The organism is Shewanella sp. UCD-KL21 (assembly GCF_001957135.1).
Classification (GTDB): Bacteria; Pseudomonadota; Gammaproteobacteria; order Enterobacterales; family Shewanellaceae; genus Shewanella.
This window is the reverse complement of record NZ_MPHK01000010.1, coordinates 1-57,671: the sequence shown is the minus strand read 5'-3', so window position 1 is coordinate 57,671 and position 57,671 is coordinate 1. Positions and strand designations below refer to the sequence as shown.

Genomic DNA, 57,671 nt, shown 5'->3' with positions numbered 1-57,671 from the left:
CAGCAAAACTCTAGCCAGTCTCTGTCGCTGGCCAGATAGATAAGCTCGTCACTAGTTTGCTGCTTAATGACTGCGGGCCAACAAATACTTTGCATGATAAAACCTGTAGGCGGTGACACTAAGTAACCATTGATAAACATCAATGATGTAAGGCCACACTATTGCCGATTGAAGAATGTACCCGTTACATAGTGCAACTATCGGTTGCTATAATCAAAACTAATTTCATTTTGCTTATTCATGACTAGGCAAGGGCCGTGCTCCCGTTGGGTTGTATTTTTAGACGGGCCAATATTAATTTTAACGTTGGTAAAGATATGCTTTTTGGCCTGAATAAAATGCTTACTATAGTAACCGTCGGCATCTTGCTGTAATTGCTTGAACTGTGCTTCTAACTGGGCACGATCACTGGCGAGTTGTTTCTTTTCATCAAGCATCATTTTAACTTGCTCGATCATGCCGGCATCGGTTTGCCATTCGCTTTTAGGTGGTAGTTTGCGTAATCTGGCTTCAATATCAAGGCCAGCAATGACAAGCTGTTTGATTTTTTCATGGGCAGTTTTGACTTCTGCGCGAATTTGAGCTTGATCCATGGCGCAAAATAATGCGGTTTTAGTGCCTGCAGTAGCGCCAATTGCCACCGCATTAATGCCTTTGCTAGCGCTCGCCTTACCGCCAACCAAGTCGCCTCGTTTGCCGCTAGGATCGCTTACAGTGATAACACCGTTTGAACATGAGTGACTATGGAGTAATTGCTTGGTTACTAAGATATCATTATCGGCATTAAGGCTGGAGTACTGCACAAATTGTGCGCAAATTTGTCCTTTAGCATTAATGGTGGTGCTAAGTTGATGCTCTTTAATCTGGCGACCAATAATACCCTTACTAACAATGACATCACCTTTGGCGTCCAATGTTGCTGAGTCCACAAAGCCCATAACCGTAATATCGCCGCTACTTTTTACTTGCATGCCTTCATGGACATCACCGCTAATTAACACGCTGCCTTCAAAGTCCACATGGCCAAAATTGACATCAACGTTTTTAATTTGCAGCACATCATCCACTTGCATGCCATGGCGGGTTTCAACTGGCTGACCAGATACCATTGCCAGTAATAAATTAGGGTCGTTAGCGGCCAGTTGAGTGCCATTACCTGGCTGCATAATAATGTCTTTGCCGGGGATTTGCGGTAAAACATCACCATTGACGTTATAACCTGCAACACCATCTGTAGCAGGGGTTTTAATCATTAATACATCGTTTGGTTTTACCATGATCATGGCGCCCAAATCGCGCATGTCCACTGAGCCATCTGCTCGCTCTTGGGGTTGCAGCAAGCGCTCGCGGGCTAATGGCACTTGCCTTGCTAAGCTGGCATAGGTGCCATTTTGCGGCAGTTTACCGTGGGCGATCAGCGAGCGACATTGCTCACCTGGCGGTAAGGTGTCTAATTGTTGTAGCAGCGATAGGATGTTGGGTTTGCTTAAGCCCATTTTAACCTTATGGAATTTAAGCGCATTTAAAATGGTTGGCAGTGTTGGGTCTTGGCCGCCATAGGCAGACACCAAGCTCATTGAGACTGACATTTTATCTTCGCTGACCTCGATGATGACGTTACCATCAAGGCGCTCAGCAATAATAAAAAATAATTCGTGTTTACCGTTATCGACACTGCATTGACTATTTACTTCAGCGGTCGCCTTAGCAATGTTTTGCTCTAAGGGCCGCAGCATGGCAAATTCAGGCTGATTAAGTAACTGGGTTATATCATCTTCAGTGATGGGGCCGTGACGGCTGGGCGTAACGCGGAGCTCAACTTGAGTTTGATCAACATTAAAAACCGCTAAATCTGACGCTAGCATAAAATCCCTTATTTTTGCGTCCTACATTTGAGCTTATTAGGCTGCCCAATAGGTAGAACGATACGCCTCAAATGACGTTTATTATTAGCTAACAAAATGTAGCGTTTTTTAGGGATAAAAACTAGTCAGTAATTGGTTGTTTTATAACTCAATCAAATAATTTGTGAACTCCGCACACCGCGGGTAGTTTTTTGTTATTTATTAAATAGATATAATTTATATTTGTTGTTTTCTGCAGGCACGTTCACTTGGCCAAATTCAGCGGCTATGGTGTCTGCATATGGCAAGTTTCGGTTAGCGACAATTTGCCACACACCGCCTTTGGCAAGGCTTGATGCACTGGATTTGACAAAATCTTTGGCAATTTGGGTGGTGGCGGCTAAGCCATCATGAAATGGTGGGTTCGCAATGATGCCATTAAATTGACCGCTAATTTGGTTAAAGCCATCAGAGGGATACACTTTTGCTTGCATGCCATTTGCGGCAAGGGTTAGCTCACAGGCTTTTAAAGCCATGGCATTAATATCAATGCACTCAACGGATAAACTCGGGTTTGCTTTTAATAAGGCGGCGCTAATAACCCCAGCACCACAGCCAAAGTCCAGTACGCGTTTTTCTAATGTCGGCAAATGCGATAGCAATAATTCTGTACCTTGATCGAGACGCTTTTCGCTAAACACACCCACAAGGTTACAAATGGTGATCTCCCCTTGAGGGGTTGATAACGAGTATCGGCTTAGCCAGTTATTAAGGTCAAAAGCAGGTGCTTGGGCGATTAACTCACTGACAAATAATAAACAATGGCGGGCATTATCGCGCTTACTTGGGGGGGAGAAATACTCAGGCAGTAATTTTGCTAACGATTTAACTCCACCTTTATTTTCGCCCACGACAATTAGGTGTCCGCCTTGCTTTAAATGCTTGGCAGCGAGGTTAAATAAGTAAGGCGCTAGGGGCTTGGCCTTTGGGAAATAGATAATCGCGACATCAAAGCGTTTGTCGGCATCGGTAGTTGGCAGCTCGTGACCAAAGTGACTGCTTAAGCCTTTTTGTTGTTTTTGAGACAATAATAAATAATGGTTAAAGTCTAATGCTAAGCTCGTCACTGATGCAGCGCTGGTAACTAGCTCAGCCGCCAAGGTATCAGCTTCATGATTTAGAATTAAAACATCTTGGTTTTCAATGAATTCAGCATTTCTTAAAATGACTTGAGAAGCGTTAGTAAGCACGAGATTAACCTTTGAAAAAATAATCTGCCGATTATAGCAAATACCGGCAATAAAAAGGGTGACAAAATTGTCACCCTTTAAGGTTTATTCATTGCTTATTAATGACTGCCAATAGCAGCTTGTGATTGAGGTAATAAACTCATCATCTTAGTGGCAATATCAGTGTTGTCTTGATGGCCACTGAACAGCCTTTCACCAGGGCCGGCGGCAAAAACCTGCACGTCTAATCCGGTGTGACCCAGTGTGGTCCAGCCGGTATTAGTGCGGGCATCAATGATTGTTAATATAGTGGCAGTAAGCTGCTTTTCACCCTGCATACGGGCGTTACTTAATTGAGTCAATTCTTCTTGGCTGGCATCAAAGCCAATCAGTTGATTAAACTTTGCTTGCCAGTCATCAGTAGCAATTAACTGCTGAGCAATATTAGTCGGTGAGGCATTGATGCCATGAATGAGCTGTGGCTGCCACTCATACTCACCATTAGTACCAATAGAAAGTCCACCGGTGTTGTGATCGGCGGTCACCACCATCAAGGTGTCTTTACGTTGACGAACAAATTGCTCAACCACTTCAATGGCATTGGCAAACTCATCCATTTCACCCATCACAGAGGCGATATCATTATGATGTCCTGCCCAATCTATCAGGCTACCTTCAACCAGTAATACAAAGCCTTGGTCGTTTTGAGCTAATAGCTCTAAGGCCTTTTTCGTTAAGCTGCTAAGTTTATGGCCTTGTTTATCATCAATGACCCATGGTAGTTGCACTGGGGCAAATAAACCCAGTACTTTAGGCTGCTTGATACTATCGAGTTGCTCAAACTCGGTAATATGTTGATAGCCTTTGTCTTTAAATTGCTGCAACAATTCCGCAGAAAAGTACTGTTGACCACCGCCTAAAATGACATCAGCATCAGATGTTAAATAAGATTTTGCAATGGCTTTATAATTTTTTCGATGTTCATTATGGGTTAAAAATGCCGCAGGAGTAGCGTGGTTAACCTGACTTGATACTGCTACCCCCGTGGATAAGCCTGCCGCTTTGGCAAGTTCCATTATGGTGGTCAATGGACGTTTATTTTCATCGACTGAAATTGCGCCATTATAGGTTTTAAACCCTGTAGCTAAGGCGGTTGCCGAGGCGGCAGAGTCAGTCACATAACCGCTACTGCGAGCAGGGTAGGTACTTGCCATGCCCACTAACAGCCGATCAAATACAGTTTGCTCGATTTCTTGGGTATTGGGATTATCTTTAAAGTAGCGGTAGGCGCTGGTGTAAGCGGGGCCCATGCCATCTCCCACCATGATGACCATGTTTTTAGGCTTAGCTGCTGTGGTTGAAGCTTGGTGAGTGCTTTTTAGTGCTGTAATTGGCGCAACGATTACGGGTTCATCAATTATAACCTGCTTAATTGCTGCTTTTTCCGAAATGGCTTCGGAAGTAACAGCAGCTTCAGTTTGAGTTTGGCTGGCAGTATTTGTATTGATGGCGGCTTCAGCGATGAGTTCATTGGCAACAGTGGTATTAGAAAACCACAGGGTTAAGCTAAGCAGTAAGCCCAGCGTACTTCTTAAGTGCATGTGTAGTCCCAAGTGTGTTCGACAATATTAGCAGCAATGACATTCATTGCTGCTATCCTTTTGATTTATGCTTTTTTATTGATACGCGCTTCAATTGAGTCCATCAACATTCCAGTAATATCTACATCAAATGCGGCTTCAATTTCTTTGATACAAGTTGGGCTGGTGACATTGATTTCAGTTAGCTTATCGCCAATCACATCAAGGCCAACAAAGATAAGTCCACGCTTTTTAAGCTCAGGGCCAATCGTGTTAGCAATATGCCAATCTGATTCAGATAATGGCTGCGCCACACCACGGCCGCCAGCGGCTAGATTGCCACGGGTTTCACCTTTTTGTGGAATACGGGCTAAAGAGAAGGGCACTGGCTGGCCATCGACCACTAAAATGCGCTTATCGCCAGAAGTGATATCTGGAATAAAGGCTTGAGCCATGGCGTATTGCTGACCTTCATTGGTTAAGGTTTCAATAATAACCCCTAAGTTAGGGTCATCTTTTTTGACGCGAAAAATTGAGCTACCACCCATTCCATCAAGTGGTTTTAAAATGATATCGCCTTTGGCTTGATGAAAAGCGCGGATGCGTTGCTCGTCTCTGGTGACTATGGTTTCTGGGGTGAATTCAGAGAACCAGGCAGTAAAGAGTTTTTCATTGGCATCACGCAAGCTTTGCGGCTTATTGACGATTAAGGTGCCTTGCTCTTCTGCACGCTCAAGCATATAAGTGGCATAAATAAATTCAGTATCAAATGGTGGGTCTTTACGCATTAAGATGACATCAAGGTCTGCCAATGGCGTATCAATGCTATCGCCGAGTTCGAACCATTTTTCAGAATTAGCTTCAACAGTTAATGCGCGCATAGTGGCTGTTGCCTGACCATTAACCATAGCTAGATCATTCATTTCCATATAAAACAATTGATAACCACGGGCCTGTGCAGCCATTAACATGGCGAAACTTGAATCTTTCTTAATGTTAATGTCACTAATTGGATCCATTACTATGCCGAGCTTAATCATATTTTTATCCTTATATTCTCAATGCATGCATCATTGATTAACCGATATCACCAAATCTTAGTTGTAAGGCAGTGATAGCTGTTAGTGAAGCAGTTTCTGTTCGTAATACTCTTGGGCCGAGCAATACATCGGTAAATTGTTGGGTTTCTGTCATGGCGATTTCTTCTTCTGATAAACCGCCTTCAGGGCCAATTAACAAGCGTACTTTGTGGTTGTCTTTACTGTTATCCAGTGACAGGCCATTAATACCATGTGCAGCTCTTGGGTGTAGGTTCAACTTTAACGCATCGGTTTGCTCAGCGCACCACTGACTCAGGGTCATTGCTGGGCGCACAACAGGTACCACACTTCGGCCTGATTGCTCGCAAGCACTAATGACAATTTTTTGCCACTGGCCGATTTTTTTATCAAGACGTTCGCCATTAAGCTTTACACCACAGCGATCTGAAAATAGCGGGGTTATGGTACTGACACCCAATTCAACAGACTTTTGAATGGTAAAATCCATCCTATCACCACGAGAAATGACCTGACCTAAATGTAGCTTCAGCGGCGACTCAGAATCATTGACTGTTTTAGTGATAATTTCAACAGTGACATTTTTTTTATTGGCGCTAATGATGTTGGCTAAATAGTCATAACCATCGCCGGTAAACACACTGACTTGATCGCCTTCAGTCATTCTTAGCACTCGGCCAATGTGGGCAGCGCCATCTTCATCAAGCTTGAGTTGCTGATTGAGCGCTAGCGTATTGACGGGCTGATAAATTCTTGGGACTCGCATAAATAACAATCCTTAATCAATGAGGCCGAGGTTTTGGCATTGATTTAATACAAACGCGTTATTATTACCTTGTCTATTGGCAATAAGTTGATCGCGGCGACATTCAATCTTATCAACTGGGTAGGATTTATTCCAAGCTTCAAATAAGCGTTTTTGACTGGAAGAAATCGCTAAGCCATAGTTTTGTTGCATGTAAAAATAGGTTCTGGCAATAGCGCCGCGGCTTTGCTCGGGGGGCTGCACTTTACGGCCTTTAAAGTCGACTACCATATCACATTGGCCATATAGGGTAGACTTTGCATTCCACTGACTAAAACGGTAATTACTTCTATCGCCGTTGACTTCACCCACGGTTGGAGTGAGATTGTGTAAATCGGCTTCCATTTTCTTAAACTCTGGGCTAATTCTACCGCAATTTTTTCTGCCGCCATTTTGCCAGCATTGTTTCTGATGACCAAACTCCCAAGCTGAAACCACATGTTCCCATTCAATTCTATTGGCTCTGGGAATTTGTTTCCTCACTTGATAACCACAACTGGCCAAATCGGGTTTCCACTGTTTACCGACCACCTTAATGTCGCAACCACAATAAAAGCTTGTCATGGGTAGCGAGCTACTGTAAATCTGCTGGGCAATTTTTTTAGCGCTTCGAAAACTTTTAGGGTGTTCGGCGGCGTGTAGATTGATTGACGTTAAAATGATAGCGGCGAAAAGCACTAACAGCCACAGAGGCTGTATTACATGTTTTGAATTTTGTTGCACAAAAAGACCCTGATTTTTATATACGGCACAGGCGTTATACGGGGATATAGCCTGATATTTGCGAAGGATGGTAAGGGATTGAAACTGGGGATGCAATCAATAGTGTTGTTTCAATGATGACTATGATTAATGTCGCTATAAGTGAATGATAAGTATTAGGATAAAGTGAAATTGTTTACGGTTATGTTTTGGCTGTTAGCACCTGTGAACATCGTTTACAACGGTATTGAGTTTGATTGCGAGTCACTTTGTTATGGCGGCGAATGCTGAGCATGACTGGGCCGCACTGACAATGATACTGAAACTGTTTACCAGCAACAGATTTGATGTCCAGTTGATGGGTGGTGTCTGCAGGTATTTGATAAATGCCGTTCATTAACTGTTGCCACTCTTTACCGTGGGGCTTCACTTTACCAAACAGCTGAAAGCACAATAAGTGGCTAATTTCATGGGGTACCACTTGGGTTAAAAACGCCTCGATATTTTCTTCTAGCAACACCGGGTTAAAGCGCAGTTTATTTAATTGCAAATGGGCGGTGCCAGCGCTTTTTCCTCTTAAGCTAAATAGAATACTTGGACGGGGAAATTTTTGCTTTAGCTGTTGCTCGGCTAATTGATAATCTGACTCTATTTTTAATAGTACTTGCTGCTGGGCTTCAGTTTTTGGTAATGGGATACGAACCTCTGCAGCGAGATTTGTGGTGCTGCTGGTCGTTGCTATGGGTGTTGAAGTTAGGCGCGCGAAAATAGATTTGAACATAATAAGCTAATCGTAAAGAGTCGTAAGTAGTTGTAAGCGAAACTGCCTGCTGATAAGCCTATAATAGCATTATCAGCAGGGCATAAAACTATTGCTAAAGCTCACCCGCAGCAAGTTTAATCATTTCACGGATCTGCTCAACCATTTTCCATTCCATTTCTGCATCAAAGCCGGCCACTCTAGGGGTATGAATATGGCCTACCGGTAAAGTACGGCCAAATTGCTGTTTCAATAAAATACTGCGATAGGAAATCTCATTAGATAAATAACCGCCGCCAGAGCCTTCTACCGATTGCTCGTTAGTCAGTTCATAAATGGATTTAGCATCAAATTGACCTTTGCTAATGCTGGTCACTTGATGATTATCATTGATGCTCCAATCGCCTTGGGCTTGCTGCATTGCAGCTACAGGCAGTGAAAACTCAACAAATTCAGAGCCATTGAGTGTTCCGCCATTAAATAAGGGGGCCATTGGCTTTTCCTTGCTAGCGCCGGTATAAACATTCAAATTGTCAGGAGCTGCTGCGCTGCGACCTCTTGCTGGAAAACGCTCTAAATCAAAATTATCACGGCCCATACTGACAGTGAAAATCATATCAATACTATTATCACGATACATAGGCGTTAATAGTGATTCGATCATGCCATTATCAAAGTCGGCAAATCGCACTGGGATCATCACAGTTTCGATTTGAGCTTGTTTGCCATTAACGTTAAAAGTCACCCCATCTAAAGCCAGGGCCGTTAATCCTGATGGATTACTTTGGTCAATGTGTTTATCTAAAAAGAATGGGTCAAAACCTGTGACTAGAATTTTAATCCGGCTTTCTGGTAAAAACTGAATGTCGCTTAAGCCTCTTGAAGACTTCTCAAACGCCTTAATCAATATATCTCGCTGCCAAGGGACAATATTATATCCGGCATTAGCAGTTTTTAAGGTTTCTCGAATAGCAAGACGGCTCCAGTACAAGCCGCGGTCATCGTGTTTTCCCGACTGCACATCGGCCACCGCTTGCAGCCAAAGTAAAGTGCCTTGCGCCGCGACCATTTGGGTAATGGTTAACTCATCGGTTGAATCTGCAAGTTTATTGTTTAAGTTGCTATTAATATTTTCATATTGATTAACCACTGCAGGGATTGAGCTTAGCGCAGTGGGTAAACGCAGCTCTTCAACGTCTCGTTCCATACTGAAGCCTTGGGCAACAGTTGGGGCAGATGTAAGCAATAAGGCAGCAAATGATGCCAAAGCAGTACGCTTAAATAAGGGGGTAAACAAGGGCTTGAACATGACTATTCCTTTAGGATGTTTTGTTTTTATGAGTTTAATTTAACACGGCTTTAGCACTAATTCATTATTGATTGTAATGACTCTTGGCTAGCATAACGTTTAGCGAAAAAATCTAAAAAGGCGCTAATATTACTGGCTAATTGTCGTCTACTTGAATACACCCCGTAAACTTTGAATGGTTCCATGGGCCATTCTTGCAGTAAAGGCACTAAACTGCCTGCCGCTAGCTCTTGCTTACAGCTATTATTGGACAGCATAGCGATACCAAAATCATCTTGGGCGAGTCGTTTGACCATACTGGCACTATTAACTCTGACCTTACGTTTAAAGGTGGCCATGGTTTTACGATTACCTTTGCCTACTGGCCAAATCGGCGCCGACATACTGGTACCTAATAATATGCCACTGTGCAGGGCTAGTTCTTGCGGGGTAGCAGGTGTGCCTGATTTTTTGAGATATCCGGGACTTGCAACTAATATGGGTTGACGTTCAAATAGTAACCGCGCGACTAAGTCAGAAGATTCTAATGGGCCATATTTTATGGCAATATCATAACCTTCGCCGACTAAGCCGACATTACTGTCGGTAAATTGAACGTCAAGTTCGATGTTGGGATAAAGGCGCATGAAGTTGCTGCAAAGTGTGGCAATGACGTCTTGGGAGAATGACACCGGAATAGCAATCCGCAATGAGCCGGAAATATCGCTATGGGTATTTTCGATAATGGCTTTGGCGGCTTCAATTTCTTGGCGAATAGAGTCACAATGTTGATAAAATAAAGCACCGATTTGAGTCAGACTTAAATTACGGGTATCACGCTGCAGCAAGCGTACACCAAGTTGCTCTTCTAGCTGAGCAACTTTACGACTTATGGTTGATTTTGGTTGGCCGATATCTCTGGCCGCTTGGGAGAAACCTTTTGCTCTAACTACTGCTGCAAACAGCATCATACCGTTTAAATCAGGCACCTTAGCCTCACTGTCTCAAAAATGGAACAAAGCGTCTCCAATAGTTTAATGGTAATTGTACAGGGAACAAAGTTATATTTACCGACTAAAAATTTTAGAGGCTATATAAGCAGAGGATCTAAGGATGACTAGCAAAAAGCAGCCCGTACACAAGACATCGGCACAATCGGCTGATCCGCTCTTTCTTAAAGCGGAGCATTTAGCTAAAGATTTTTCATTATTCCCAGCTCACAGTAAGCAGACTTTAGCTGAAGAAATCAAAGGATTGTTATCTGAGGATGCGATTCAAGCAAATTTAAAAGAGCTGTCGACGTTAGATGTCGATAGTTATGTGGCTAAAGTCATTCAACCGACTTTAGATAAGAACCGTCCAAGTGCAAAACGTGTTATCGCTGATCTTAAAGGTAAGTTGATCACTGAGTTCCACTTAGGTTCTTTTTATAGTGCTGAAATCGAATTAAACTTCGGTTCACGTACTCGCCGCATTGGTTTTATTGCCCAAGAAAGAACCTCGGCCAATGGTGCTTGGATGCCAGAGCATCACTTAGCAGCATGTAAAGCGATTCGTCACTTTGCTGAGTTATCAATGCCTATCGTTTACTTAATTGATACTCCTGGCGCCGATGCGGGTGAAGTGGCTAACAGCCAAAACCAAGCCCATACCATTTCAAAAGCCATTGCTGAAAGTGCCAATGTTGACGTACCGACTGTCGGTATCGTGATTGGTGCAGGTTACTCTGGCGGCGCGATCCCATTAGCGGCGGCAAACATCTTATTGTCATTGCGTGATGGTATTTTCAACACGATTCAACCTCAAGGCTTACAAAGCATTGCCCGCAAGTACAACTTGTCATGGCAAGAATGTGCTAAGTCTGTTGGGGTATCGCCAGAAGAGTTGCTTTCTGCTGGTTGTATTGACGGTATCGTTGATTTTTCTCCTTATGATAAAGACGAACGTCAGCACAATTTACGCCGCGCAATCATTAGTGGTATTGAAGCAGTAGAAAATGCCGCCATCACTTTTGTGCGAGAGTCTGACGATTTACGTGAGCATTATGATCGCAGTTTAAGCCGTTATTTAGACCCTTCTAAAAACCTTGCAGCGCTAGAAAATAGCCAAGGTTTAGCTGTAGCGAACAGCCCAACCATGCACCACAATGTGTTTGGTAGTGCTTATCGTTATTTACGCTATCTTACGGTGCGCAGTCGTATTCATTCAATTTCGGTTGAACAGTATGGCCGTTTATCGAAAGTGAGTGTGCCTGAAGGTGATTTACTGGCGCGTATTCAGCAAGAGCAAGATAGTGTATTCCAATCTTGGTTAGCGACGCCTGATAAATTAGTTTACGACGAAGAGTTGAATAAGCTTTGGGGCACTTTTGATGCCAAACGTAGCGAGATTTCTGCTGAACGTAACGTGATCACTCGTTTCATCTTAGGTGAGCCGAAAGAGAACTATAAGAAAGCCCGTAAGGCATTACTCTTTAACATCGGCTGGTCTTTGTATCACCGCTGGAAAGGTAACTCAGCAAACAACTTCAAAGGCTTAATTAAGCACCTTGAATCATTGCCATCATCAACAACTCAAGCGCCTTGGCCTGAGCTGAATCAACTGACTGTGCTTGATATTGTGGTCAATGATGAGTTGCGTGAAGACTTCATTTGGCAATGTCATAACGTATTAATCTTTAATGCACTATATGACAACGTGGTCGTTAACTTAGCGTCGATTTCTAAAGAAGCGATGATGTCTAAGAGTCTGTCGCGTGAATCAGTTGATAAGTTATTGCATAACGCCATTGATACTGCGTTATCAAATAATGATGAAGCCAATGATAAGAGCAAGTTCTATAAATGGCTTAAATTCTTCATGGCGCAATCTAACCGTGCAGAACTGTTAACCCGTGTAGAGCAATGGAAGAGTGTTGGTTTCCCGCAATTAAACGACAGTTTATTTGTTATCTTAACTTACTTCTTTGAGCGTTTATTGCCAGAGTATTTCGACAGTGAAGAAGATCAGTCTAAGTACACAGGTGCTATCAACCCTGTGCGTATTGGTCGTCGTAAAGATTTCTGGAACCGCCTCACCATGGGCTACCAAGATCTACTGATCCAAAAAGTGCTTCGTGATGAAAAACGCCAAGGCAAGATGGGTTGGGAAAATATTATTGCTAAGTTCTTCACTGAGTTTGAAGAGCTTAATGGCGATAAGATGTCTGCCAACTTGCTTAACTTCCCAGGGTTTCGTTTATCCATTGAAGATGCATTAGACAAAGGCATTCGCCCTTGTGGTTTAATTACCGGTTTAGCTGACTTTGATAATAATGGCCAAACACTGCGTGTGGGTGTTGCGGTATCAAATATTGCCTTCCAGGCTGGTGCGTTTGATATGGCCAGTGCTGAGAAGTTCAGCGCGCTATTAATTGAATGTGCTAAGCGTAAATTGCCAGTGGTTTGTTTTATTAGCTCTGGTGGTATGCAAACCAAAGAAGGTGCAGCAGCACTATTCTCAATGGCTGTGGTGAATGACCGTATTACCCGTTTTGTACGTGACAATGAATTACCAGTATTGATGTTCGGTTTTGGTGATTGTACTGGTGGCGCACAGGCAAGCTTTGTGACTCATCCGTTAGTGCAAACTTATTATCTATCAGGTACTAACATGCCATTTGCTGGTCAAATGGTGGTGCCTGCATACTTGCCATCAACAGCAACGCTATCTAACTACTTGTCTAAAGTACCGGGTGCGATGACAGGCTTAGTGCATAACCCATTCACTGATACTTTAGATAGCCAATTATCAAGTATTGATCCGTTAATGCCACTGCCAACATTGCATGCCCAAGAGATCATTGCTAAAGCGGTATCAACCTTAGTGCCTGAAGTTAAAGCCATTGAAGAGAAGATTGTTCAAGACGATCCTCGTGCGTTAATGAAGCCGATTGATAAAGTGCTTATCCATGCGCGTGGTTGTACTGCGGTTAAATTGATCCGTAAAGCCCATGACAACAAAATTAATGTTGTTTTAGTGGCATCAGATCCTGATATGACATCAGTACCTGCAGACATGCTTAAAGTGAACGACAAGCTGGTTTGTATTGGTGGTAATACATCGGATGAGAGTTACTTGAATGCATACTCTGTATTGAAAGTAGCAGATTACGAAAACGTCGATGCGCTTCACCCTGGTATTGGTTTCTTGTCAGAAAGCCCGCAATTTGCTGCTTTATGTGTTAACAATGGCGTTAACTTTGTTGGCCCAAGCGTGCATTCAATGACGACTATGGGTAACAAATCAAACGCGATTAAAACCTCACAAGGCCAAAACGTGCCAGTAGTGCCGGGTAGTCACGGTATTTTGACCAACGCTGAGCAGGCGGTAAACGTCGCCCTTGAAATTGGTTACCCAGTACTGCTTAAAGCGGTACAAGGTGGTGGCGGTAAAGGTATTCAGGTGGTCACTAAAGCTGAAGACATGATTGGTTTGTTCCAAAAAACTTCAACTGAAGCGGCTGCAGCATTTGGTAACGGCGACCTTTACCTTGAGAAATACGTCACCTCATTGCGTCATATCGAAGTGCAGTTACTGCGTGATAAGTTTGGTAACACCAAAGTGTTGGGTATTCGTGACTGTTCAGTGCAACGTAATAACCAAAAAGTGATTGAAGAGTCGGGTTCAACCATGTTGCCTGAAGAGCTTAAGCAACGGGTACTTGAATACACTCGTGCATTAGGTGATGCCACTGATTACATGGGCGCAGGTACGGTTGAGTTTATCTACAACCTCGATGCTAACGAAGTGTACTTCATGGAAATGAATACCCGTCTGCAAGTTGAGCATCCAGTGACTGAAGCGACTTCTGGTATCGATATTGTTAGTGCCCAGTTTGATATTGCTGCTGGTCGCTCAATTGAAGATCTAGAGCCAGTTGACCAAGGTTACGCCATGGAAGTGCGTATTACTGCTGAAAAAGCAGCCCTTGATAGTGATGGCGTGCTGCAGTTGTTGCCAAACCCTGGCAAGATCAGCGAGTGCTTCATGCCTGAAAGAGACGATGTTGAAATCATCTCGATTGCTGAAACAGGTAAAGAAGTATCGCCATATTACGATAGCTTAATCGCGCAAATTATTATTCGCGGTGAGTCTCGTGAAGATGTGATCACTAAGATGTCTGCTTACTTAGATGAAGCCTACATCAAAGGTATTGCCACTAACATTCCATTATTGAAGCTTATCCTTAAGGATGCGACCTTCAATCAAGGTGTTTACGACACTAACTATCTACCACGCTTGATGGCTGAGTTAGATGTACCTGCCTTGATTGCTGAAATGGAAGCGGCGGCTGAAACTGTTGGTTTAGATACCGAGTCTTTACGGGTTGCTGAAAGTAACGAGCTTAAAGTGTTAGCCCAAGGCGCTGGTATTTTCTATACCTCACCAGCACCGGGTGAGCCTGACTTTGTTAAAGAAGGTGACATAGTCACAGTAGAGCAAACATTAGCGCTAACTGAAGCGATGAAGATGTTCTCTCAAGTGAGCTTAGCCGGCTTTAACCGTCAAAATGCTGTGCTGTACCCTGAAGATAAAAAGTATCGCATTGAGCGCATTCTAAACGGTAATGGTCAGCAAGTTTCTCAAGGTGACTTACTGTTTGTGATTTTGCCCCTTGATGGCGAATAAGCTTAAGGCTTGATTGCTTGATGACACAAAAATCCCTAAAGCTTTTTTAGGGATTTTTTTATGTCCGACAGCGAATTAAATGCTTTTGCATCGGTCGACGAGGAACAGCTTAAATTCACCTAAATGAAGGCGATTAAGTCAATATTAACCTTGTTGTAGTAACCTAAGCCCCATATAAACAGCTTAGAAGTAAAAAAACACTATTGTTCGAAAAATAAACGATAAGTTTTATTTCTCTGTTTTATATAAGAAATGTGTATTTTTATCGAATTTATTTACGTAAAATGCGATAAAAATTGCAAGTCCCATTTGCGCTATTGCAGGTTCCAACTTACAATATGCGCCTTAAATAACCTGATGTGCGGTGTGTCTAAGTTTTTACACGCTCCGTCTACCTCTTAACTAATCATTAAAGTTGAATCATGACCGAATTATCCAAATACAGAAACATTGGTATCTTCGCTCACGTTGACGCGGGTAAAACCACGACCACCGAGCGTATCCTAAAGCTAACCGGTAAGATCCATAAGATCGGTGAAGTTCATGATGGTGAATCTACTACTGACTTCATGGAACAGGAAGCTGAGCGCGGTATTACTATTCAGTCTGCAGCAGTAAGCTGTTTCTGGAATGACCACCGTTTTAACGTTATTGACACTCCTGGTCACGTTGACTTCACTGTTGAAGTTTATCGTTCACTAAAAGTGCTTGATGGCGGTGTTGGTGTATTCTGTGGATCTGGTGGTGTTGAGCCTCAGTCAGAAACTAACTGGCGTTATGCTAACGAATCAGAAGTTGCTCGTATCATCTTCGTAAACAAATTAGACCGTATGGGTGCTGATTTCTTACGCGTTGTTAAGCAAACTAAAGATGTTCTAGCTGCTAACCCACTAGTTATGGTTCTTCCTATTGGTATCGAAGACGAATTCACTGGCGTTGTTGATCTACTTACCCGTAAAGCATGGGTATGGGATGAAACAGGCGAAGCTGAAAACTACAAAATCGAAGAAATCCCAGCTGACATGGTTGACATGGTAGAAGAATACCGTGAAATGCTAATCGAAACTGCTGTAGAGCAAGACGATGACCTAATGGAAGCTTACATGGAAGGCGAAGAGCCATCTATGGAAGAGCTTAAGCGTTGTATCCGTAAGGGTACCCGTGATATGTCATTCTTCCCTACATACTGTGGTTCTGCGTTCAAGAACAAAGGTATGCAGCTTCTTCTTGATGCTGTTGTTGACTACTTACCTAACCCAGTTGAAGTTGATCCACAACCTCTTACTGATGAAGAAGGTAACGAAACTGGCGAACACGCTTTAGTTTCAGTTGACGAGCCATTCAAAGCGTTAGCATTCAAAATCATGGATGACCGTTTTGGTGCACTAACCTTCGTACGTATCTACTCAGGTAAGATCAACAAAGGTGACACCATCCTTAACTCGTTTACAGGTAAAACTGAGCGTGTTGGTCGTATGGTTGAAATGCAAGCTGATGAGCGTAACGAATTAGATTCAGCGCAAGCTGGTGACATTATCGCTATCGTTGGTATGAAGAATGTTCAAACTGGTCACACTTTATGTGATGTTAAACATCCTTGTACTCTTGAAGCAATGGTATTCCCAGAGCCAGTTATCTCTATCGCTGTAGCACCTAAAGATAAAGGTGGTTCAGAGAAAATGGGTATCGCTATCGGTAAAATGATTGCAGAAGATCCATCTTTCCGCGTAGAAACTGACGAAGACTCAGGCGAAACCATCCTTAAAGGTATGGGTGAGCTTCACTTAGACATTAAAGTAGACATCCTTAAGCGTACTTACGGTGTTGACTTAATCGTTGGTGAGCCTCAAGTTGCTTACCGTGAAACTATCACTAAGGTTACTGAAGATAGCTACACGCATAAGAAACAGTCTGGTGGTTCAGGTCAGTTTGGTAAAATTGACTATGTTATCCGTCCTGGTGAGCAAAACACTGGCTTCACATTCAAGTCTTCAGTTGTTGGTGGTAACGTTCCTAAGGAATTCTGGCCAGCAGTTGAAAAAGGCTTCGCTAGCATGATGAACACCGGTACTGTTGCTGGTTTCCCTGTGTTAGACGTTGAGCTAGAGCTTACAGATGGTGCTTTCCACGCAGTTGATTCGTCAGCTATCGCGTTCGAAATCGCTGCTAAAGGCGCATTCCGTCAATCTATGCCTAAAGCCGGTGCACAACTTCTTGAGCCTATCATGAACGTTGACGTATTCAGCCCAGATGACAACGTTGGTGATGTTATTGGTGACCTTAACCGTCGTCGTGGCATGATCAAAGACCAAATGGCTGGTGTTACTGGCGTTCGTATTAAAGCTGACGTACCGTTATCAGAAATGTTCGGTTACATCGGTTCACTACGTACTATGACATCAGGTCGTGGCCAATTCTCTATGGAATTCGCTCACTACTCACCATGTCCTAACAGTGTTGCTGAAAAAGTAATTGCTGACGTTAAAGAACGTGAAGCTGCTGCTAAGAAGTAATTCTAGCGCTTAAGCTTTAATAAAAACCGCTGCAAGCTAATGCTTACAGCGGTTTTTTTATGCCTTAAATTTGAGAATAAAAAATAAAATATTAATAAAAATAAAACTAATAGCGCTAGCGATTGGTTAAATAAGCAGCTAACTTTACTCCGAGGATAACGAATTAAGTATTTAATCGTGTTTAAAAGGAGCTTATATGAAACCGCTTTATCTGCTTGGCGCGGCTTTTTCTGTCGCTGTGTGTTTTAATAGTGTCGCCGCTACTCAATCTAAACCTGCTACTGAACATACTCAAAAAGCCAATGCCGCAGTGCTAAAGGCGCTTCCCTTTAACGACAAGCAAGATTTTGACAATGCTAAACGGGGTTTTATTGCTAAGCCTGATGTGGTGACCATTAAAGATGCCAATGGCAATGTGGTATGGGATTTAGAGCAATACAAATCTTATATTAGCGATGACAAAGCCTCCCCTGATACGGTTAACCCCAGTTTATGGCGTAATAGCCAATTGGTACTTCATCATGGTTTATATGAAGTGACTGAAAATATTTACCAAGTACGTGGGTTTGACTTAAGTAACATCACTTTCATTAAAGGTGACAAAGGCTGGATTGTATTTGACCCATTAATCTCCCCTGAAACCGCTAAAGCCTCATTAGATTTAATCAATAAGCATATTGGAGAGCGCCCAGTGGTGGCGATTGTCTATAGTCATAGCCATATTGACCATTATGGCGGTGCAACCGGCTTAGCTACAGCAGAAGATGTCGCCAGCGGTAAAGTGCAGGTGATAGCGCCGGAGCATTTCACTGAACATGCGGTGTCTGAAAATGTCATTGCCGGTAACGCAATGGGTCGCAGAGCTGTTTATATGTATGGCGCATTACTGCCAAGAAATGCCCAGGGCGGCGTAAATGGTGGCCTAGGTATGACAGTATCGACCGGGCTTGCGGGTTTATTAGTGCCTAATAAGGAAATTAAACAGACGGGGACTAAATTAACGATTGATGGCGTTGAAATGGAGTTTCAGTTAACTCCGGGTACTGAAGCGCCAGCTGAAATGAACACTTGGTTTCCACAATATAAAGCCTTGTGGATGGCGGAAAACACCACTAATACCATGCATAACATCTTAACCCTACGTGGGGCGCAAGTGCGTGATGCGCTGATTTGGGCCAGTTTCCTTGACGAGACTATTAGCCTGTGGGGCCAAGAAGCCAAAGTTAAGTTCCAAAGTCATCATTGGCCTTTATGGGGCAGTGACAACATTATTCCTTATTTCAAAAAGCAGCGTGATATCTACAAATTTACCCATGACCAATCAGTAAGATTGATGAACCAAGGTTACACAGGTGAAGAGATTTCTGAAATGATCACACTGCCTCCTGAATTAGAGCAGAATTGGGCTACTCGAGGCTATTACGGCACGCTGAAGCACAATAGCCGCGCAGTGTACCAACGTTACATGGGCTGGTATAACGGTAATCCATCTAACCTTGATAATCTGCCGCCAGAAGTGGTTGCTAAAAAGTATATGCAGTACATGGGCGGCGAAGCTGAAGTGGTTAAAAAAGCCAAAAACTCTTTCGCTGATGGCGAATACCGCTGGGTTGCCGAAGTGATGAAACATGCTGTTTTTGCTAACCCTCAATCTACCGATGCTAAAGAGTTATTGGCAGATGCCTTTGAGCAGTTAGGTTATCAAGCTGAGTCAGGCCCTTGGCGCTCAGTCTACTTGCAAGGCGCTTATGAGCTGCGAAATGGTATTCCATCAGCAGGGGGAACTCAAACTGCAACGCCTGATACTATTCGCGCGATGACACCTGAATTGCTGTTTGATTATTTAGCGGTAAGATTGGACTCTGCCAAAGCGGCGGGTAAACAGTTTGATATCAATATTGATTTTACTGATCTTAAAAAGGGCTACAGCTTAACGGTTGAGAATGCGGTATTGCACCATAGCTCGAATCAAGTAGAAGACCCTGATGTCGGTTTAGTGATGAGCATGGAAACCATGAATAGCATCCAGCTAAAAGAGATAACCTTTGATGAGGCTATTAAAAAAGGTGATGTAAAAATCAGCGGTGATGAAAGCTTATTTACTGCATTTTTAGGTATGCTTGATGAGTATAATTTCTGGTTTAATATTGTGACGCCATAGGCTTTAGTTTTGGTGTCTTAGCCACTGTTGTTAGCTTAGCTAGAAAAATGCCACTGATATTCAGTGGCATTTTTTATTGTGGTATTAATTCAAATACCAAAGCTTAGTTTGTGTGGTAATTCTCAACTAAGGCTTCTTTATTATCTGCTTGTGCAACATGACACTGAACACAGAAATAGTATTTATCGTCAAACTGACCATCTGCTTTTACGTGGGACTTATCAATTGGCGTTGCTTTCATACGCGGCGCTTTTTCAGGGCTATGACAGCTTAAGCAGCCATTCTTTTTGATGGTGATAGGGTAGCTATCTTTATGGGGGATCATTGGTGGTTGATGCACAAATGTTCTTTCAATTGCTGTGCCGCGGCTTGGATAAGTCGCTTTTGCATCTGCAACTAAAGTGTCAGTAATTTGTACATCACCAGCAAGTGATTTTACATTTACAGGTGCTGCAGTTTGCTGTGCTTGTTGACCTGAGCATGCGCTAAGACTGAGCACTATCGCAGCAAGGCTAAGTAATTTCTTCATGGTTTACACTCCGTCATATCCACTATCGTTTGCGTAAATGGATAGAGAAAAATAGTGATTCAGTGATGCTAAAGTCCTTTAGCATCACTGTAAGTAAAATTAGGCTTTAACAATCTTCACAGGACACTTTTTGAAATCGGTTTCTTTCGATAACGGATCGGTAGCATCGAGTAATAGTTTGTTGACCAGCTGTCTAGCATCAAAAAATGGCATAAATACCACGCCGACTGGCGGTTTGTTACGGCCTTTGGTTTCAATACGGGTTTTCACTTCACCACGTGGAGAAATCACTTTCACTTCATCACCATTTTTCAGACCGCGACTGCTGGCATCTTGTGGGTGCATGAATACTTGTGCATCAGGATACGACTTATGCAGCTCAGGTACACGGGCTGTCATACTGGCAGTATGCCAATGCTCTAGTACGCGACCTGTAGACATCCATAAATCATATTCATCATTTGGCTCTTCTGCAGCAGGCTCGTATGGCAGTGCAAAAATCACTGCGCGGCCATCTGGCTTACCGTAGAAGTTATAACCTTCACCGGCTTTAACGTAGGGGTCACTACCTTCAACAAAACGGCGCACTGTTTCCTTGCCATTAACCACAGGCCAGCGTGCCCCGCGGTTTTCATGGTAAGTATCAAAGTCTGCTAAATCATGACCATGGCCACGACCAAACTGTGCGTACTCTTCAAATAACCCTTTTTGCAGGTAGAAGCCGAAGGCATCGTTTTCATCGTTGTAGTCACCTTTACACTCAGATGCTGGGAACTTATCCACTACACCATTAGCAAATAAGATGTCATATAAGGTCTTATCTGCATATTCAGGTTTTTTAGCGATAAGTTCTGCTGGCCACACTTCTGAGGCTTTAAAGCGTTTAGAAAACTCAACTAACTGCCATAAATCAGATTTAGCGCCTTCAGGCGCTTTAACTTGTTGATGCCACATGTGAGTACGGCGCTCAGCGTTACCATAAGCGCCTTCTTTTTCGACCCACATTGCTGTTGGTAAAATCAAATCGGCTGCGGTTGCTGTCACCGTTGGATATGGATCTGATACCACGATGAAGTTTTCTGGGTTACGAAAACCTGGGTAAATTTCATCGTTGATGTTTGGACCTGCTTGCATGTTATTGGTACACATGGTCCAGTAGCAGTTTAGCTTACCGTCTTTTAGCATACGGCTTTGCAGCACGGCATGGTAACCGACTTTAGGCGGAATAGTGCCTTCAGGTAATTGCCATAACTTTTCAGTGATTGCGCGGTGCTTAGGGTTAGTCACCACCATGTCAGCAGGTAAACGATGTGAGAAAGTACCCACTTCACGAGCCGTACCACAAGCTGATGGCTGGCCAGTTAACGAGAAAGGGCTGTTACCTGGGGTGGCAATTTTACCGGTCAACAAATGAATGTTGTACAGCATGTTGTTAGCCCACACGCCACGGGTATGTTGGTTAATGCCCATGGTCCATAAGCTCATCACCTTAATGTTAGGATCAGCATAAGCTTTAGCCATTTCGATAAGGTTTTCAACTGGTACGCCACTCATTTCTGAAGCGTATTCCGCAGTATAAGTACTGACAAATTTGGCGTACTCTTCAAAGCTAATTGGCGTTGAACCACCACTACCTGGATTTTTAGCACTTTGCTCAAGTGGATGCTCAGGACGTAAGCCATAACCAATATCAGTCACACCCATTCTAAAGTTGGTGTGCTTGCTGACAAAGTCTTTATTTACCGCATCATTTTCAATGATGTAATTGGCAATGAAGTTCAATAGAACCAAATCAGATTGCGGTTTAAATACCATAGGGTTATCCGCTAATTCGAAACTGCGGTTTTCAAATGTTGATAACACATGGACTTTACTGCCTTCATGGCTTAAACGACGGTCAGTTAAGCGTGACCATAGAATAGGGTGCATCTCAGCCATGTTGGCGCCCCAAAGCACGAAATGATCGGCTGCTTCAAAGTCATCATAGCTCCCCATAGGTTCATCAATACCAAAGGTTCGCATGAATCCACCTACAGCGGATGCCATACAATGGCGGGCATTAGGATCGATGTTGTTGGTAAGGAAACCCGCTTTGTGTAATTTCGATGCCGCGTAGCCTTCCCAGATAGTCCATTGACCCGAGCCGAACATACCTACCGATGTCGGGCCTTTTTTGGCGATACTGGCTTTCCATTTCTCAGCCATGGTATCAAGGGCAACATCCCAGCTTACTGGGGTAAATTCACCTTCTTTGTCGTACTTACCATTTTTCATTCGTAATAATGGCGACGTAAGGCGGTCTTTGCCGTACATAATTTTAGAGAGGAAATAGCCCTTAACACAGTTAAGACCTTTGTTGACTGGGCTTTCTGGATCACCTTGAGTAGCAACAACTTTGCCTCCTTTGGTACCCACTAAAACACTACAGCCCACGCCACAAAAACGACAAGGTGCCTTGTCCCATTTTATTGCTGCAGACTGCTCTTCTGCTTGAACCATTTTTATTGGTAAAGCAAGTCCAACTGCCGAAGCGGCTGCGGTAGCTGCATTGGCTTTTAGAAACTCGCGACGGCTTATGCTCATGGTGTTTCCTCACTCTTAAATGTAGATAGACAGTATTTAAAAACTATCTTTGTTTTTATTTACCAAGGTTTTTATTTACAAAAAACTTAACTGTCTTTGAGTCTAGACCGCACATTTTTCATGGGTATACCCCAGACTGAGTATACGGGCTGTTTATTGCTGTAGATCACACTAGCGAGCGTGACCTAAAGCACATTTTTGAATTTGCTCAATTACTTAATTAGTAAAAATGAGATTAATTTTGGCGGTTAATTGAGAATTAAAGACAAAGTATAGGACAGATATATAAAAAGTCTGTCCTATCTTAAGTAGCGTTTTTATAGGCTTTAAAAAGCGAGGAAGAGGCAAAATTAACTTTTAACATCAATGGTGCTAATAGCCCGTTAGCTCCATATATCCATTACCAGAATGACTGCCAGATACGCTGATCGGGCCTTCCCAATAAGAGATTGTCAATGGCATATCACTGTTGGGGTTAAGTGCTTTAACCGTGACATCAATATCTTCGCTAGTAATGCTAACCTGCCAACTTATTGGGTAACGACCACTGTCAGTTTGTTGCCAGCTAAGGGGGGTAACTTGTATGTCGTTTGGCTGTAACTTGCTATTAATATTGCTGCCGCTGCCGTCGGCAAACATTCTGCGGGCGCTAAAAAAGGCCTCAGTATTAGTGTTTCTTAGTTGAAATAGCATTAGCGCAGAACCATCATCTAAGCGAATAGAAAACCAGTCCCAGCCTTGCTGACTTTTAGTGAGAAATTGCGAGCTCCACTCCCTATCAAGCCAGGCTTTGCCTGTAACTATTTCAGTTTTGCCATTACGGTTAATAGAACCTGTTAAATCAATAAAAGGCTGACTGTAATAGTAAGAGGCAACTTCGCCGTTAGGGCTTTTAATGCTGTAGCCATTATCACCTTGTAGGTTCATTGGCGCGTTACTGGTTAATGATAATTGGTAGCCAAACTCTGCAGTATTAACCGTTAAATTTGCCGGAAATAACCCATTGGTTTTACTGCGCCACTGCCAATCATCTAACACTATGGTGAGAGGATTAGAGCTAACATGGGCCAGTTGTGGATGGGCGCGAGACCATTTCTCTTTGGCTTGATGCTTGGATGCTGAAGTTAGTGCAACGTGTGACATAAACATTTGGTTAGTGGCCCAGTTGTTTGGCGCGCCAGTATCATTAGCAGACAGCGCAATTCTGAATTGAGTCCATTGAAGCCCTAACTCTTCACCCGCTGCAGTGGTCATATTGGCCGTTAAATACCACCACTCTTGCCTAAATTTATCATGGCTTAAATGATCTTTGGGGAAATGGAGTTGATGATCTGGCAGTACTTTGGCGTATTGCTCAAGACTGCCAGCGTCTTGCGTTAATAGGCTGCCCATACTGGCTTTATTATCTGACTCTACTGCCGAATCAGGCTGACAGCCCATTTGGCTCAAACAAGCTAACAGTAACCATATTGCGCTAAAAGCTGACTGTCGAAGCTTTAGTACTGGCTCAATCAGTGGCTTTATGTTGGCGCGGGTTATCGGGGCGTTATACATTATAAAGCCTCTTGCTGAAGGTTATGGATAAGTGATTTGCGGGTTTGCCAGTAAAGCGGGATTGCGATGGCAACGGCGCTGGTAGACAGAGCAATTAACACCACTCGGCCATAGGCTTGCCAGTCCCATAGCATGGCAATGCTCCAACCAAAGGCTTGTAAAGTGACTTTGTTGATCAGTAAGTAGCCCAGTACAGCTCCTGTCGGCAGCGCCACTAAACAGGTCAGCAATACAATAAACTGCATTTGAATGAACATCATAAAGCGCAAGCGGGCTTTACTCACCCCAAGGGCGTACAGCTTAGCTAATGGCGCTTGCCTAGCTTGAGTTAGCATTAAGCATGCACTGAATAATCCAATGGCAGCCACCATTAAGGTGAGGCTATTGAGCACCATGGTGATAGAAAAGGTTTGCTTAAACATGGCTATGGCTTGCTGCTTAATTTTGGCTTGGTTATACATCTGCGCGGTAGAAATTAGCTTGCTATTAACCAGTTGCTGTTCAAGTTCACTGATCTCACCGTCATAGCTGGCTGCAATACTTTTAGCTTGCTTGGGCAATTGTAATTGTTGCCACAGCCTATTACTTATCACGACTTGACCTTTAGGGTTACCATAATCAAAGAAGATAGCGCCAATGGTCACGGGCTGTTGCTCCGTTTTTGCTGAGATGATTGGCAATGTAAAGCGATCGCCAATTTGTAACTTGTATTTAATCGCAATGGGCTCGCTTATCATCAACTGTTTACCCTGAGTAAACTCAGCCCAGAAGTCATTTGATTGCTGTTTCAGCGAACTGACAATCTTAGTTGAATACAAGTCGCGACTCACAAGTTCAACAGGCATATTTTGGTAACTACTATTTACTGTCCACTGTGAATATATGCCAGTGACCTTAGGCTGCTTCTCTAAGAATGATGCAATGTCAGTGATGTTTTCAGTTGACGGGCGCATGTATAAATCTGCATGAAGGCGGCTTTCAAGCCAGGTTTTTAAGGTGACTTCAAAACTGCCTACTAAGGTATTCATCGAAATATTAGCGGTTAGCGCCAATAGCATCGCCATCATAGCTAACGATAACGGCCCGATTAACTCTTTGGTTTCTGCAATCATGTATTGCCATAATCCAGCCGGAAAATGCTTAGCCAAACTGCCACTAACATAATGCAGTGTTAATGGCAGCAATAGTGGAATAGCAACAATAACAACCCCCATCAGTGCGAGGCTAAATTGATATTGCTCGGTAAACGGAAACAGTGCTGCGCAAATGGTTAATGCCACTATCGCGATGACAAACGACCAACGTTGGGTGGTAAGTAAACTGCTTGCTTGATTATGTTTAGTGCCAGCACGGGCGAGGGGCTGTTGGGTTAATTGCCGATACAGTGGCAGACAGGCGAGTAAAGCGGCAAACAAGGTTAACACTATGGCTTGGGCAAACCACTGCCATTGCCAGTTGCCGGGCATTAATCTAGCACCATAAAGTTGCTCTAGTGTCATGGCGACCATAGGTTGTAGCCAGACGCTGAGTTGCAGCCCCAGAATAAAGCCTAAGCTCGCGCCAATGATCACCAGCACAATGAGCTCAGCGACCAGTGCGAGCATGACATTGTGTTTATTAATCCCTAATTGCAGTAATTGTACTAATAATTTTTGTCGCTTCATCAAGCTGTAGCGCACGCCGTTATAAGCGATAAACAGCCCTACTACAAAAGCCAACATGCTCATGGCGTTAAGGTTTAAGTGAAAACTGCGAGTCAGCTCTTGTAGCGCTTGGCCTTGATCTTGCTCTGTAATACTCGCCTGTTGCTGTAATAGGTTTTGGCTATTGATTTGCTCAATCAGTGGCTCAGCAGGATCAAATAACGCAATGTAAGACAGCTTATTAGCTTGGTCTAATAGGGTTTGCGCTAAAGAGATATCAGCGACAATGGCATTACCTAAGCCGTAATCATCATCGACACTGATCACTTCTAGCTTGATCGTGTTAGCGGCTTTATCTTGCGGGTTTTGTAAATAAAACCAACCGTCTTTTGCAATGTTATCTGCTAGGGATTGGCTCATTAACAACACATTGTTGCCTGCTAATAGCTTATCCAGTGGAATATTGATGGGGGTTTTGCTCTTGGTATTCGTTTGAGCTTCAGATGAATGGTTTTGTAAGTTAACCGCGGCAAATAAATCGCTACCTTGAATTTGCCAGCGCCGACCTTTATCGTCGACGGCAAGGCCATTAATCACAGCTAAAGCATTGCTTATCCCGCTTTGACGTAATCGAAAATAAACTTGTTCATCAATGAGTTGTTTCCCTGCAGCTGGGGTGATCAGCAAGCTTGCCCGTTGGCTTAATAGTTCGGTGGCTTCGCTGTAACTTCTTACCGCATTTTCATTGGTAGACTTGACGCCTATTAGCAAGGTGACTGCGAGGGTAATACCGAGAAGAATTGCCCCAGCTTGTAATGGCGCGTGGCGGTAGTGGGCAAAGAAAACTTTTAGTGACAACAGCCATTGTTTGACCGTGATGTCTTGAGCCTGATTACTCATGAATGTGGCCTTTGTCTAAATGCCACCTGCGTTTCATATAGCCTGCACAGGTTTCACTGTGAGTTACCATCAATACTGTAGTATTGGCAGCCATGGTGAGCTGGCACATTAGCTCCATTACTTGCTGACCTGCAGCTTCATCTAAATTACCGGTTGGCTCGTCTGCTAATAATAATGCCGGTTTGTGGATTAATGCTCTGGCAATGGCGACGCGTTGCTGCTGACCACCGGATAAGGTTTCAACAGGTCTGGTTAAAATGCCACCAATCCCAAGCTGCGAAATAAGCTCATCGCCCCAATCGCTCCACTTTTGATTATTAAGCTGTAATACAAAACGGATATTATCGATAACATTAAGCGGGGTGAGTAAGTTGAATTGCTGAAAGACAATACCAAGTTGCGCGCGCCTAAACTGGCTCCATTGACTATCTTGCCACTGCGCTGCTTGTTGGTTCATGAGTTGTAACTGACCAGAATCAATTTTCTCAAATCCGGCAATAATATTAAGTAGGGTGCTTTTACCGGTGCCGCTGGGGCCGGTTAGGGCAATGGTATCACCACGATGCAGGGATAAATCGACACAGTTAAGCACCTGATGAAGTCTATCGCCATCGTTAAAGCCTTTGGATACTTGGGATAGTTGGGTGATCACTGTTGTCATTAGCGTCTCTGGTATTACTTGTAATTACATCATCATACGATAAATAAAATTACTTAGATCGACTTTCATTGAAATAACCCGTTTATATGTTGATTTTGAAATAACAAAAAAGGCTGAAGAAAGAGAAGTAACCTCATTCATCAGCCTTTATTTCATTTTACGGTTAGCGGCCTTTGTTGGCTTTAACCCATATAACAGTTTAAGTTAATCTTCTAACGAATAAGGTAGCGGCTTCACCACTAGCTCACTTTGGCTGTCATCTTTTACTCTGAGTGTTGCATCATTTGGCGTATCGTTAGCCAATACCGCGGTTAATAGCACTTGGCCATTAAGTTCAACCGCTTCGATAACTTTACCCGCTCGAAGAAAGCCATCTTCTGAGGCAATTTCAATTTGAGTTTCACTGCTGACAGTTTCAGAGGCACTACCGGATAGAATATACAGGGCGCGTTTATTACCACCGCGGTACTTCATTCTGGCAATGGTCTCTTGGCCCATGTAACAGCCTTTTTCAAAACTAATACCGTTTACCGCCTGTATATTACACATTTGCGGCACAAACTCACTGCTGTGGTTGTCATCAATATTGGCGTAACCGGCTTGAATTTCTAATGCTTGCCAAGCTTGGCAGTGAGATAGTGGTTGATTTGATGCAGCGACTAATTGCTGCGCTTTTTCAGCTGAGGTAATCACCATAAAGCGCTCAGCATCTTTTAAAATGATAGCGCCTTCAGCGTGAGTTACTTCATGTTCAACCGGTCCAAATTGCTGCTCAATAAATTGTGCAGCCTGACTGCCAGCAAAGCCTAAAATAACGTGCTTAGCAGTGACATCAGTTAATTCAGCTTTACTGAATACCGCATATTTCTGCCATGAGGCCAAACTTAGCGGTAATACTGAGGCTGGCATTAAAACAAACAGGCTATCAGCAACTGTGTAGGTTCTGAAGCTAGCAATCATCTTACCTTTAGGATCGCAATGCGCGCCCCAGCGCCACTGAGTTTCTGTCAGCGATACGATATCGGTAGTGACTTGGCCGTGAATAAAGGTTTTACCTTGCTCACCGGTCACTTCAATTAAACCTAAGTGGCTTAAGTTTGAAACCAGTAAGTCGGGCGTTGAAGTTAAGTAATCCCAGTTTGGCTGTGTGGTTGCGAGTGTCATAAAATGATCCCTAAGGTGAGCAACAAAGATAAGCTTTGAGTGTAACGGAATTCAGTGAGGCTCAAAAGAAAAAGCTACCTTCAATTAATTGAAGATAGCTTTAATTTACAATTTAACTGCCAGATAAGCCTTAAGTTAAATAGTTCACCGACTTAGCTTGAATTAAAACAATACGCGAGTACGAATAGTACCTTCAATTGCTTTTAACTCGCCCAGTGCTTGTTCGGCTTGGTTTGAATTGACTTCCATGACCACGTAACCAATATCTGCTGTAGTTTGTAGATATTGCGCGGCAATGTTAATGCCTTTTTCTGAAAACGCTTGGTTAATTTTAATCAACACACCAGGACGGTTGTGGTGAATATGTAATAAGCGTGAGGTGCCTTTATGTTGTGGTAATGACACTTCAGGGAAGTTAACAGCAGACACAGTTGAACCATTATCCGAATATTTAGCCAGCTTACCCGCGACTTCAATACCGATATTTTCTTGAGCTTCAGCAGTACTACCACCAATATGCGGGGTAATAATGACGTTATCTTGTCCACGGAGTGGGCTAATAAATTCGTCATCATTTGACTTAGGCTCAACTGGGAATACATCAATGGCCGCGCCTGCAATGTGGCCTGACTTGAGCGCATCAGAAAGCGCATCAATATCAACCACAGTGCCCCGTGATGCATTAATGAAAAAGCTTTTTGAACGCATTTGTTCAAACTCTGTCGCACCAATCATATTTTTTGTTTGCGCAGTTTCAGGTACATGCAAGCTGATAACGTCTGCTTCATTCAATAGTGTTTCCATTGAATGGATTTGGCTGGCATTACCCAGTGGCAACTTGTCTTCAATATCGAAAAATACCACCCGCATACCGAGGGTTTCAGCCAATATACCCAGCTGAGTACCGATATGGCCGTAACCAATCACCCCTAAGGTTTTACCGCGCACTTCATAGCTACCATTGGCACTTTTTAGCCAACCGCCACGGTGGGCAAGGGCGTTACGCTGAGGAATACCGCGCATCAGCATGATGATCTCACCCAACACTAGCTCAGCAACACTGCGAGTGTTTGAGAATGGCGCATTAAATACTGGCACGCCTAACTTCTCAGCAGCGGCAATATCAACTTGGTTAGTACCAATACAGAAACAGCCAATCGCGACTAGTTTTTCAGCATGGTTCAACACTTCAGCGGTTAATTGGGTGCGCGAGCGTAGGCCGACAAAGTGAGCATCTTTAATTGAACGCAGCAATTCATCTTCAGGAAGAGAGGCTTTGTGGTATTCAATATTGGTATAACCTGCACGCTTCAGTACATCGACTGCAGTTTGGTGGACGCCCTCCAACAGCAGGATTTTAATCTTATCCTTGTCAAGCGAGTGTTTTGCCATGGTGTGGGTACCCTCTTATCTATAGTTATGCTTATGTTATGCTGATATTAACGCGCAACCAAAATAGCATTATTTATTGCCATTGTAGAGGGCTAGATGGCTAAAGATTGTGATCTTGATTTAGAACAATATCATCTAAGGGGATTGTAGAGTGAATAAGAAAGTTATATGGGTGGTTATTTTTGCAGTGGTGCTCCTTTGGTCGGTGAGTTCACCTAAAGATATGTTCACTTGGTGGCTAGAAGCACTGCCCGCTTTAATCGCTTTACCCATCTTATTTTTTACTCGCAATAAATTTCCACTAACCCCATTAGCTTACCTATTGATATTGGTACATTGCTGCGTGCTTTTGGTGGGCGCCAAATACACCTATGCAGAAGTACCACTGTTTGATTGGTTGGCTGAGTTAATGGGGAGCGAACGCAATAATTATGACAAAGTCGGTCATCTGGCTCAGGGCTTTATTCCCGTCATACTGGCAAGAGAGGTGATGCTGAGAAATCATGTACTGCAACTGGGTTATTGGTGTCAGTTTTTATCAGTATGTTTTGTATTGGCATTTTCGGCTTTTTACGAACTCATAGAGTGGTGGGTGGCAGCTGCAACAGGCGAGAACGCAGAGGCATTTTTAGGCACTCAAGGTTATGTGTGGGATACACAGTCAGATATGTTTATGGCACTTATTGGCGGTATTAGTGCATTAGTATTACTGACAAAGTTACATAATAAGCAGTTAGCATCACTTTAAATGAGTTATTTCTAGTTTTTTATACTGATAAGAGGTGATTATTTAGTTGGTTCTATGCTATGAATATATGTTCTGACAGGAGTTAATTTTCAGTTAAACCTTAAGTATTGCAAAAATACCGAATGAACTAGTCAAAATATACTATTATTGCATAATGTTGTGAATATGTTATCTACGATGTTTCAGGAAGAAACTCAGATAGCGAGAGATAAAGAATACTTTTCAGGGAGAAAAGTGATGAATTCGAATATTGATGAATTAGTCTTCTTACACCAGGTTGCTGCACCTTGCCACTTGGCTATTTTAGCAGAATCGATAGGGTTAAAAACACGGGTTGTGAAACATGCCAGTGAACTTGAAGTCGAAAAAAATACCAACAGTTTTTACTTGATTGCACAAAAAGGCGCGGCGCTTGATAGTAAAGGTATTCCGCTGTTGGTTTCACGTTTAGTTACTCATGTGCCCGTGGCTTTGTATCAAGTTGAGCGAGGCTCACTAGATCAAGAATCAGCACTGTTATTAGGCGTTAGAGGCCTACTTTATGCCGACCAACGAATGGACTTAATGTTGACCGGCCTGCGTAAAATGGTCGCTGATGAGCTTTGGTATGACAGGCCACTGATTAGTAAAATCTTCCGTAGACTTGTACAAAAGCTTGATGCCAACACTGAAATTCCAGCCGATACTGTGGCTATGCTGCAGATGCTGACTAGCCGTGAAAGAACCATTATTCAACTAGTCTCAAGTGGTGCAAGAAATAAAGAAATAGCCCACCGCCTTTGCATTAGTGAGCACACGGTAAAGGCGCATATATCTTCCATTTTTAGAAAAACCCAATCTCGAAACCGGGTCGAGTTACTGCGCTGGGCGCAAACCTACCAAGCACATTTTGAATTCGCCTAACTTAGATTGTTTACCCGCTTGGAATAATTTAGTGATGCTATTAAGTCAGTTGTTATTTGCAACTGGCTTTTTTATTACATTCATTATGTCATCAATTATTACATCGCTTTAAAGTTAAATGATGAACTTTTATCAGGTTTCTCAGAATTAATGATACTAATGTGTAAGCTGTAAGTGTTTGAAATATCATACCTTAATCGCCGGGGGGAGCGTGATAATTACTGGGGTTGAATGGGGCACTTAGGTAAGCTGTGTAAGCTTAATGTGCTGAAAGTGTAATTAAACAATAAGCTTTTCTCATGTTCGAGAGATTAAAGCAAATAAATAGGGAGCAAAAGTGCTCCCTATATTCACTAAGACAAGTATCTATAAATTAATTCTGGTAAATTGCCGCAGTATTAAAGTTTCCTGTTTGGACTACAGTAGCAATGTCATTTGTACCAATTTGCATGCCTGTAACCGTATTATCATTACCGATTTGGGTTACATTTAATGTATTCATAGTGCCATCAATTGCAAAGTAACCATCATCGCCACCAACCCAGTTGCCATCGCCTAGCTGAGAAACGGTAATTGAGTGGTCATCACCAAAGGCGACAATATCAGTTAAGTTAAAATCACCTTCTTGGCTGATATCAACAGTCTGGTTTGAACCGATATTTGAAATCACCGCTTCGTTATCATTACCGGTTTGGCTCATATCAACAGTATTGTCATCTCCAACGGTTTCTGAGTATGCAAAGTTAAACTCGCCAGTGGAAGTAATAGTGACTCCATTCTCGAAACCGTCAGCGATAAAAGCGGTATAGTTATCTGCACCATTTTGATCTACAGAAATAACGTTCTCATCCCCATAAACAACAAACTCAGTCAAATTGGCATCACCAGTTTGTACCACCTCAATATCGTTAAGTGAGCCACTTAAAACAGCAATATTAGCGCCACCTACTTGGTTACCAAAACCATCTTGATAAATACCGAGGTCATTATCGTCTCCAAAAGCAAACTCTATAGTTGCGCCGTTATTAGTGCCAGTTTGGTCAATCGTAATCTCATTTAACGAGCCCGATAAACTTGCTACCACAGCAGTGTTAACATCGCCTGTTTGATTAAAATCGAATGTATTATTATCACCAAATGCACCTAACACTGCACCAAAGTTATCATTACCCAGTTGGTTAACAAGTAGTTCATTACCATCGCCAGCATTTAGGCTGCCGGTATCAGATACCATGCCTGCTTGGTTATTGATACCATCTTGCATTATGGTTGCACTATTACTATTGCCTTCAACAGCGAAAACCGCCAAGTTAATCGCGCCGAGTTGGCTTATTTCTGCAGCGTTTTCATTACCAATAACATCGATGATACTTTGGTTTTGCGATCCATCTTGAATAACATCAGCAGTGTTGTTATTTCCCGTTAGGTACACGTCACTGGTGTTATAAAAATCAGCCTGTTCAATCATGACTTGGTTTTGATCACCTAGGATACCAACATTTGAAATATGCCAATCATCAACCTGCTCAGTAATGACAGAATTTTCATTACCTTCAGAGTTAATATACGACTCTTGCCAGTCACCTTGCTGGGTTACCTCAGCAGACTGTAGATCACCAATTTGTGTCACGGTTGAAATATGACGCGTACCGGTTTGGCTGACTGTGGCATCCTGCTCCATGCCCGTTTGAATTACTGTTGCGCTAGTGTTCGAAGCGAATGCGGATTTCTCTGCGGCGGTCACTTCTGGTAATGAAAGTCCTGCTGCTGAAACGGGTAAGGCTAAGCTTGCTGCAATAGCAAGTGATACTAACGATAATTTCTTTTGCGATTTCATTCTACGCTCCCTGTTTAAATATAGATTTATCTGATTATTGGAAAATAATCGTTTGATAAAGTATTTCGCTTCCTAGTTAACTCATAGTGTCACCAAAGCGAAAAACTTAGCCTTGGGTAACAGAGTACTAAATGCGATCAAGAAGTAACTTCAGCGTGAACTTTTAAAGATCTAACAGTATTTGAAGCACTATAAACCCTCAATAAATATCAATGACGTTAATTGCATGTTAGTAATTAAGTTATTGATTATTAATCCTAAAACTGTATGTTTTTAGGTTGGTAGAATTTCAAATGATTCTGCTGATGCAGCACGTTACAAGATTAACTTACGGGGCCAATTGATCTTTCTCAATCGTATAAAAGGTTAGTTTTTTAAGGGGTTAAGATTAAACCTTTAGTGCTACAACGGTTTAAGTTACTGAATGTAATACTTATATTTGGCTACTTTTACTTACCACTAATATTGACTAGCCGAATGAACCTAGTAGTTACCTACTAATTAAAGTTTCAGCGCTTTTATTGTTATCCCGCTTGTGGCAACAATTTGATGGCAACAACAAATTCCGGGTTTCACTTCGTGGAAAATCAACTCGCTTTTAAAAATAGCTAATGGAAAAGCTACAGGTGCTGTATTACCGGTTCCGGGAATTATTAATGGAAGATAGGAAGCCACATCATGATTAACAAAATGTCCCCAATTGCATTAGCAGTAACATCTTTATTTGCGATAAACGCAAATCCTGTTATTGCTCAAGAAAGTGTAAAGTTTAAAAAAGATGAAATTCTCGTTGTTTATAAAGAAAATGTGTCAATCTTTGAACGATTGTCAGCGCAAAACTTAGTCGCAGGAACAGTCACAGATAAAAATGCTGATGGTATAGATGATAAGTTTAAAAACCTATTGTCTGGTCGATTGGCTAAGTTATCACTTAAAAGTGGTAGTAATGTTGAAACTGCGATTAAGTTAATTAGTAAGCACCCTGCAGTAAAATATGCAGAACCTAATTATACTTATACAGCAATTGGCATGCCAGGTGACCCAAATTTCGTAGAGTTATGGGGCTTAAATAATACCGGTCAAACAGGTGGTGTTTCTGGTGCTGATATCGACGCCGTTACCGCTTGGGACACTACTACAGGTAGTGAAGATGTGGTTATTGGCGTAATTGATACTGGTATTGATTATAATCATCCAGATCTGATTGGGAACCTTTGGGTTAACCCGAATGAAATTCCCGGAAATGGTATTGATGATGATAACAATGGCGTTATTGATGATGTAAACGGCTTTAACGCTATAACTGGAACTGGCGATCCGATGGACGGTAATGGTCATGGTACCCATGTTTCAGGAACCATTGGCGCACAAGGTAATGATGGCGTTGGTGTTGTTGGGGTTAACTGGGATGTCACTATTATTGGTTGTAAATTTTTAAGTGACAGTGGAACAGGCTCTACAGAAGATGCAATAGCATGTATTGATTACTTCACTAATTTAAAAGTAAACCATGGTGTTGATGTTAAAGCGACCAATAACTCATGGGGCGGCGGCGGATATAGCCAAGCATTAAAAGATTCTATCGATTCGGCTGGTGATGAAGGGATTTTATTTGTTGCAGCAGCAGGTAATAGCGCTGTTGATAATGATGCAAATCCACATTACCCATCAAGTTATGACTCTGATGTTGTTATGTCGATTGCTAGTACCGATCACAATGACGATATGTCTAGTTTTTCGCAATGGGGTTTAACCAGTGTCGATATGGGCGCGCCTGGTTCTGCGATTTTATCAACCCTTCCTGGAAATAGTTATGGTACCTATTCTGGTACTTCAATGGCGACACCGCATATCACCGGCGCGGCAGCACTTGTGTGGTCAATAGCCCCTGATATCGACCCTGTCACTATGAAGCAGTTACTAATGGATTCTGGTGATGCTAATGCAGCATTGACTGGCCTAACAGTGGCTGGAACACGTTTAAATGTCGCCAATGCACTGGCAGATGCAGATCCTGATCCATCATTTGCATTAAGTGTCACGCCATCTTCACAATCAGTTGAAGCTGGTAGTGCCGTTAGTTATGACTTTAGTCTGGGCAGTATTGCAGGTTGGGATGATCAAGTCGCGCTTTCATTTGATGTATCACCTGCATTAGAAGGCATCACTCTTTCTGCCAACACGGCAGTAGTCGGAGACAGTTTTACCCTTGATGTTGCGACGCTTGAGTCTGCTAGTTGGGGAGATTACGTTATTACCGTTCATGCTGATGACGGCATCACCTCGAAAAGTAAAGCTGTTAGCCTGGAAGTCTATCCTGCGGGATTAAATGATTTTGGTTATAGCAATGATACTCCAGTGGATATCTCAGATAATACGACTATCACCAGCACCATTGAAATTGGGGATGAATTACAAATCTTTGGCCTTGAAGTGGATGTTGATATTACCCATACATGGATAGGGGATTTAGTCGTTACGCTAACATCACCAAATGGCACCGAAGCTATGTTGCACAATCAAACCGGCGGCAGTGCTGATGATATTGTACAAACATGGGCAACAGAGCAATTTAATGGTGAAATAGCATTGGGTACTTGGACATTAACGGTTAGTGATTTAGCGGGTGGAGATACGGGTTCATTAAATCATTGGGGCTTACTTTTATCGGCTCTGGGGGATGCGAGCCCTACTGCACCAGTGGCAGACTTTGAATATGCTATTGATGGCTTAACGGTTGATTTTACCGACTTAAGTTCAGACGTTAATGATGACATTGTTAGCTATGAATGGAGCTTTGGTGACGGTTCAACCTCTTCAGATATGAATCCAACATACGCTTATGCGGCTGGTGGAATTTACTCTGTGACATTGGTAGTAACAGACAGTGAAGGTTTAACTGATACAACTGCTATGGATGTCGAAGTATTTGATTACAGCATAGACGCTGCAGTTACACGTACTATGGTTTCGCGTCGTGGTAGTGCGGCGGTGGACTTATCATGGAGCGGTGCAAGCGGTGAAAGTGTTAATATTTACCGCGATGATGTAATGGTATCAACAACGTCGAATGATGGCCGTTATCGAGATCGTTTCACAAACGCACCTGCAGAGGTGACTTATAAAATCTGTGAAACAGATACAACATTATGTTCAGACCCAATCGTAGCTATTTTTTAGTAACGTGAAACTAAAAAATTAAAACGAAGTTTAAAAAGGGATGGCAGCTGCCATCCCTTTTTTATGGAAATCCTTTTAAGTTAAATTGCTTGGCAGTAGACTGAATTAATGTCGTATTACTGGAAGCAGGTAAATGAGTATTTGGTTTAGAGAAGTCACCCTTGAAGATTGCGCTAAAATGGACAGTGGGCTCCATGGTAAGGGCACATTAATGAAAACCCTTGGTATTAAAATTACTGAGATTGGCGCGGATTATATGGTGGCCACTATGCCAGCTAACCCGTCTGTACATAACCCGTTAGGCATAGTTCATGGTGGAGCAAATGTGGCTCTGGCCGAAACCGTTGCCAGTTATGCGGCGAATTTTGTGGTCGACTTTAAGCATTTTTATTGTGTTGGCCAAGAAATTAATGCCAATCACTTAAAAGCGTCACGTAATGGTGAGTTAATTGCAACGGCAAGGGCAGTGCATATCGGTAAACGCAGCTCAGTGTGGGAAGTGCTAATCAATAATTCAGCGGGTGAGTTATGCTGTATTTCTCGAATGACCGCTGCGGTAGTGGCAAGAAAAGCCAGCGCTTAACAGGCAATTATTAACTACACTGAATAAAAGTCCTTAAAAGGAATCGTACATGGAAGCTGCAACAGTGTGGGAATGGGTAGGGTATTTGGCCTCTGTGGTGGTGGCAATTTCGTTGATGATGTCCAACATCAAAAAATTACGCTGGTGGAACTTAATTGGTGCCAGCCTTTTTGTGGCCTATGGTTTGGCGATAGGGGCCATGCCGGTAGCATTAGTAAACTTTTTTATTGTACTGATTGATATCTATTATTTAATAAAACTATATAAAGAGCCTGACATTAGCGTTGAGTAAACCCATCAGTTTGTTGTTTTATTTGTGGTTGTGGTTGTGGTTGTGGTTGGTTTTTAGTTGCCAATGTAGCTTGGGTGTAAAGTGTTGATACAATATTTACATAAAAAATGGTGTCAGATCAGTATTGGCTCAATTGTATTAAAATATTATTAAATGGTGAGGCGAATGCTTCGCCATTTTTTTATCATAATAATCGTAAAATGCGATTGTGTTGATTTATCTTAATCGTTTTAATTTGATTTCTGTTGCGGTTAATATGATTTCAATGAAACGCAGCCAGGAGAAATATCGTGGCGACAGTATTTGATTTAATTGAGCAGTGGCTAGATGCCACAAATCAGGAGTAACAAATGGATAATAACAATTACTTAACTAGCCAAAATGGCGCGCCAGTTGCTGACGACCAAAACTCATTATCTGCCTGTGAGCGTGGGCCATTATTATTGCAAGATTGGCACTTAATTGAAAAGTTAGCCCACTTTAATCGTGAGCGTATCCCTGAGCGTGTTGTACATGCTAAAGGTACTGGTGTTTATGGTACTTTCACCTTAACCAAGGACTTAAGTGATTACACCTTAGCTGATCATTTTAATGGTGTGGGTAAGCAAACTGAGACCTTCATTCGCTTCTCAACTGTTGGCGGCGAGATGGGTAGCGCAGATGCAGAGCGTGATCCTCGTGGTTTTGGTTTACGTTTTTATACTGCCCGTGGTAACCATGACATTGTGGGGAATAACACTCCGACATTCTTCTTGCGCGATGGCATTAAATTCCCTGATTTTATTCATACCCAAAAGCGTAACCCACAGACGAATTTAAAAGATCCTCAAGCAATGTGGGATTTCTGGTCATTAAACCCAGAAGCCATGCATCAAGTGACGATTTTAATGTCAGATCGCGGTATTCCTGCTAACTACCGTCAAATGCACGGCTATGGTTCACACACTTTCTCATTCTGGAATGCCAAAGGTGAACGTTACTGGGTGAAGTTCCACTTTAAATCGCAGCAAGGTGTAGTGAACTTAACTGCAGAGCAAGCGGATATTTTAAAAGGTATTGATCCTGATTCATCACAACGTGACATGGTTGCCGCTATCGCCGATGGTAACTTCCCTAAGTGGACTGTAAATGTACAGATCATGCCAGAAGCAGACGCCAATAATTATGCAATTAATCCGTTTGATTTAACCAAAGTATGGTCACATGCAGATTACCCATTAATTGAAATTGGTGAACTTGAGTTAAATCGTATGCCAGACAACTACTTCGCTGAAGTTGAGCAAGTAGCTTTAGCGCCAAGTAACTTGGTTCCTGGTGTCGGCGCTTCACCTGATAAAATGTTGCAAGCGCGTTTGTTCTCTTATGCAGATGCTCAGCGTTATCGTATCGGAACCAATTACAACCAGTTACCGGTAAATTGTCCTCATGCCGCTAAAGCTAATCATCATCAACGTGCTGGCGCTATGGCGGGAACACAGTGCCCATATAATGGCACTCAAACAGGGGCTGATTCAAGCGCCAATTACGGCCCAAGCACTGCTCCGGCTGCACTACAAGAGCCGTCTCAATTTATTGAGCCGCCACTAAGACTAGATGGTGAGGCTGCAAGATATAGCCGTTATGATCAAGATGATTATACTCAGGCAGGTAATTTGTACCGTATCTTTAGCGAAGAAGAAAAGCAGCGTTTAGTTGAGACCATTGCAGGTACATTGAGCCAAGCAAGTGAAGATGTGCAACTAAGAATGGTAGAGCACTTCTTAAAAGCCGATACTGATTATGGTCAACGTATCAAAGCACTGTTAGAAGCTTGATAATAACGAATATGATGGTTTAGGTTTTAGATAAGTAAACTCTCATTATCAACTATGTAAAAGGAAAGCTTAGGCTTTCCTTTTTTATTGCCTAAATTTGTACAGCCTTGTTATGATGTTTGCCGACTTAAAGTGGCTAATTATCTTTATATAAGCTCAGTGCTAAGTCTTGTATGCTGATTAATTATCTTGCTTACAGTCATTATTTTCCTGCTTAAATCACCTGTATATGTGTAATGCTACACCATTGCAAAATCCTTGCGTTAAAATATTTATCAACATGTTGCGTAATTGTTTGTTAACGCGCTTGTAGGCCTTTAAATGCCTAAGTCTCTTGCTAGTGATAATCTCCTTCTGCTACTGTCGAAATCAACCATATCAATCATAATTGGTAAAACGACCAATAAATAAAAACTATACGGGACTCATGTTTTGAACTTAAAAATGCTTGGCTCAATCGCCATTGTTGCAGGAACTGCTATTGGTGGGGGTATGTTAGCTTTACCACTTGCTACCGCAGCGCTAGGTATTATGCCTGCAATTTTATTGCTGGTAGTTATCTGGGGATTATCAGCTTATACCTCTTTATTAATGTTAGAAATTAATTTACGTACTGGTGTGGGTGATAACGTCCACGCTATTACTGGCAAAACCTTAGGTAAGGTTGGCCAACTTATCCAAGGTGGATCCTTTTTAAGTTTATTATTTGCCTTGACCATGGTGTATCTAATGGGCGGATCATCGTTACTTGAATCTCGCTTAGAGCCACTACTGGGTGTTGATTTAAATAACCAAGTGTCGGTACTGTTATTTACATTAGTGTTTGGCGGTTTTATTGCAGTTGGGGTGAGCTGGATTGATAAAGTATCTCGGGTGCTATTTACCGCGATGATCGTGTTATTGGTTTTAGTGGTGGCATTTTTGCTACCGGAAGTGAACCTTGTGGCCTCATTAAGTAATTTTTCTGCCAATGTGGCCGAAGGCGATAAGCTAGACCAGTTATGGTTAGCAGCTATTCCTGTGGTATTTACCTCATTTGGTTTCCATGTGTGTATTGCGACGATTGTGCGTTACTTAGACGGCGATGCAGTTTCGTTAAGAAAAGTGTTATTGATTGGCTCTACCATTCCGCTCGTTTGCTATATCTTATGGATATTAGTCACTTTAGGTACTTTAGGCGGTGAAACGGTCAATGGATTTGCTGGCTCGTTACCTGCGCTGGTTAATGCATTACAAGGTGTGGCTAACTCAGCGATTGTCAGTCAGTTTATTGATTTATTTGCCAACCTTGCACTCGTGACCTCTTTCTTAGGCGTTACCATGAGCTTGTTTGACTATGTTGCCGAGTTAACCCGAGCAAAAGATGATAAAGCGGGCCGCGCTAAAACCTGGATAATCACTTTCGTGCCGCCACTATTGTGTGCTTTATATTACCCTGATGGCTTTTTCCAAGTGCTCGGTTTTGCGGCCATTCCGTTAGTGGTGATGATTATTTTCTTGCCGATAGTTATGGCACTAAAACTGCGTAAGCAACAATTAGGTGGCTATGAAGTGTGTGGTGGCAAGCTTGCATTGGCTATTGCAGGCCTATTAGGTTTGTTGATTGTGGTTGCCCAGTTAATGGTGGCTTTAAGCTAAGTCGCCATTAAATAAAGCTGTGGTGTCGATAAGCTTTGTAACGGCATTTTTCAGAGACTATTTCTTTGTAGAAACAATATGATAAAGTCAGGCTATCCGCCTGACTTTTTTATGGGCGAAATAGATTACATTTCGCCTTTAATTGAATGAAGTATTGCGAAAAAACAGACTTTTAATGAGTTCACTTGAATAAATGGAATAATAAGAATGAAAACATGGTTATTAAGCGCTGCAATTTTGGCATCATTTACCAGCCAAGCAGACGAAGGAATGTGGCAGCCTTATCAGCTACCGGCAATGGCAGATGAGCTAAAAGCAAAAGGGCTTGAGATTGATGCTAAATCGATTTCAAAATTAACTGAATTTCCAATGAATGCCGTGATTAGCCTTGGTGGCTGCACCGCATCATTTGTGTCGCCTAAAGGCTTGGTTGTCACTAACCATCATTGTGCTTACGGCGCGATTCAGTACAACTCAACCCCAGAGAACAACCTATTACAAGATGGTTTTTTAGCTAAAACCTATGCTGAAGAATTACCAGCAACACCGGGTTCTCGTATTTATGTTACTGAAGCTGTCACTGATGTCACCGCTAAAATCAAAGACGGTGAAATGAGCAAAACCGGTAATGATTTTTACAAAGGCATTGAGCAAAAAGAAAAAGCCTTGGTTGCCGAGTGTGAAGCTGAAGATGGCTACCGCTGTAAAGTTTATAGTTTTCATGGCGGTCTTGAGTATTACTTAGTGAAACAAATGGAAATCCGCGATGTCCGCCTCACTTATAATCCTGCAGCCAGTGTGGGTAAATATGGCGGTGATATCGATAACTGGATGTGGCCACGTCACACTGGTGATTTTTCATTCTATCGCGCTTATGTCGGTAAAGACGGCAAGCCTGCTGATTTCAGCCAAGATAACGTCCCTTACGAGCCTAAAAGCTTTCTTAAAGTGTCTGCAAAAGGTGTAAGCGAAGGGGATTTTGTGATGGTGGCCGGTTATCCGGGCCGTACCAACCGTTATCGCACCGCGAATGAAGTCGAAAACCAATTTGGGTGGGCGTACCCACAAGGGAAAGTGCTGCGTGAACGTTTGATAGAAATTATCAAAGACACAGCTCCAGAAGGCAGTGATGAGCGCATTAAATATGAAAGCTCAATTGCTGGCTTAGCAAATTACGCTAAAAACTTTACTTCGATGATTGAGTTTTACGGTAAATCTACCATGTTAGATGAGCGTAAAAGTTTAGAGCAAAAATTAGCTCAGTGGATTAGCAAAGATAGCAAGCGCCAAGCAAAGTATGGTGAAACATTAGCCCAGTTGGATAAGTTAATTGCCCTAGATCAACAAGGCCAAGAGCGTGATTTGTTGCTGAGCTACATGGGCTATTCAACCATGAAGAATACCGCTGAGCGCCTATATCGTTTAGCCCACGAAAAAGCATTACCGGATATGGCGCGTGAGCCGGGTTTTCAAGAGCGAGACATGACTCAGTTTACCTCAAGTATGGAGCGTATTGACCGTCGTTATGCTGCCAGCGTTGATAAAGCCATGTTAGCCGACCTACTCAAGCGTTATGCGGCTTTGCCAACTTCTGAGCGTTTAGCTGATTTTGATAAGGCTTTCTCGATTGGTAAAAACTTCGATGAAGCCAAGTTAATGAAAACCCTTGATAGCATGTATGCCAATACCACACTGTCAGATAAAGCCGTCCGCCTAGCTTGGATGAATAAGTCGGTAGCTGAGTTTGAACAGTCCAAAGATCCGTTTATTCAATATGCAGTTACAACATTTGCTGAGCGCATGAAGCGTGAACAAGCGCAAAAACAACTTGCTGGTGACTTAATGAAAGTGCGTCCACAGTATATGGATGCCGTCATTGCCTATAACCGTGAACTCGGCAAACCAGTTTATGCTGATGCTAACTCAAGCTTACGAGTCACTATTGGTAATGTAAAAGGTTACTCGCCGCAAGATGGTTTAGTGGCGGCGCCGTTTACTCGCCTTGAAGGTATTGCAGCAAAAGATACTGGCGCAGATCCATTTGATGCACCTACTAAGCAGCTTGAACTGATTAAGCAAAAGCAGTACGGCGATTTCTACATGAAATCAATCGATTCTGTACCGGTTAACTTTTTATCAACGTTGGATACCACTGGCGGTAACTCAGGTTCACCGACCTTAAATGGCCGCGCTGAGTTAGTGGGTTTACTGTTTGATGGTGTTTACGAAAGCATCATTGGTGACTGGGGTTATGATCCTGACACTAACCGCTCTATCCAAGTGGATAGCCGTTACATGTTGTGGGTGATGAAGTATTTAGATAATGCTGAAAACTTACTTGAAGAAATGGACATCGTAAAATAATTGATAAGCAGCTACATCTTAAGTAGCTGCTGCAGTGTGACTAATTCTGCGGCCTCTAGGGGCCGCATTTTTGATTCAGCCAAATCACTAAGCTGACAATTCATCATGCTCACTCGCAGTAAATCAATCACATGATAGCCCAGCGCTTGGGACATTCTGCGAATTTGCCGATTAAGCCCTTGGGTTAAGGTGATCTCAAACTGACACTCGCCAATGATAGAGACTTTACAAGGTTTGGTGGTCACATCTCGATAGCTGACACCAGCACTCATTAACGCGACAAAATCATTTTTAAGCGGTTTATCTACCGTGACTTGATAGACTTTTTCATGGCCAAAATCAGGATGCATCAGCCGATGGGTTAGCGCGCCATCATTTGTTAGCAGTAATAATCCGCGCGAATCCTTATCTAACCTTCCTGCAGGGTACAGTCTGGGCGAGGCGGGTAAGTGATGGATTAAACTTGAGGCTAACTCAGGTAATAAGCGGCAATCTATGCCCACAGGCTTGTGGTACAGCCAATATTGTTTGTTTTCTAGCGGCGCAATTGCTTCACCATCCAGTAAAATATTGGGATTAATTGCATCTGGGCTGACGCGAGCAAGTGCTGAGGCTAGTTGGCCATTAAAGCTCACCTTACCTGCGGCAATAAGCCTCTGAGCTTGGCGTCGTGAACAAACACCGCAATGGGCTAAATATTGCTCTAAGCGCATATTGTTGGCCAAAATTAGTTTCCTGCAAGCGATAAGTTGCTAAGGTGATGTTGCTGGTACTTGATGCGTTTTTTCATATCAACAGCAAGCACCATACACCATAAAATATTAGTTTGAGTCAGTATCCACATCACCAACGACATCCAACAAATCTCATAGCCGCTATGGTGACATGGGTCGAAATCTAATGTCGACCAGTTAAGCAAAGACATCAATATTATTGAAAATATTAACCCAATAATATTTAGAGCAAATAATGGACTGGTTAAAGCGCTACGCTTGCGAAAGTATTCCAAAAAGCAAAAACAATGCAGCAAAAAGGTGCAAATGAGGTAACCGGTTGAAAACAGGCGGTGCTGCTCTAAAAAGTTAATTGGAAAGATACCAATGAGTACAATTAATACCCCTAAGGCTGCACCAGTGACGGTAATAAGCCGACTGTAGCCATCTTCAAAGACAAAGTAGCGCGCTAACATCGCCAGCATTAAACACATGCCAGCAATGACTAGAGACATATTGTAAACAATGGCTAACGGTGAACTCATATAGTCACCTAAGGTGTCAGCTCTGATGCTCAGTGGGTTAATCCCCAAACGAGACACTTCAGCAATTAACGCTGCCCCAATCCCCATAGCACTGATCACGGCAGTCGCTAACGACATGAAAATAATCATTAAATATAAATCGTAATGTTTATTAAACTGTATTGATTGGCTCATGGGCGGCTTGTTGTGCAAATGTTAACTTTAGACTAACACTTTTAAGCCGCTCTTTTATATAAAATAAAACCTGAGTTCAACCATCATTAAGTCGGTTGTTCTCAGGTATTATGCTGTTGGCTTATCAGTGAATTAAGCGCGTTTACGCAATATCACAATTGAAATCGCAACCACAGCTAAAATCATACAATACCAAGCGTGTGAAATAGCAGCTAATGGGCTAATGGCAAAGGTTGACGCTATCAATAGTGCTTGAGCGCCATGGGGAATTAACCCTTGAATAATACAAGCAAAGATATCCAATACACTGGCCGCGCGCTTAGGTGCAACGCCATGCTTGCTGGCTAAATCTTTGGCAATGTCACCGACAACCACAATCGAGACCGTATTGTTAGCGACACACACATTGGTTGCCGCAACCATACCTGCCATACCTAGTTCAGCAGCGCGAGGTGATGCGTCGCCCTTGGCTTTTGAAAAACGAGCAATCAGTGTTTCTATTTTTTGACTAACAAAGGTTAAACCACCTTGTTGTGTCATCAGCGCTGCTAAACCACCAACAAGCATAGACAGAATGAAGATTTCTTGCATGTTGGTGAAACCAGCATAGATATCTTGACCAAATTGAACGGCATTGTAATCCATAGTGAACAGGCCTGTAGCGCCAGCTAGCAGTATGCCTACGGTTAATACGACAAATACATTTACGCCAGATACCGCTAAAAATAAAATGGTTAGGTATGGGATCACGTTAACAATGTCGATCTCTTGGGCGGCGATATCTGCTTGGCCTTGACCCGCTATAGCAAATAACACTAATGCAATGATTGATGCTGGCAGCGAGAAAATTAAGTTCTCACGGAACTTGTCTTTCATTTCACAGCCCTGAGTACGGGTCGAGGCAATGGTGGTATCTGAAATAATAGATAAGTTATCACCAAATAATGCACCAGATAATACTGCGCCAGCCATTAAGGCATAATCAATTTGAGCTTGATCAGCAACGCCTAATGCAATCGGCGCTACCGCTGCAATGGTGCCCATTGACGTGCCCATAGCGGTAGCAATGAAGGCGGCAATAACAAAAAAGCCGGGTAATAATAAGTTTGATGGGATCATTGATAAGCCCAGCGCAACCGTAGCATCAACACCACCAGTCGCTTTAGCGACAGAGGCAAAGGCACCTGCCAATAAATAAATCAGACACATAGCAATAATATTGCTGTGACCAATACCGGCAATGAAAGTATCAATGGATTGATTTAATTTTTGCTTAGACAGTAATAACGCCAAGATAATCGCCGGTAAAATCGCGATAACACTAGGTAACTGATAAAAAGCAAAGTCTACACCTTGGCTTTGAAAGTAAACCCCAGCGCCAATAAATAACGCTAAAAAAGCAAATAGTGGCAGTAAAGCAACAAAGGAGGCTGGGCTGGTGGCCGATTTTTGTGTTTGTGTGGTCAAGTGAGTCTCTCTTATTATCTTATTCAATTCATCGATTGTTATTGGTGCTGCACCAATAGGCTGCGAGTTACTTTAGCAATCCATGCTATTTCAGTTTCAATGATGATAGCTTGTGCAATGGTGGTCAGCATAGGAGATCTACAAATTAGTGTCAATCTAGACGTCTAGACTTCTTTGCTTCTAAGCTTGGTTTTACTTTAATGGTACATGCTAGGTGTATTTGTAGCACAATGCAGTATACATCCTATTAACTTCGAAGCGATTTGCTGGCGGTATTTTGACCTTTAACAGCCGCTGCAATATTATCGGCGTTCATTGATGTAAGAGCCCCTTGATGATGAAACCAGATAGAATGACTGCAATGCAGCAGCTCATAAACCAAGTGAAAGAGACTTTTCCATTAGACGATCCTGCCTTAGCCGTTTGTGGGCCTGACAATAGCTGTATTGGCTGTCCTAAAAAGCTACTTGAAATTGTTGATAGTGAAGTGAGTTATTGGCAATCATCACTGGATAATAATGCCACCCCGAGTTTTGGGGATTTAGACAAATTTGCCAAATTATGCAAAAACGTTCATCGCGGTTTAACGCGCAACGGTGTGTTTGATAGCCAATAGCGCGAATATTGCCATTTAACCATCAAGCTCTCGATAGTCACTACAATAATCATATTCGATTATTAGTCCAATTTAACCCTTAGCAAAAGCTCACCTTATCTGCAGCTACAACCACTAACTTGCTCATTACGCTTCATTTAGCGAGACAATACTTGATGCTAAATACGGCCTTTTAATAGTGTTTTTTTGCGCCACCAAGGTGCGGCTTGCACTACTTATAACCATTTTTTAAAACCTAAATATCTTATGGTGTTGATTTGTATGCATTTATTAACCTTGGTATGAAGTTGGCTTATTAGTAGTCAACTACATAACTATAGGGAATGCACTATGTCATATATCGAGCCAAAGGAGTTTGCTACCAAGATGGTAGATGCTGGGGAGCAAAAAATCTTCATGTCGACCCGAGATACATTAGTTAGGGCATTTATGGCTGGCGCGATACTGGGACTTGCCGCTTTTTTTGCCATTACTGTTATCGTGAAAACAGGGAGCTTGTTAGTTGGATCATTATTATTCCCGGTTGGGTTTATTATGTTGTACCTGATGAAGTTTGATTTGCTGACAGGTGTATTTACCTTAGTGCCTTTAGCTGTCCTCAATAAGCGACCGGGATGTACTTGGGAGCAGCTCTTTAGGAATTGGGGGCTAGTGTTTGTGGGGAATTTTGCCGGCGCGTTAACCGTGGCATTTTTTGCATCCTATATTCTGACTTATGGTTACAACACTGACGGTGGGGTATTAGCGGCTAAAGTGAGTTCAATTGGTGAGTCACGTACCTTAGGGTATCAAGAGCATGGTGTGGCTGGCTGGTTTACTATTTTTATTCGCGGCATGTTGTGTAACTGGATGGTGTCTATGGGAGTGGTAGGCGCTATGATCTCAACCTCAGTTAGCGGCAAAATGGCAGCAATGTGGATGCCTGTGATGCTGTTCTTCTTTATGGGTTTTGAGCATTCAATCGTCAATATGTTCCTATTTCCATTTTCAATGATCATGGGCGGCGACTTTACTGTTAGCGACTACCTATTGTGGAATGAAATCCCTACGGCATTAGGTAATTTAGTTGGTGGCTTTTTACTCGTGGGTTTACCTTTGTACTTAACCCATGTTAAGACAAGCCCTGAGCGTAAAACTGCCGCTGAAAAAGAAAGCTTAGCTTTATAAAGCGCTAAGAAACACTGGCCCTATCTTAGTCTCGATAGGGCTTTGTTATGGCGGTTCAAGTGATGCCCTTACTTAACGCTAAGCCATTGATGGTGTTATCGGTAAACACTATTAGTTTGAACACTATTTTCTTGAATACTGTTAACTTAAATACTATTAACTTAAATAAGAATAACTTAAATAAGAATAGCTTAAATAAGAATGACTTGAACAAAAAATGCCCGCAACTGCGGGCATTTTTATGGTGTCAAACGCGCTAATTATTAGTCTTCAGCATCACCAAGGGACAATAAGGTTGCGTTACCGCCAATGGCAGTAATATTGTTGGTGCGGGTTTTTTCAGTAATAAAACGAGTCAGGTAGTGTGGCCCGCCAGCTTTGGGGCCAGTGCCTGATAAACCCTGACCGCCAAAAGGCTGTACACCCACTACTGCACCAATTTGGTTACGGTTAATATAAACGTTACCCACATCGACCTTGTCTGCAAGGTTTAACGCATGGCCTTCATTGCGGCTATGAATCCCTAAAGTAAGACCAAAGCCAGTGCTGTTTATCTCGTCAATAACAGCAGCTAAATTTGCGGCTTTATAGCGAATAACGTGCAAAATTGGCCCGAAATGTTCTTTCTCAAGTACTTTGATAGAATCAATTTCTACCGCTGTTGGCGACACAAAGTGGCCATTTTCAGTGCCTGCAGGTAAGTCGATTTTCTTAATTAACTTGCCTACTTGCGAGATATGATCAATATGGGCGTTTAAGTTAGCTTTTGCAGTGGCATCAATCACAGGGCCAACGTCAGTTTGAACAAAGCTTGGGTTACCAATACTGAGCTCTTCCATCGCGCCTTGCATCACATCTAATACGCGATCGGCAATATCTTCTTGTAAGAACAGTACTCGTAATGCCGAGCAGCGCTGACCAGCACTGGTAAATGATGATGAGACCACATCTGCAACCACTTGTTCAGCTTGTGAGGTTGAGTCAACAATCATTGCATTTTGACCGCCAGTTTCAGCGATGAGCGGAATAATAGCGCCTTCACGATTAGCTAATGTGCGGTTAATTAATTTGGCAGTGCCGGTTGAACCAGTAAAGCACACACCGCCAATGCGTTCATCAGCGGTGATTGCTGCGCCAACGGTAGCGCCAGTACCCGGTAAAAACTGCAGTACATCAACAGGAATACCCGCTTCATGGGCTAATTGCACTGCGCGGTAGCCCACTAATGAAGTTTGCTCTGCAGGTTTGGCAATCACGGTATTACCAGCAGCGAGTGCCGCAGTAACTTGACCTAAGAAAATCGCTAATGGGAAGTTCCAAGGGCTAATACAAACAAAGATGCCGCGACCTTGAATGAATAATTCGTTTAATTCACCCGTTGGGCCAGGAAGCAAGGTTGGCGCTGCCATCATTTTCTTGGCTTGAATAGCATAGTAGCGACAAAAATCCACCGCTTCACGGACTTCATCAATGCCATCTTGCAAGCTCTTACCCGCTTCACGGGTACATAGGGCGATTAGCTCTTCGCGGTTTTCTTCAAGTAAGTCGGCCAGTTTTTGCAGTGCTGATGCGCGCTGCTCAACGGGGGTATGGCTCCAGCGATGAAAAGCGCCATGGGCAGAACTTAATGCAGCTTCAATTGCCTGATTATTGGCAAAGGCCACTTGGCCCACTGTTTTAGTGGTATCAAATGGGCTGAGTACATTTTTGGTTTCGCCGCTTAAGGTCTCGCCATTGACTAATGGCCCAGCTGTCCATTGGGTGTCGTTAAATTGGTCAACGCCGGCAAAAAATGGCGCAGACTCAGAAATGATGTTCATGTTTAATCCTTTAGAGTTTTTACGTTCTATGCCAAAAATATCTTCCGGCAGAACAATTTTATTATTAGCTAAAGTTTTATAAGCTTTTAAAGTGGTTAATGGATGCACCACTAAGCTTTCGATAGGGGTTTTCGGGTCCACTAATTTGTGAACAAACGAGGTATTAGCGCCGTTTTCTAACAGGCGTCTTACAAGGTAAGGCAGTAGATCTTTATGGGCACCAATAGGCGCGTAGATACGCACGGATTTAGCGCCACTTTCAGCCAGCATAGTGTCGTAGAGCTCTTCACCCATGCCATGTAGGCGCTGGAACTCATAGTGACGATTCACGCCCATGGCACTGATACTGGCAACTGTTTGGGCATTATGGGTGGCAAATTGCGGGTATATGGCGCCTGTAGTGGCGTCAGAAAGTAAATAACGAGCACAGGCTAAATATGATACATCGGTGCCGGCTTTGCGAGTGTAAAGTGGGTAGCCACTGTCGCCAGCTTGCTGAGCCCATTTAAGCTCGCTGTCCCAATAAGCGCCTTTTACTAGTCTCACAGGAATTTCATCGCCTTGCTCGCGGGATAACTTAGTTAACCAGCATAATACCGGCAAGGCCCGTTTTGAGTAGGCTTGAACCACAATCCCCAGTAAGCCCCAACCTTGAGTTTCGTTGGCGTTATACAGTTTTTGGAATAATTTTAGGGATAATTCAAGGCGGTCCATTTCTTCGGCATCGATTGAAATACCGATGTTAAGCTCGCGCGCTTGTACAATAAGCTTAATGACAGTGTCATATAATTCGCTGAGTACACGTGTTTCATTGGCCACTTCATAGCGTGGATGTAGCGCCGATAATTTGATTGAGATGGTAGGGCGAGGTGAGCTTGATTGATCGTATTCTTGTGCACCTAATTGAGCAATCGCATGGCTATATTCAGTGTAATACGTATGAGCATCTTTAGCGGTTAACGCGGCTTCACCGAGCATATCATAGCTGTGGGTGTAACCTTGCTGGCGCTTAGCAACGCTGTTTTTAAGGGCCTCTTTAACCGTTTGTCCCAACACAAACTGTTTACCCATAATCTTCATGGCGGCATTCATCGCTTGGCGAATAACCGGCTCACCAACACGATTAACTAAACGGTTTAGCAAGTTACTAGGTTTGCCATCGATGTTTTTATCTAACTTAACGATTTTACCTGTGAGCATTAAGCCCCAAGTAGATGCGTTAACTAAAACAGAATCACTTTTATTTAAGTGCGCATCCCACTTAGCGCCTGAGAGCTTATCTTCGATTAAAGCGTCCGCTGTCGCTGCGTCAGGGATACGCAGTAGGGCTTCAGACAGACACATCAAGATAATGCCTTCTTGAGTTTCTAAGCTGTATTGCTGCAAGAAAGCATCAATACCAATCATTAGGCCTTTCTTTTCAAATTGGCGCACTTTCAAGACCAGTTCATGGGCTTTATCGGTGACTTGCTTAATTTCAGTGTCAGACGATGGCACTAATTTAATAAGCTCAGATAAATACAGTTCTTCATCAACGATGTAATTATTAGTTATGGCTGAGAATAGCTCATCTAAGCTAGCATTATTGTAATGACCGTTTAGGACTTCACTGGCATTGAACATAATTTTCATTCCGTCTTGAGCTGTTTACTAATTTTGTAAACAAGATGTTTATTATGATATTTTTTATTTTGTATACAATGTACGAAATCGAGGCGAGTATACGATTAAAATGTGATGTTGAGCAAGATTTAGTGTTCAGTTGTGATGATGAAATATAGCCTAGGTGTTTTTTATACTTATTGCAGGCAAAATAGCGACTTTTTTGAGGGGTAAATGTTGTGTTTTTGTTGTCAGTACAGGCTGAAAAAGCAGGTACAAAAAAGCCAATGCAATGGCATTGGCTTTTCAGATAAGATAAGTCGCGTAATTAAGCGAGGACTACATCCAGCGGCTTTTCTTCTTACGTTGTGGTCTTGGTAGATAGACTAGGAAAATACCGATTAAGGCGCCTAATCCAGCAATTAACGCACCTTGTTGCCACATTCTTGACTGGGCATTATCTTGAATCGCATTCAATTCTTTAATCGCATGGTCACGTTGTTGAGACGCGCTAGCAAGCTCTGATTCTAGAGATAAAATCTGTTGGTTAGCAGACGTTAGCTGTTGGGTTACAGACTCAGAGCTTTGATCTAGCTGCGCTAACGTTTGCTTGGCTTTCGCGAGTTCAGCTTCAACAATTGGCAAACGGTTTCTAAGGCCGGTGCCTTTTTTAACTAACTCAGAAATCACCCAACCTTCACGGTTTTTATGATCACGAATTTTACTGTAATCGTTTTGGCTTTCGTTTAATAAGGTAACTGATTGGCCTGCTTCGATGGTACCTAAAATACGGTATTGAGTCCCTGGACCACTATGCATGTAAATATCGACATCATCGGTAATGAAATGCGTCGCTTGTTGCGCCATTAAGCCATTTGAGATCAGTAGTAATACTACCATTGTGAACATTCTTAACACGTTATTTTTCCATACCATTAGAACTACCCGTCATGCTATTTATTTAGCGACTTGATTGCAAGGAAGAACGCAAAAGTCTTATTCAAATAAGCGATATTACTGATTAATCTAATGGGATTATGCGTAAACCGTTATGCTTTGGCTAAATGAAGCGAATAATTAGCCCTGTGATTAACGAAAATTTGCAGTTTGAAACAAAAAAGCCGGACATTAATATGACCGGCTTTTGCGTGGTTAACTTAATAACTGACAAGTTATTAGCTAAATACCCCTTTGATGGTGAAGAAGAACAGGATAGATAATGCCGCACCAGCAGGTAAAGTAACAACCCAAGAAATAACAATGTTACGTACCACACCGATATTAATTGCAGCAATACCGCGTGCCATACCTACACCTAAAACCGCACCCACAAGCGTTTGAGTGGTCGAGATCGGTAAACCAGTACCAGATGCAATAACCACGGTTGATGCTGCTGCAAGTTCAGCTGCAAAACCACGGCTTGGGGTTAAGTGAGTGATGTTTTTACCAATGGTTTGCATTACGCGCTTACCAAAGATAGCTAGACCCATCACAATACCAACCGCACCCAGTGGTAAAATCCACCATGCTAATGCCGCTTTAGAGCCAATTTCACCGCCGCTATTAACAACTGATACTACTGCTGCTAATGGGCCAATTGCGTTAGCTACATCGTTTGAACCGTGAGCGAATGCCATACAACAAGCGGTAACTACCATTAAGATGGCAAACACTTTTTCGACGTTAGCGTATTCAGTTTGGCGATTAACTTCGGTGCTCATGTTTAAGCGCCCGATCATAATTTTACCAAAAATACCAATAACAACGGCAACAATAGCAGCTAAGCCATAGGCTTCAGCAGTTGAGAAGTGTAATCCAACATGCTTCAAACCTTTAGTGATAGTCACAAGTGACATCACAAAGCCTGCAAAAGCCATATAGAAAGGTACATAACGTTTAGCATTGGCTAACGGATCATCTGTATTAAAAATTAACTTTTGAACACTTTGGAAGATCATAAACGCGATGAAACCAGATATCGCAGGAGTCACAACCCAAGAGCCGATAATACCAACGACCTTGCCCCACTCAACAGAATCTACACTGACACCAACTGCGGCAAAGCCAACAATAGCGCCAATAATAGAGTGAGTTGTCGATACAGGCCAGCCTAATGCAGAGGCAAGAACCAACCAGATACCAGCAGCAAGTAATGAACCTATCATGCCGTAAACCAGTAATTCGGGTGAGTCGACGAAATAACTCGCGTCAATAATACCTTTACGAATTGTGCTGGTCACTTCGCCACCCGCAAGGTATGCACCTGCGAATTCGAAAATCATTGCAATGATAATAGCTTGTTTAATAGTGATAGCATTAGAACCTACAGAGGTTCCCATAGCATTAGCGACATCGTTTGCGCCAATACCCCATGCCATCAAAAATCCAAATACAGCCGCAATGCCAATAAGCATAGGGCCATTGGTGACTAATACATCAACCATGTTGTTTCCTTGATAACCTTTTAGTTATGAACTGCGAGCTAACATTAGCTCTAGGCGTGAGCCTACACGCTCAGCTAGATCAGCCAAGCCTCCAACCCATTCGATAATCTTGTACATAAACATGACATCGATAGGATTCAAATCTGTTTCCAAGCTTAGTAGTAAGCGACGTACTTGGATCTGCAGATCATCCGAATCAGCTTCAATACGATCTAATTCATTGATCATTTTGGCGACTAATTCGACTTCACGTCCTCTAAAACCTGTTTCGAGAAGGTCATCGAGCTCGTTAATTGCTTGCTTAGCAAGAGAGACAGCATCTAAACAACGTTTGAGGTAAGCTTTAAACGGTGCTTGCACTGGTTGAGGGAAAACTAATTGGCGACCAATAATACGGCCGGAGATGTCTTTTGCCTTGTTGGCGATTTTGTCTTGTTGAGTTAATAACTCAAGCAAGTCAGTACGCTCTACTGGCATAAACAATCCACTAGGAAGGGTAAGGCGGATCTCACGCTTTAGCGTGTCTGCCTCATTTTCAAATAAGCTAATTTGCTTACGAACTTTGACTGCTTCGTCCCAGTCACCTGAGGTAGTCGCGTCAAAGAATGGTACTAGTAGTACTGCACATTCATGAACTTTGTCGATATGCTGTTCTAAGGGCTTAAGGGGTGATTTTGCAAACACTCCTAAAATAGAGTTTACTGGCATTGCGGTTAACCTATTTAATGATTCCAATTTTGGAAAAGCGGGCGCATGTTACCTCAAGCGTCCACATAATGAAACTGTGTTTTTAATATAATCTACAGTTATTATCACTCAGTATATAGAACTGAGTAACGCTATCCTAAGGGATTTTTATTACAGTAATGTGACATTATGAATTAATTATGACGCATTGATGAAGATTTAATGACAAGGTGAAGAAGAAGTCAATGGATTCTGAGATAGAACTTAAGCTGTTTTTACAGCCACAATATCATGATTTATTAGTAAAATTACTTAATAAACTTGAAGGTGCAACCCCACAAGAAACTTGTCAATTATCAAATAAATACTTTGATACACCCCGATTACAATTAAGAAAACATTTAATGGGGCTGCGGGTACGTCAAACTGAAAAGTATACCGAGCAAACCATTAAAACTGCGGGTAAAGTTGTTGGTGGTATTCACTCCCGTCCTGAATATAATGTGGCTATTGAGCAAGATTTCCCCAATCTGGCATTATTTCCTGACACTATTTGGCCCCAAGACATGCTTGTTAGTGAGCTGCAGACTGAAATTAGCTGTATTTTTGAAACTAATTTTAGCCGCCAATCATGGCATGTTTATATTGGCGACAGTTTAGTTGAGATTGCATTTGATACCGGTAATGTCCTTGCTAACGGCAAAGCCGATCCAATTTGTGAAGTAGAGTTTGAACTGTTAGCCGGTGATACCTCCGCATTACTTCAACTGGCTATTGATCTTGCTCGCCATGTTCCGCTGAGATTAGGTAAAGCCAGCAAAGCCCAGCGCGGCTACTTATTATCAGGTCACTCACAAGCGCAATCATTAAAGACTATTGATTATATTCGCTTGCCTAGCGATAAAAGTTTATCAAAAACCTTAGAAGTATTATTAGAGACAGGTATCGAGCGCTGGCAGATCATCGAATCAATCTTACTTGATAGCGATGATATTTCGCAGCAAGCACAATTATGGATGCAACTGCGGGCTTGTATTCGATTGCTGCGACTGACCTTAAGCCAATTTGGATTATTAAATTCACAGGTGCTTAGCCACTTTGACGTTTTAGAGCAACAACTACAATTTATTGAGCCATTGCAAAGCCTCAGTTTAATTATTGATGAGCGTCAAAATTTGTTCGGTAAATCCATAGATAAAGCGCCGTTAAAGGCGTTAGCTAAAGCAAGCGCAACTAAGTTAGTTGCCGACAATACACTCGAGACTTTATGGCTCAAACCGGAATATGGTCAGTTACAGCTTGAGTTGGTGGACTTACTATTAAAAACAGCTAATGGCTCTCACCGCTTAGTGGATTACCCTGAATTGGGTGTGTTTGCTAATCGTTTACAACAAGATTCATGGCAGCGGATTGTGGATTTAATGCCAATGACAGCGGCAATGAACAGTCTGGATTATCAAAAAGTGGCCCATTGCTTAGATGAAAGCATCTTGGTGGGTTTTGCCTATGGTGAGCTTTACCAAGCTGAAGATCGCGAAGCATTCAGAGCGCCTTGGCAAGATTTAGCTTTAGGTATTCAAACCTTAGGTTGTTATCAATTATTGGCTAAACTGACTGCAGAGACCGACGTGGATATTGGCCGTAGGCTTGAAGATAAAGAGGCAAGTTTGCTGTTTGCCATGGAGCATTCTCGTAAAAGTGCCTTAAAAAACCAGCCATATTGGTAAGCTCAATATTTAAACAGAAGGCCTATCAGTTGATAGGCCTTATTGTTATAGATGAAATACTCCCAATGTGGTGAGTGCTGGTTAATTCTTATCAATAAGTTGCTGTTTTAAAATGGCTATTTCATCAAGCATTTGACGCTGGTTTTTTTCCATTTGTTGCTGGTTTTGCTCCATGCGCTCCAATGCTTGCTCTAATGCAGATTTGATATCCTGCTTATTACTTTCAGAACGCTCTTCACGCTCATTGATATCTGGCGCGACAAAAACCGATGCCATGTAACCAGAAATAACCCCAAAAAAACTTACGCCACTAATAATCACAATTGCACCAATGATATGACCAACGGTGCTCACTGGATAAAAATCACCATAACCCACGGTGGATATTGTCACTAACGCCCACCAAATCGCCTGTTCGGCTGTTTGAATGTTGGCACCTTCAGCTCCTGTTTCAACTAATAAAATTAGCACGGAAGCTGCGGCTAAAATAAGTACCATAGCCACCAGTAATCCCGCTAAGGTGGTTTGTTTACTTTGTCTTAATAATGGAATAATGAGCGTTCTGGTTGCGCGAATTAACCTGACTACCCGTAATATTTGGAATACACGGGCGATACGCAGAGCTTCAATTGCCGGGATACTGGCGACAAAGTCAATCCAGTGATGTTTTAAATAAAACTTCTTACTTGGGGCTTTAAACAGTTCGTAAAAAAAGCGCGACATAAACACTAGGCAGATACTGGTATCAATAAACAATAGTACCCGTCTGGTTTCAGGATCAATTTTGCTGAAAGTCAGCATAATCACAATAAAGACTGAAAAAAGCGATAATACCATTATCGCCAGTTCGAAAGGGCTGGGACCATTTAAGGTTTTTAATGACCAGTGTTTTTTATCTATCATCGATACAAATCCGTTTTGCACAAGCAGTGCAGTGATGCTACCAATCATGGGGTATGGCGTAAACCTTAATTGCAGCCATAAAAAAACACGCCTTAAACAAGGTAATGCCGTTCGGATAAGCATTACTGTTTAAACCTAAGTGGATAGCGGCTAGGTATATAAAGCACTGAACGTGGATACGTTCGGTGCTTTCTTTTATCAGGCAAGATAAAGTGTTTTATATCGGCACGCATTTGCTTCAATTTAGCGGGCAACTTTCCATCAGGTGATAGAGCCTGCCACCTCAATTGGGTATCTATCAGACTTATTGCTGCCGTAAAACTAATTCGAGTGGGTGCAACCTCTGCCTCTTTTGCTATCGCCACCATCTCTAAACGGACGAGATTATAAGCGGTAAGCTAAGCGGTAAGC

General features: G+C 42.5%; 40 protein-coding genes and 1 pseudogene (1 of these 41 running past the window's edge). 14 read left to right on the top strand and 27 right to left on the bottom strand.

What is annotated here, in order from left to right; genetic code table 11:
• The 10 genes from BM739_RS10865 to BM739_RS10820 all read right to left on the bottom strand — a co-directional run.
• Positions 1-95: the 5' end (the start) of a DUF4144 family protein gene (locus BM739_RS10865; protein ID WP_076540657.1), read on the bottom strand. 283 nt of this gene lie to the left of the window's left edge; the window shows 95 of its 378 coding nt (coding positions 1-95); the start codon lies at positions 93-95; its stop codon lies beyond the left edge, outside the window.
• Positions 96-197: 102 nt separating this feature from the next.
• On the bottom strand, positions 198-1,865 hold the full coding sequence (locus BM739_RS10860) for a DUF342 domain-containing protein (protein WP_076540520.1): 1,668 nt from the start codon (positions 1,863-1,865) through the stop codon (positions 198-200).
• Between the two features lie 194 nt (positions 1,866-2,059).
• A complete protein-coding gene (locus tag BM739_RS10855; RefSeq protein WP_076540518.1) occupies positions 2,060-3,094 on the bottom strand; it encodes a methyltransferase in 1,035 nt (344 codons plus the stop codon).
• A gap of 98 nt (positions 3,095-3,192) precedes the next feature.
• Complete coding sequence (locus tag BM739_RS10850; protein ID WP_254843533.1) at positions 3,193-4,674, bottom strand: alkaline phosphatase; 1,482 nt, start codon at positions 4,672-4,674, stop codon at positions 3,193-3,195.
• A 65-nt stretch (positions 4,675-4,739) separates the two neighbouring features.
• A complete protein-coding gene (gshB, locus tag BM739_RS10845; RefSeq protein ID WP_076540516.1) occupies positions 4,740-5,693 on the bottom strand; it encodes a glutathione synthase in 954 nt (317 codons plus the stop codon).
• Positions 5,694-5,730: 37 nt separating this feature from the next.
• Positions 5,731-6,477 carry a 16S rRNA (uracil(1498)-N(3))-methyltransferase gene (rsmE, locus tag BM739_RS10840; protein WP_076540514.1) on the bottom strand — a complete coding sequence of 249 codons (747 nt, stop codon included), beginning with the start codon at positions 6,475-6,477 and terminating at the stop codon, positions 5,731-5,733.
• 12 nt (positions 6,478-6,489) lie between these two features.
• On the bottom strand, positions 6,490-7,200 hold the full coding sequence (locus BM739_RS10835; protein ID WP_076540653.1) for an endonuclease: 711 nt from the start codon (positions 7,198-7,200) through the stop codon (positions 6,490-6,492).
• A 220-nt stretch (positions 7,201-7,420) separates the two neighbouring features.
• The gene (locus BM739_RS10830) at positions 7,421-7,999 is read right to left on the bottom strand and encodes a SprT family zinc-dependent metalloprotease (protein WP_076540512.1); all 579 of its coding nucleotides are present in this window, start codon (positions 7,997-7,999) and stop codon (positions 7,421-7,423) included.
• A 94-nt stretch (positions 8,000-8,093) separates the two neighbouring features.
• On the bottom strand, positions 8,094-9,185 hold the full coding sequence (locus BM739_RS10825) for a hypothetical protein (protein WP_139326873.1): 1,092 nt from the start codon (positions 9,183-9,185) through the stop codon (positions 8,094-8,096).
• 158 nt (positions 9,186-9,343) lie between these two features.
• Entirely contained in the window at positions 9,344-10,255 is a 912-nt protein-coding gene (locus BM739_RS10820) for a LysR family transcriptional regulator (RefSeq protein ID WP_076540508.1), read from the bottom strand.
• A 124-nt stretch (positions 10,256-10,379) separates the two neighbouring features.
• On the opposite strand from BM739_RS10820, the gene BM739_RS10815 reads away from it, so the two are divergent.
• The 3 genes from BM739_RS10815 to BM739_RS10805 all read left to right on the top strand — a co-directional run bounded on the left by BM739_RS10815 (position 10,380) and on the right by BM739_RS10805 (position 19,610).
• The gene (locus BM739_RS10815) at positions 10,380-14,936 is read left to right on the top strand and encodes a biotin carboxylase N-terminal domain-containing protein (RefSeq protein WP_076540506.1); all 4,557 of its coding nucleotides are present in this window, start codon (positions 10,380-10,382) and stop codon (positions 14,934-14,936) included.
• 422 nt (positions 14,937-15,358) lie between these two features.
• Positions 15,359-17,449: an elongation factor G gene (fusA, locus tag BM739_RS10810; protein WP_076540504.1), complete on the top strand. Its 2,091-nt coding sequence runs from the start codon at positions 15,359-15,361 to the stop codon at positions 17,447-17,449.
• 196 nt (positions 17,450-17,645) lie between these two features.
• Complete coding sequence (locus tag BM739_RS10805; RefSeq protein ID WP_076540502.1) at positions 17,646-19,610, top strand: alkyl/aryl-sulfatase; 1,965 nt, start codon at positions 17,646-17,648, stop codon at positions 19,608-19,610.
• Between the two features lie 103 nt (positions 19,611-19,713).
• On the opposite strand, the gene BM739_RS10800 is transcribed toward BM739_RS10805, so the two are convergent.
• The 7 genes from BM739_RS10800 to serA all read right to left on the bottom strand — a co-directional run bounded on the left by BM739_RS10800 (position 19,714) and on the right by serA (position 30,036).
• Positions 19,714-20,139, bottom strand: coding sequence for a nitrate reductase cytochrome c-type subunit (locus tag BM739_RS10800; protein ID WP_076540501.1), 426 nt, complete (start codon positions 20,137-20,139; stop codon positions 19,714-19,716).
• A gap of 99 nt (positions 20,140-20,238) precedes the next feature.
• Complete coding sequence (gene napA, locus BM739_RS10795; RefSeq protein WP_076540499.1) at positions 20,239-22,722, bottom strand: nitrate reductase catalytic subunit NapA; 2,484 nt, start codon at positions 22,720-22,722, stop codon at positions 20,239-20,241.
• A 372-nt stretch (positions 22,723-23,094) separates the two neighbouring features.
• Positions 23,095-24,162, bottom strand: a complete 1,068-nt coding sequence (locus BM739_RS10790) for a lipocalin-like domain-containing protein (RefSeq protein ID WP_139326872.1) — start codon at positions 24,160-24,162, stop codon at positions 23,095-23,097.
• 113 nt (positions 24,163-24,275) lie between these two features.
• Positions 24,276-26,819, bottom strand: a complete 2,544-nt coding sequence (locus BM739_RS10785) for an ABC transporter permease (protein ID WP_076540495.1) — start codon at positions 26,817-26,819, stop codon at positions 24,276-24,278.
• A complete protein-coding gene (locus BM739_RS10780) occupies positions 26,812-27,480 on the bottom strand; it encodes an ABC transporter ATP-binding protein (protein ID WP_076540493.1) in 669 nt (222 codons plus the stop codon). Before BM739_RS10780 ends, BM739_RS10785 begins: the two co-directional genes overlap by 8 nt.
• 204 nt (positions 27,481-27,684) lie before the next feature.
• The gene (gene ygfZ, locus BM739_RS10775) at positions 27,685-28,644 is read right to left on the bottom strand and encodes a tRNA-modifying protein YgfZ (protein WP_076540491.1); all 960 of its coding nucleotides are present in this window, start codon (positions 28,642-28,644) and stop codon (positions 27,685-27,687) included.
• A 162-nt stretch (positions 28,645-28,806) separates the two neighbouring features.
• Positions 28,807-30,036, bottom strand: coding sequence for a phosphoglycerate dehydrogenase (gene serA / locus BM739_RS10770; protein WP_076540489.1), 1,230 nt, complete (start codon positions 30,034-30,036; stop codon positions 28,807-28,809).
• 151 nt (positions 30,037-30,187) lie between these two features.
• On the opposite strand from serA, the gene BM739_RS10765 reads away from it, so the two are divergent.
• Positions 30,188-30,784, top strand: coding sequence for a DUF2238 domain-containing protein (locus BM739_RS10765; protein WP_076540487.1), 597 nt, complete (start codon positions 30,188-30,190; stop codon positions 30,782-30,784).
• A 237-nt stretch (positions 30,785-31,021) separates the two neighbouring features.
• Positions 31,022-31,687 (top strand): LuxR C-terminal-related transcriptional regulator, encoded by a 666-nt coding sequence (locus BM739_RS10760; RefSeq protein WP_076540485.1) that lies wholly within the window; start codon positions 31,022-31,024, stop codon positions 31,685-31,687.
• Between the two features lie 373 nt (positions 31,688-32,060).
• Here the strand turns inward: BM739_RS10760 and BM739_RS10755 are convergent, their stop codons facing one another.
• Positions 32,061-33,524, bottom strand: coding sequence for a hypothetical protein (locus BM739_RS10755; RefSeq protein ID WP_076540483.1), 1,464 nt, complete (start codon positions 33,522-33,524; stop codon positions 32,061-32,063).
• 678 nt (positions 33,525-34,202) lie between these two features.
• Here BM739_RS10755 and BM739_RS10750 point away from each other — a divergent pair.
• The 6 genes from BM739_RS10750 to BM739_RS10725 all read left to right on the top strand — a co-directional run bounded on the left by BM739_RS10750 (position 34,203) and on the right by BM739_RS10725 (position 43,395).
• Positions 34,203-36,704: a S8 family serine peptidase gene (locus BM739_RS10750; protein WP_076540481.1), complete on the top strand. Its 2,502-nt coding sequence runs from the start codon at positions 34,203-34,205 to the stop codon at positions 36,702-36,704.
• A 133-nt stretch (positions 36,705-36,837) separates the two neighbouring features.
• Positions 36,838-37,287: a PaaI family thioesterase gene (locus BM739_RS10745; RefSeq protein ID WP_076540479.1), complete on the top strand. Its 450-nt coding sequence runs from the start codon at positions 36,838-36,840 to the stop codon at positions 37,285-37,287.
• Positions 37,288-37,336: 49 nt separating this feature from the next.
• Positions 37,337-37,579 (top strand): YgjV family protein, encoded by a 243-nt coding sequence (locus BM739_RS10740; protein ID WP_076540477.1) that lies wholly within the window; start codon positions 37,337-37,339, stop codon positions 37,577-37,579.
• A gap of 350 nt (positions 37,580-37,929) precedes the next feature.
• Entirely contained in the window at positions 37,930-39,393 is a 1,464-nt protein-coding gene (gene katB, locus BM739_RS10735; protein ID WP_076540475.1) for a catalase KatB, read from the top strand.
• Between the two features lie 432 nt (positions 39,394-39,825).
• The gene (locus tag BM739_RS10730) at positions 39,826-41,031 is read left to right on the top strand and encodes an aromatic amino acid transport family protein (RefSeq protein ID WP_076540473.1); all 1,206 of its coding nucleotides are present in this window, start codon (positions 39,826-39,828) and stop codon (positions 41,029-41,031) included.
• A 207-nt stretch (positions 41,032-41,238) separates the two neighbouring features.
• The gene (locus tag BM739_RS10725; protein WP_076540471.1) at positions 41,239-43,395 is read left to right on the top strand and encodes a S46 family peptidase; all 2,157 of its coding nucleotides are present in this window, start codon (positions 41,239-41,241) and stop codon (positions 43,393-43,395) included.
• An 11-nt stretch (positions 43,396-43,406) separates the two neighbouring features.
• Here BM739_RS10725 and BM739_RS10720 read toward each other — a convergent pair whose 3' ends face one another.
• The 3 genes from BM739_RS10720 to BM739_RS10710 all read right to left on the bottom strand — a co-directional run bounded on the left by BM739_RS10720 (position 43,407) and on the right by BM739_RS10710 (position 46,309).
• Positions 43,407-44,120, bottom strand: a complete 714-nt coding sequence (locus BM739_RS10720) for a pseudouridine synthase (protein WP_368483156.1) — start codon at positions 44,118-44,120, stop codon at positions 43,407-43,409.
• Between the two features lie 2 nt (positions 44,121-44,122).
• Entirely contained in the window at positions 44,123-44,770 is a 648-nt protein-coding gene (locus BM739_RS10715; RefSeq protein WP_139326870.1) for a hypothetical protein, read from the bottom strand.
• A gap of 189 nt (positions 44,771-44,959) precedes the next feature.
• A complete protein-coding gene (locus BM739_RS10710; protein WP_076540649.1) occupies positions 44,960-46,309 on the bottom strand; it encodes a Na+/H+ antiporter NhaC family protein in 1,350 nt (449 codons plus the stop codon).
• Between the two features lie 319 nt (positions 46,310-46,628).
• Here BM739_RS10710 and BM739_RS10705 point away from each other — a divergent pair, with 319 nt between their 5' ends.
• A complete protein-coding gene (locus tag BM739_RS10705) occupies positions 46,629-46,910 on the top strand; it encodes a hypothetical protein (protein WP_076540467.1) in 282 nt (93 codons plus the stop codon).
• Positions 46,911-47,240: 330 nt separating this feature from the next.
• Complete coding sequence (locus BM739_RS10700) at positions 47,241-48,077, top strand: formate/nitrite transporter family protein (RefSeq protein WP_076540465.1); 837 nt, start codon at positions 47,241-47,243, stop codon at positions 48,075-48,077.
• Positions 48,078-48,340: 263 nt separating this feature from the next.
• Here BM739_RS10700 and putA read toward each other — a convergent pair whose 3' ends face one another.
• From putA to BM739_RS10675, 4 genes are all read right to left on the bottom strand, one after another.
• Positions 48,341-51,529 (bottom strand): bifunctional proline dehydrogenase/L-glutamate gamma-semialdehyde dehydrogenase PutA, encoded by a 3,189-nt coding sequence (gene putA, locus BM739_RS10690; RefSeq protein WP_175609515.1) that lies wholly within the window; start codon positions 51,527-51,529, stop codon positions 48,341-48,343.
• A 309-nt stretch (positions 51,530-51,838) separates the two neighbouring features.
• Entirely contained in the window at positions 51,839-52,408 is a 570-nt protein-coding gene (locus BM739_RS10685) for a TIGR04211 family SH3 domain-containing protein (protein WP_254843531.1), read from the bottom strand.
• 266 nt (positions 52,409-52,674) lie between these two features.
• The gene (locus BM739_RS10680; RefSeq protein WP_076540457.1) at positions 52,675-53,943 is read right to left on the bottom strand and encodes an inorganic phosphate transporter; all 1,269 of its coding nucleotides are present in this window, start codon (positions 53,941-53,943) and stop codon (positions 52,675-52,677) included.
• 24 nt (positions 53,944-53,967) lie between these two features.
• Positions 53,968-54,651 (bottom strand): TIGR00153 family protein, encoded by a 684-nt coding sequence (locus tag BM739_RS10675; RefSeq protein ID WP_076540455.1) that lies wholly within the window; start codon positions 54,649-54,651, stop codon positions 53,968-53,970.
• 224 nt (positions 54,652-54,875) lie between these two features.
• On the opposite strand from BM739_RS10675, the gene BM739_RS10670 reads away from it, so the two are divergent.
• Entirely contained in the window at positions 54,876-56,357 is a 1,482-nt protein-coding gene (locus BM739_RS10670) for an inorganic triphosphatase (protein ID WP_076540453.1), read from the top strand.
• An 81-nt stretch (positions 56,358-56,438) separates the two neighbouring features.
• Here BM739_RS10670 and BM739_RS10665 read toward each other — a convergent pair whose 3' ends face one another.
• Positions 56,439-57,260, bottom strand: coding sequence for an ion transporter (locus BM739_RS10665; RefSeq protein WP_076540647.1), 822 nt, complete (start codon positions 57,258-57,260; stop codon positions 56,439-56,441).
• 122 nt (positions 57,261-57,382) lie between these two features.
• Positions 57,383-57,658: pseudogene (locus BM739_RS10660) on the bottom strand (IS4 family transposase); the annotation flags it as partial.
• Positions 57,659-57,671: the final 13 nt, after the last annotated feature.

Bases quoted from the DNA above. Each gene is read 5' to 3' on its own strand.
- BM739_RS10785 (WP_076540495.1), bottom strand. From the start codon at position 26,819: ATGAGTAATCAGGCTCAAGACATCACGGTCAAACAATGGCTGTTGTCA.
- fusA (WP_076540504.1), top strand. From the start codon at position 15,359: ATGACCGAATTATCCAAATACAGAAACATTGGTATCTTCGCTCACGTT.
- BM739_RS10830 (WP_076540512.1), bottom strand. From the start codon at position 7,999: ATGTTCAAATCTATTTTCGCGCGCCTAACTTCAACACCCATAGCAACG.
- BM739_RS10805 (WP_076540502.1), top strand. From the start codon at position 17,646: ATGAAACCGCTTTATCTGCTTGGCGCGGCTTTTTCTGTCGCTGTGTGT.
- BM739_RS10825 (WP_139326873.1), bottom strand. From the start codon at position 9,185: ATGGAACGAGACGTTGAAGAGCTGCGTTTACCCACTGCGCTAAGCTCA.
- BM739_RS10860 (WP_076540520.1), bottom strand. From the start codon at position 1,865: ATGCTAGCGTCAGATTTAGCGGTTTTTAATGTTGATCAAACTCAAGTT.
- BM739_RS10685 (WP_254843531.1), bottom strand. From the start codon at position 52,408: ATGTTCACAATGGTAGTATTACTACTGATCTCAAATGGCTTAATGGCG.
- BM739_RS10675 (WP_076540455.1), bottom strand. From the start codon at position 54,651: ATGCCAGTAAACTCTATTTTAGGAGTGTTTGCAAAATCACCCCTTAAG.
- BM739_RS10715 (WP_139326870.1), bottom strand. From the start codon at position 44,770: ATGTCGTTAGCGACTGCCGTGATCAGTGCTATGGGGATTGGGGCAGCG.
- BM739_RS10745 (WP_076540479.1), top strand. From the start codon at position 36,838: ATGAGTATTTGGTTTAGAGAAGTCACCCTTGAAGATTGCGCTAAAATG.
- putA (WP_175609515.1), bottom strand. From the start codon at position 51,529: ATGAAAATTATGTTCAATGCCAGTGAAGTCCTAAACGGTCATTACAAT.
- BM739_RS10800 (WP_076540501.1), bottom strand. From the start codon at position 20,139: ATGAAGAAATTACTTAGCCTTGCTGCGATAGTGCTCAGTCTTAGCGCA.
- ygfZ (WP_076540491.1), bottom strand. From the start codon at position 28,644: ATGACACTCGCAACCACACAGCCAAACTGGGATTACTTAACTTCAACG.
- BM739_RS10705 (WP_076540467.1), top strand. From the start codon at position 46,629: ATGATGAAACCAGATAGAATGACTGCAATGCAGCAGCTCATAAACCAA.
- rsmE (WP_076540514.1), bottom strand. From the start codon at position 6,477: ATGCGAGTCCCAAGAATTTATCAGCCCGTCAATACGCTAGCGCTCAAT.
- BM739_RS10665 (WP_076540647.1), bottom strand. From the start codon at position 57,260: ATGATAGATAAAAAACACTGGTCATTAAAAACCTTAAATGGTCCCAGC.
- BM739_RS10680 (WP_076540457.1), bottom strand. From the start codon at position 53,943: ATGGTTGATGTATTAGTCACCAATGGCCCTATGCTTATTGGCATTGCG.
- BM739_RS10755 (WP_076540483.1), bottom strand. From the start codon at position 33,524: ATGAAATCGCAAAAGAAATTATCGTTAGTATCACTTGCTATTGCAGCA.
- gshB (WP_076540516.1), bottom strand. From the start codon at position 5,693: ATGATTAAGCTCGGCATAGTAATGGATCCAATTAGTGACATTAACATT.
- BM739_RS10740 (WP_076540477.1), top strand. From the start codon at position 37,337: ATGGAAGCTGCAACAGTGTGGGAATGGGTAGGGTATTTGGCCTCTGTG.
- katB (WP_076540475.1), top strand. From the start codon at position 37,930: ATGGATAATAACAATTACTTAACTAGCCAAAATGGCGCGCCAGTTGCT.
- BM739_RS10850 (WP_254843533.1), bottom strand. From the start codon at position 4,674: ATGCACTTAAGAAGTACGCTGGGCTTACTGCTTAGCTTAACCCTGTGG.
- BM739_RS10760 (WP_076540485.1), top strand. From the start codon at position 31,022: ATGAATTCGAATATTGATGAATTAGTCTTCTTACACCAGGTTGCTGCA.
- BM739_RS10780 (WP_076540493.1), bottom strand. From the start codon at position 27,480: ATGACAACAGTGATCACCCAACTATCCCAAGTATCCAAAGGCTTTAAC.
- BM739_RS10815 (WP_076540506.1), top strand. From the start codon at position 10,380: ATGACTAGCAAAAAGCAGCCCGTACACAAGACATCGGCACAATCGGCT.
- BM739_RS10750 (WP_076540481.1), top strand. From the start codon at position 34,203: ATGATTAACAAAATGTCCCCAATTGCATTAGCAGTAACATCTTTATTT.
- napA (WP_076540499.1), bottom strand. From the start codon at position 22,722: ATGAGCATAAGCCGTCGCGAGTTTCTAAAAGCCAATGCAGCTACCGCA.
- BM739_RS10670 (WP_076540453.1), top strand. From the start codon at position 54,876: ATGGATTCTGAGATAGAACTTAAGCTGTTTTTACAGCCACAATATCAT.
- serA (WP_076540489.1), bottom strand. From the start codon at position 30,036: ATGGCAAAACACTCGCTTGACAAGGATAAGATTAAAATCCTGCTGTTG.
- BM739_RS10700 (WP_076540465.1), top strand. From the start codon at position 47,241: ATGTCATATATCGAGCCAAAGGAGTTTGCTACCAAGATGGTAGATGCT.
- BM739_RS10725 (WP_076540471.1), top strand. From the start codon at position 41,239: ATGAAAACATGGTTATTAAGCGCTGCAATTTTGGCATCATTTACCAGC.
- BM739_RS10790 (WP_139326872.1), bottom strand. From the start codon at position 24,162: ATGGGCTGTCAGCCTGATTCGGCAGTAGAGTCAGATAATAAAGCCAGT.